This is a genomic window from Streptomyces sp. NPDC107528, assembly GCF_055639295.1.
On the sequence record NZ_JBVKAV010000004.1, the window covers coordinates 281,883 to 337,285 of the forward strand.

General features: G+C 72.0%; 55 protein-coding genes and 2 pseudogenes (2 of these 57 cut by a window edge). 27 read left to right on the plus strand and 30 right to left on the minus strand.

Annotation, left to right across the window (positions count from 1 at the left end; translation table 11 throughout):
* The 8 genes from ACZ7L5_RS14925 to ACZ7L5_RS14960 all read right to left on the minus strand — a co-directional run.
* Positions 1–1,897, minus strand: the 5' portion of a protein-coding gene (locus ACZ7L5_RS14925; protein ID WP_471516963.1) for an MMPL family transporter. It extends 314 nt beyond the left edge of the window; 1,897 of the gene's 2,211 nt are visible here — the first part of the coding sequence; the start codon lies at positions 1,895–1,897; the stop codon falls past the left edge of the window.
* Positions 1,898–2,079: 182 nt separating this feature from the next.
* On the minus strand, positions 2,080–3,396 hold the full coding sequence (locus ACZ7L5_RS14930; RefSeq protein WP_471516964.1) for a vWA domain-containing protein: 1,317 nt from the start codon (positions 3,394–3,396) through the stop codon (positions 2,080–2,082).
* Positions 3,397–3,614: 218 nt separating this feature from the next.
* A complete protein-coding gene (locus ACZ7L5_RS14935; protein WP_471516965.1) occupies positions 3,615–4,859 on the minus strand; it encodes an AAA family ATPase in 1,245 nt (414 codons plus the stop codon).
* Between the two features lie 122 nt (positions 4,860–4,981).
* Positions 4,982–6,475, minus strand: coding sequence for a hypothetical protein (locus tag ACZ7L5_RS14940; protein WP_471516966.1), 1,494 nt, complete (start codon positions 6,473–6,475; stop codon positions 4,982–4,984).
* Positions 6,476–6,592: 117 nt separating this feature from the next.
* Positions 6,593–7,111, minus strand: a complete 519-nt coding sequence (locus tag ACZ7L5_RS14945) for a hypothetical protein (protein ID WP_471516967.1) — start codon at positions 7,109–7,111, stop codon at positions 6,593–6,595.
* Positions 7,095–7,586 carry an RNA polymerase sigma factor gene (locus ACZ7L5_RS14950; protein WP_471516968.1) on the minus strand — a complete coding sequence of 164 codons (492 nt, stop codon included), beginning with the start codon at positions 7,584–7,586 and terminating at the stop codon, positions 7,095–7,097. Before ACZ7L5_RS14950 ends, ACZ7L5_RS14945 begins: the two co-directional genes overlap by 17 nt.
* Positions 7,587–7,701: 115 nt before the next feature.
* Entirely contained in the window at positions 7,702–8,346 is a 645-nt protein-coding gene (locus tag ACZ7L5_RS14955) for a class F sortase (protein ID WP_471516969.1), read from the minus strand.
* A complete protein-coding gene (locus ACZ7L5_RS14960) occupies positions 8,343–8,753 on the minus strand; it encodes a sortase-dependent protein (RefSeq protein ID WP_471516970.1) in 411 nt (136 codons plus the stop codon). The genes ACZ7L5_RS14955 and ACZ7L5_RS14960 overlap by 4 nt, the downstream gene beginning before the upstream one ends.
* A 136-nt stretch (positions 8,754–8,889) precedes the next feature.
* Here ACZ7L5_RS14960 and ACZ7L5_RS14965 point away from each other — a divergent pair, with 136 nt between their 5' ends.
* Positions 8,890–9,309 (plus strand): DUF6153 family protein, encoded by a 420-nt coding sequence (locus ACZ7L5_RS14965; protein ID WP_471516971.1) that lies wholly within the window; start codon positions 8,890–8,892, stop codon positions 9,307–9,309.
* Between the two features lie 117 nt (positions 9,310–9,426).
* Positions 9,427–10,074: a DUF305 domain-containing protein gene (locus tag ACZ7L5_RS14970; RefSeq protein WP_471516972.1), complete on the plus strand. Its 648-nt coding sequence runs from the start codon at positions 9,427–9,429 to the stop codon at positions 10,072–10,074.
* A gap of 60 nt (positions 10,075–10,134) precedes the next feature.
* Here ACZ7L5_RS14970 and ACZ7L5_RS14975 read toward each other — a convergent pair whose 3' ends face one another.
* Positions 10,135–12,120, minus strand: a complete 1,986-nt coding sequence (locus ACZ7L5_RS14975) for a right-handed parallel beta-helix repeat-containing protein (protein WP_471516973.1) — start codon at positions 12,118–12,120, stop codon at positions 10,135–10,137.
* A 164-nt stretch (positions 12,121–12,284) separates the two neighbouring features.
* On the opposite strand from ACZ7L5_RS14975, the gene ACZ7L5_RS14980 reads away from it, so the two are divergent.
* Complete coding sequence (locus ACZ7L5_RS14980) at positions 12,285–13,100, plus strand: class I SAM-dependent methyltransferase (protein WP_471516974.1); 816 nt, start codon at positions 12,285–12,287, stop codon at positions 13,098–13,100.
* Between the two features lie 13 nt (positions 13,101–13,113).
* On the opposite strand, the pseudogene ACZ7L5_RS14985 reads toward ACZ7L5_RS14980, so the two are convergent.
* Positions 13,114–13,243 (minus strand): annotated as a pseudogene (locus ACZ7L5_RS14985) (winged helix-turn-helix domain-containing protein); the annotation flags it as partial.
* A gap of 103 nt (positions 13,244–13,346) precedes the next feature.
* Here ACZ7L5_RS14985 and ACZ7L5_RS14990 point away from each other — a divergent pair.
* The 3 genes from ACZ7L5_RS14990 to ACZ7L5_RS15000 all read left to right on the plus strand — a co-directional run bounded on the left by ACZ7L5_RS14990 (position 13,347) and on the right by ACZ7L5_RS15000 (position 14,545).
* Positions 13,347–13,790, plus strand: coding sequence for a VOC family protein (locus ACZ7L5_RS14990; RefSeq protein ID WP_471516975.1), 444 nt, complete (start codon positions 13,347–13,349; stop codon positions 13,788–13,790).
* Positions 13,791–13,867: 77 nt separating this feature from the next.
* On the plus strand, positions 13,868–14,236 hold the full coding sequence (locus tag ACZ7L5_RS14995) for a DUF6479 family protein (RefSeq protein WP_328880413.1): 369 nt from the start codon (positions 13,868–13,870) through the stop codon (positions 14,234–14,236).
* A 120-nt stretch (positions 14,237–14,356) separates the two neighbouring features.
* Complete coding sequence (locus ACZ7L5_RS15000; protein WP_328880414.1) at positions 14,357–14,545, plus strand: hypothetical protein; 189 nt, start codon at positions 14,357–14,359, stop codon at positions 14,543–14,545.
* Here ACZ7L5_RS15000 and ACZ7L5_RS15005 read toward each other — a convergent pair.
* A complete protein-coding gene (locus ACZ7L5_RS15005; RefSeq protein WP_471516976.1) occupies positions 14,505–15,074 on the minus strand; it encodes a DUF7144 family membrane protein in 570 nt (189 codons plus the stop codon). The genes ACZ7L5_RS15000 and ACZ7L5_RS15005 overlap by 41 nt on opposite strands.
* 189 nt (positions 15,075–15,263) lie before the next feature.
* Here ACZ7L5_RS15005 and ACZ7L5_RS15010 point away from each other — a divergent pair, with 189 nt between their 5' ends.
* Positions 15,264–15,725, plus strand: a complete 462-nt coding sequence (locus ACZ7L5_RS15010) for an FxLYD domain-containing protein (RefSeq protein WP_471516977.1) — start codon at positions 15,264–15,266, stop codon at positions 15,723–15,725.
* A 9-nt stretch (positions 15,726–15,734) separates the two neighbouring features.
* On the opposite strand, the gene ACZ7L5_RS15015 is transcribed toward ACZ7L5_RS15010, so the two are convergent.
* Together ACZ7L5_RS15015 and ACZ7L5_RS15020 are read right to left on the minus strand one after the other, a co-directional pair.
* Positions 15,735–16,595, minus strand: a complete 861-nt coding sequence (locus ACZ7L5_RS15015; protein WP_471516978.1) for a carboxypeptidase regulatory-like domain-containing protein — start codon at positions 16,593–16,595, stop codon at positions 15,735–15,737.
* 144 nt (positions 16,596–16,739) lie between these two features.
* Positions 16,740–17,024, minus strand: coding sequence for a hypothetical protein (locus ACZ7L5_RS15020; protein WP_471516979.1), 285 nt, complete (start codon positions 17,022–17,024; stop codon positions 16,740–16,742).
* Positions 17,025–17,081: 57 nt separating this feature from the next.
* Between ACZ7L5_RS15020 and ACZ7L5_RS15025 the strand changes: the two genes are divergently transcribed.
* Together ACZ7L5_RS15025 and ACZ7L5_RS15030 are read left to right on the plus strand one after the other, a co-directional pair.
* Positions 17,082–17,438, plus strand: coding sequence for an LAETG motif-containing sortase-dependent surface protein (locus ACZ7L5_RS15025; RefSeq protein ID WP_471516980.1), 357 nt, complete (start codon positions 17,082–17,084; stop codon positions 17,436–17,438).
* 120 nt (positions 17,439–17,558) lie between these two features.
* On the plus strand, positions 17,559–17,897 hold the full coding sequence (locus tag ACZ7L5_RS15030) for a nuclear transport factor 2 family protein (RefSeq protein WP_471516981.1): 339 nt from the start codon (positions 17,559–17,561) through the stop codon (positions 17,895–17,897).
* A gap of 48 nt (positions 17,898–17,945) precedes the next feature.
* Here the strand turns inward: ACZ7L5_RS15030 and ACZ7L5_RS15035 are convergent, their stop codons facing one another.
* From ACZ7L5_RS15035 to thrS, 3 genes are all read right to left on the minus strand, one after another.
* Positions 17,946–18,506: a serine hydrolase gene (locus tag ACZ7L5_RS15035; RefSeq protein ID WP_471516982.1), complete on the minus strand. Its 561-nt coding sequence runs from the start codon at positions 18,504–18,506 to the stop codon at positions 17,946–17,948.
* 65 nt (positions 18,507–18,571) lie between these two features.
* Complete coding sequence (locus ACZ7L5_RS15040) at positions 18,572–19,546, minus strand: nucleoside hydrolase (RefSeq protein WP_471516983.1); 975 nt, start codon at positions 19,544–19,546, stop codon at positions 18,572–18,574.
* A 155-nt stretch (positions 19,547–19,701) separates the two neighbouring features.
* Positions 19,702–20,967, minus strand: coding sequence for a threonine--tRNA ligase (gene thrS, locus ACZ7L5_RS15045; protein WP_471516984.1), 1,266 nt, complete (start codon positions 20,965–20,967; stop codon positions 19,702–19,704).
* Positions 20,968–21,227: 260 nt separating this feature from the next.
* Here thrS and ACZ7L5_RS15050 point away from each other — a divergent pair, with 260 nt between their 5' ends.
* The 3 genes from ACZ7L5_RS15050 to ACZ7L5_RS15060 all read left to right on the plus strand — a co-directional run bounded on the left by ACZ7L5_RS15050 (position 21,228) and on the right by ACZ7L5_RS15060 (position 23,169).
* A complete protein-coding gene (locus ACZ7L5_RS15050) occupies positions 21,228–22,055 on the plus strand; it encodes a helix-turn-helix domain-containing protein (RefSeq protein ID WP_471516985.1) in 828 nt (275 codons plus the stop codon).
* Positions 22,036–22,284: a DUF397 domain-containing protein gene (locus tag ACZ7L5_RS15055; protein ID WP_471516986.1), complete on the plus strand. Its 249-nt coding sequence runs from the start codon at positions 22,036–22,038 to the stop codon at positions 22,282–22,284. The genes ACZ7L5_RS15050 and ACZ7L5_RS15055 overlap by 20 nt, the downstream gene beginning before the upstream one ends.
* 108 nt (positions 22,285–22,392) lie before the next feature.
* Complete coding sequence (locus tag ACZ7L5_RS15060) at positions 22,393–23,169, plus strand: hypothetical protein (protein ID WP_471516987.1); 777 nt, start codon at positions 22,393–22,395, stop codon at positions 23,167–23,169.
* Between the two features lie 24 nt (positions 23,170–23,193).
* On the opposite strand, the gene ACZ7L5_RS15065 is transcribed toward ACZ7L5_RS15060, so the two are convergent.
* The 6 genes from ACZ7L5_RS15065 to ACZ7L5_RS15090 form a co-directional block, all read right to left on the minus strand.
* A complete protein-coding gene (locus tag ACZ7L5_RS15065; RefSeq protein ID WP_471516988.1) occupies positions 23,194–23,703 on the minus strand; it encodes a MepB family protein in 510 nt (169 codons plus the stop codon).
* Positions 23,700–23,981 carry a ribosomal protein L7/L12 gene (locus ACZ7L5_RS15070; RefSeq protein ID WP_471516989.1) on the minus strand — a complete coding sequence of 94 codons (282 nt, stop codon included), beginning with the start codon at positions 23,979–23,981 and terminating at the stop codon, positions 23,700–23,702. Before ACZ7L5_RS15070 ends, ACZ7L5_RS15065 begins: the two co-directional genes overlap by 4 nt.
* Positions 23,982–23,990: 9 nt before the next feature.
* Entirely contained in the window at positions 23,991–24,746 is a 756-nt protein-coding gene (locus ACZ7L5_RS15075) for a GAF and ANTAR domain-containing protein (RefSeq protein WP_471516990.1), read from the minus strand.
* Between the two features lie 278 nt (positions 24,747–25,024).
* On the minus strand, positions 25,025–25,831 hold the full coding sequence (locus tag ACZ7L5_RS15080; protein ID WP_471517352.1) for a TIGR03943 family putative permease subunit: 807 nt from the start codon (positions 25,829–25,831) through the stop codon (positions 25,025–25,027).
* The gene (locus ACZ7L5_RS15085; protein WP_471517354.1) at positions 25,828–26,865 is read right to left on the minus strand and encodes a permease; all 1,038 of its coding nucleotides are present in this window, start codon (positions 26,863–26,865) and stop codon (positions 25,828–25,830) included. The genes ACZ7L5_RS15080 and ACZ7L5_RS15085 overlap by 4 nt, the downstream gene beginning before the upstream one ends.
* Positions 26,866–26,911: 46 nt before the next feature.
* The gene (locus ACZ7L5_RS15090) at positions 26,912–28,261 is read right to left on the minus strand and encodes a helix-turn-helix domain-containing protein (protein WP_362386151.1); all 1,350 of its coding nucleotides are present in this window, start codon (positions 28,259–28,261) and stop codon (positions 26,912–26,914) included.
* 107 nt (positions 28,262–28,368) lie between these two features.
* Here ACZ7L5_RS15090 and ACZ7L5_RS15095 point away from each other — a divergent pair, with 107 nt between their 5' ends.
* Both ACZ7L5_RS15095 and ACZ7L5_RS15100 read left to right on the plus strand, forming a co-directional pair.
* Positions 28,369–28,539, plus strand: a complete 171-nt coding sequence (locus tag ACZ7L5_RS15095; protein ID WP_471516991.1) for a hypothetical protein — start codon at positions 28,369–28,371, stop codon at positions 28,537–28,539.
* A 50-nt stretch (positions 28,540–28,589) separates the two neighbouring features.
* On the plus strand, positions 28,590–29,195 hold the full coding sequence (locus ACZ7L5_RS15100) for a chloramphenicol phosphotransferase CPT family protein (protein WP_471516992.1): 606 nt from the start codon (positions 28,590–28,592) through the stop codon (positions 29,193–29,195).
* Positions 29,196–29,237: 42 nt separating this feature from the next.
* Here the strand turns inward: ACZ7L5_RS15100 and ACZ7L5_RS15105 are convergent, their stop codons facing one another.
* On the minus strand, positions 29,238–30,302 hold the full coding sequence (locus ACZ7L5_RS15105; RefSeq protein ID WP_328880433.1) for a hypothetical protein: 1,065 nt from the start codon (positions 30,300–30,302) through the stop codon (positions 29,238–29,240).
* A 70-nt stretch (positions 30,303–30,372) separates the two neighbouring features.
* Entirely contained in the window at positions 30,373–31,563 is a 1,191-nt protein-coding gene (locus tag ACZ7L5_RS15110) for a PP2C family protein-serine/threonine phosphatase (RefSeq protein ID WP_471516993.1), read from the minus strand.
* 167 nt (positions 31,564–31,730) lie between these two features.
* Between ACZ7L5_RS15110 and ACZ7L5_RS15115 the strand changes: the two genes are divergently transcribed.
* Complete coding sequence (locus ACZ7L5_RS15115) at positions 31,731–32,183, plus strand: hypothetical protein (protein ID WP_471516994.1); 453 nt, start codon at positions 31,731–31,733, stop codon at positions 32,181–32,183.
* Positions 32,184–32,286: 103 nt separating this feature from the next.
* Positions 32,287–33,213, plus strand: a complete 927-nt coding sequence (locus ACZ7L5_RS15120; RefSeq protein WP_471516995.1) for a hypothetical protein — start codon at positions 32,287–32,289, stop codon at positions 33,211–33,213.
* Here the strand turns inward: ACZ7L5_RS15120 and ACZ7L5_RS15125 are convergent.
* Entirely contained in the window at positions 33,128–34,447 is a 1,320-nt protein-coding gene (locus ACZ7L5_RS15125) for an aminotransferase-like domain-containing protein (RefSeq protein ID WP_471516996.1), read from the minus strand. The two genes, ACZ7L5_RS15120 and ACZ7L5_RS15125, sit on opposite strands and share 86 nt — an antisense overlap.
* Positions 34,448–34,534: 87 nt before the next feature.
* Between ACZ7L5_RS15125 and ACZ7L5_RS15130 the strand changes: the two genes are divergently transcribed.
* The 3 genes from ACZ7L5_RS15130 to ACZ7L5_RS15140 all read left to right on the plus strand — a co-directional run bounded on the left by ACZ7L5_RS15130 (position 34,535) and on the right by ACZ7L5_RS15140 (position 38,451).
* Positions 34,535–35,314, plus strand: a complete 780-nt coding sequence (locus tag ACZ7L5_RS15130) for an alpha/beta fold hydrolase (protein ID WP_471516997.1) — start codon at positions 34,535–34,537, stop codon at positions 35,312–35,314.
* Between the two features lie 93 nt (positions 35,315–35,407).
* Positions 35,408–36,421: an endonuclease/exonuclease/phosphatase family protein gene (locus ACZ7L5_RS15135; RefSeq protein WP_471516998.1), complete on the plus strand. Its 1,014-nt coding sequence runs from the start codon at positions 35,408–35,410 to the stop codon at positions 36,419–36,421.
* Positions 36,422–36,462: 41 nt separating this feature from the next.
* Positions 36,463–38,451: an FUSC family protein gene (locus ACZ7L5_RS15140; RefSeq protein WP_471516999.1), complete on the plus strand. Its 1,989-nt coding sequence runs from the start codon at positions 36,463–36,465 to the stop codon at positions 38,449–38,451.
* Positions 38,452–38,623: 172 nt separating this feature from the next.
* Here the strand turns inward: ACZ7L5_RS15140 and snpA are convergent, their stop codons facing one another.
* Positions 38,624–39,292 (minus strand): snapalysin, encoded by a 669-nt coding sequence (gene snpA / locus ACZ7L5_RS15145; protein WP_471517000.1) that lies wholly within the window; start codon positions 39,290–39,292, stop codon positions 38,624–38,626.
* A gap of 172 nt (positions 39,293–39,464) precedes the next feature.
* Between snpA and ACZ7L5_RS15150 the strand changes: the two genes are divergently transcribed.
* Positions 39,465–40,409, plus strand: a complete 945-nt coding sequence (locus ACZ7L5_RS15150; protein WP_471517001.1) for a LysR family transcriptional regulator — start codon at positions 39,465–39,467, stop codon at positions 40,407–40,409.
* A gap of 14 nt (positions 40,410–40,423) precedes the next feature.
* On the opposite strand, the gene ACZ7L5_RS15155 is transcribed toward ACZ7L5_RS15150, so the two are convergent.
* A complete protein-coding gene (locus tag ACZ7L5_RS15155; RefSeq protein WP_471517002.1) occupies positions 40,424–42,499 on the minus strand; it encodes a PhoX family protein in 2,076 nt (691 codons plus the stop codon).
* A 287-nt stretch (positions 42,500–42,786) separates the two neighbouring features.
* Here ACZ7L5_RS15155 and ACZ7L5_RS15160 point away from each other — a divergent pair, with 287 nt between their 5' ends.
* The 3 genes from ACZ7L5_RS15160 (at position 42,787) to metG (ACZ7L5_RS15170) (ending at position 47,971) form a co-directional block, all read left to right on the plus strand.
* The gene (locus ACZ7L5_RS15160) at positions 42,787–44,493 is read left to right on the plus strand and encodes a VWA domain-containing protein (RefSeq protein ID WP_471517003.1); all 1,707 of its coding nucleotides are present in this window, start codon (positions 42,787–42,789) and stop codon (positions 44,491–44,493) included.
* A gap of 143 nt (positions 44,494–44,636) precedes the next feature.
* A complete protein-coding gene (metG, locus tag ACZ7L5_RS15165; RefSeq protein WP_363035047.1) occupies positions 44,637–46,352 on the plus strand; it encodes a methionine--tRNA ligase in 1,716 nt (571 codons plus the stop codon).
* A gap of 41 nt (positions 46,353–46,393) precedes the next feature.
* Positions 46,394–47,971, plus strand: coding sequence for a methionine--tRNA ligase (metG, locus tag ACZ7L5_RS15170; RefSeq protein ID WP_471517004.1), 1,578 nt, complete (start codon positions 46,394–46,396; stop codon positions 47,969–47,971).
* Here metG (ACZ7L5_RS15170) and ACZ7L5_RS15175 read toward each other — a convergent pair.
* Positions 47,964–48,539, minus strand: a pseudogene (locus ACZ7L5_RS15175) (pectate lyase family protein); the annotation flags it as partial. The gene metG (ACZ7L5_RS15170) and the pseudogene ACZ7L5_RS15175 overlap by 8 nt on opposite strands.
* 221 nt (positions 48,540–48,760) lie before the next feature.
* Here ACZ7L5_RS15175 and ACZ7L5_RS15180 point away from each other — a divergent pair.
* The 3 genes from ACZ7L5_RS15180 (at position 48,761) to ACZ7L5_RS15190 (ending at position 50,456) form a co-directional block, all read left to right on the plus strand.
* A complete protein-coding gene (locus ACZ7L5_RS15180; RefSeq protein WP_471517005.1) occupies positions 48,761–49,237 on the plus strand; it encodes a hypothetical protein in 477 nt (158 codons plus the stop codon).
* An 85-nt stretch (positions 49,238–49,322) separates the two neighbouring features.
* Positions 49,323–49,688: a PH domain-containing protein gene (locus ACZ7L5_RS15185; protein ID WP_093907565.1), complete on the plus strand. Its 366-nt coding sequence runs from the start codon at positions 49,323–49,325 to the stop codon at positions 49,686–49,688.
* A gap of 60 nt (positions 49,689–49,748) precedes the next feature.
* Positions 49,749–50,456, plus strand: coding sequence for a nucleotidyl transferase AbiEii/AbiGii toxin family protein (locus ACZ7L5_RS15190; protein WP_471517006.1), 708 nt, complete (start codon positions 49,749–49,751; stop codon positions 50,454–50,456).
* A 13-nt stretch (positions 50,457–50,469) separates the two neighbouring features.
* Here the strand turns inward: ACZ7L5_RS15190 and ACZ7L5_RS15195 are convergent, their stop codons facing one another.
* Positions 50,470–51,420 (minus strand): intradiol ring-cleavage dioxygenase, encoded by a 951-nt coding sequence (locus ACZ7L5_RS15195; RefSeq protein ID WP_471517007.1) that lies wholly within the window; start codon positions 51,418–51,420, stop codon positions 50,470–50,472.
* Between the two features lie 113 nt (positions 51,421–51,533).
* Positions 51,534–53,297, minus strand: a complete 1,764-nt coding sequence (aspS, locus tag ACZ7L5_RS15200) for an aspartate--tRNA ligase (RefSeq protein ID WP_471517008.1) — start codon at positions 53,295–53,297, stop codon at positions 51,534–51,536.
* A gap of 190 nt (positions 53,298–53,487) precedes the next feature.
* Between aspS and ACZ7L5_RS15205 the strand changes: the two genes are divergently transcribed.
* Positions 53,488–55,403 carry the 5' portion of an ATP-binding SpoIIE family protein phosphatase gene (locus tag ACZ7L5_RS15205; protein WP_471517009.1) on the plus strand. Its footprint extends 289 nt past the window's final position, so only the first 1,916 of its 2,205 coding nucleotides appear in the window; it begins with the start codon at positions 53,488–53,490; the stop codon falls past the right edge of the window.

Consider the following 55,403-nt stretch of genomic DNA (forward strand, 5'->3'; position numbering starts at 1 on the left):
GCCGGAAGCCGGACGTGACCGCCTGGCCGGGCGATTCGCCGTGGACGTACGCCTCCCGCATCCGCGAGACGAGGAAGACCTCGTAGTCCATGGCGAGCCCGAAGACGATGCCCACCAGGAAGATCGGCATCAGGCTCATGATCGGCCCGGTCTGCTCCACGCCCAGCAGTTCGGCGCCGTGGCCCTGCTGGAAGACCACGACGACCGCGCCGAGGGACGCCAGCACCGACAGCAGGAAGCCGAGGGCCGCCTTCAGCGGGACCAGCAGCGACCGGAAGACCACCAGCAGCAGCACGATCGCCAGCCCGACCACGACGATCAGATACGGGACGAGGGCTGCCTGCACCTTGTCGGCGATGTCGATGTTCATCGCGGTGGTGCCGGTGACCTCGAAGGTGGCCCCCGTCTCGGCCTCGACGCCGTCCCGTTCGCCCCGGATGGTCGTCACCAGGTCCTTGGTCTTCTCGTCGGTCGGCGCGGTGGACGGCACGACCGAGAAGACGGCGGTGTCACCGGCGTCGTTGAAGCGGGCGGGGGAGACGGACACGATCCCCTTCGTGCCGCCGATCTGTTCGGAGATCGTGCTGACGGCGCCCTTCGGGTCCGCGTCGCCCTTGGCGTCGACGACGACGGTCAGAGGCCCGTTGAAGCCCGGCCCGAAGCCCTCGGCGAGCGCGTCGTAGGCCCGCCGCTCGGTGGTGGACGCCGACTTGGCCTCGTCACCGGGCATGCCCAGCTGCAGATCCATCGCCGGCACGGCGAGCGCCCCGAGTCCGACGACGCCGAGGAGCAGCACGGGCAGGGGCCGGCGCAGCACGAACCGCGCCCAGCGGGTGCCGCCGTTGCCGACTTCGCTCTCCTCGATACGGCCGCGTTTGCGGGCCCGCCGCGACAGCACCGCGTTCGGCCAGAAGCCGAGGAACGCCGGGACCAGCGTCAGCGCGATCAGTACGCCGACGACGACCGCGCCCGCCGCGGCAAGCCCCATCTTGGTGAGCATCGGTATGCCGACCACCGCGAGTCCGGCAAGCGCGATCACGACGGTGAGCCCGGCGAAGACGACCGCGGAGCCGGCCGTGCCGACGGCCATCCCGACCGCCTCCTGCGGCGTGCGGCCCTTGGCGCGCTCCTCCCGGTAGCGCGAGACGACGAACAGGGCGTAGTCGATGCCGACGGCCAGGCCCAGCATCATGGCGAGGGTGCCGGTCGTGGTGGACAGGCCGAGCGCGCTGGACAGGGCGAGGATCGTGGCCATGCTGACGCCGACGCCTATGACGGCCGTCAGCAGCGGCAGCCCGGCCGCGGCGAGGGACCCGAACGTGATGAGCAGCACGACGGCGGCGATGGCGACGCCGATGACCTCGGCCGCCCCGCCCGGACCGCCGCCGTCGTCCATGGCGGTCCCGCCGGCCTCGACGGTCAGCCCCGACTCCTGGGCCTGCGTGAGCGTCCGCTCCAGATGCGCCTTGCTCGCGTCGGTGAGGTCGCTCGCCCCGACCTTGTAGGTGACGGTCGAGTACGCCGTCGTGCCGTCCTTGCTGACGGCCTGCGCCCGGAACGGGTCGACGGCACTGGCGACCTGCGACCCGTCGCCGAGCTCGGCCACGGCCTCCTCGACGGCCTTCTTGTTCTCGGCGGCGGTCACCTTCTGGCCGCCGGGTGCGACGAAGACGACCCGCGCGGTGGCGCCGTCCGCCGTCGCGCCGGGGAAGCGCTCCTCCATCAGGTCGAACGCCTTCTGCGACTCGATGCCCGGCATCGAGAACTCCTCGTCGACGGCGCCCGGGGCCTTCAGGGCACCCAGTCCCACGGCGGCCAGGACGGCCGCCCAGACCAGGGCGACGTACCAGCGCCGCCTGAAGGCCAGACGGCCCACTCGATACAGGAAAGTAGCCACGGCAGGGGTCTCCACATCTGGGACTCGAACGTGTGCCCAGGCTGTCCGGAGCGGGGGTGCCGTGTCGTCGTGCGGCTGCCGACAATCGGGGGTACTGAGAACGCAGTACGCGGCGGCGGCGGCTCAACCGTGGGTACGACGGCCCACGGTTCAGGTCTCATACCCGTGTGCCGCGCCGGGTCTCACCGGTGCGCTCCCACCGCGCCGATCTCGACCACGCGCGCCCACGCCGGCGGTTCGTCCGGTACGTAGTCGGGATCGTCCTCGTCATAGGAGGGGGCCGCCCGTGGCCGGGGGAACAGCCCCACCACGGTCCGGCACGGCGGCCGGGTGCTCGGCCAGGGTGTCTGGCCGTCCGTCAGGGCCACGACGACATCGGGGCGCGGCTGCGCGCGCAGGGCCCTGGCGAAGCCCGCGCGCAGATCCGTGCCCCCGCCCCCGACCAGCGGAATTCCCTCGGCCCGGCAGACCCGGTGCACGCCTTGGTCCGCCGCGTCGCACGGCACCACGCTGACCAGGTCCCGCCGCCCGCCCACGGCCCTGGAGATCGCGGCGACCTCCAGCAGGGCGCTGCCCAGTTCGGCGTCGCTGACCGAGCCGGAGGTGTCGATGACGACACAGACGTGGGGCGGCCTGCGCCGCAGACTCGGCAGGACGGCGCCGGGCACCGAGGCGGCGCGGCGCGACGGGCGGCCGTAGGTGTAGTCCTCGCCGGCCCCGGGGCCACCGGCGGCCGACCGCACCGCCGCACCCAGCAACTCCCGCCAGGGCTGCGACGGATGGAACGCCTCCTCGGCCCACCGCTGCCACCCCTGCGAGGCGCTGCCCGGCCGCCCGGTGATGCCTTGCGCGACCCGGAACCGGACGGCGTCCCGTTCCTGCGCGCTCAGCCCGTGCGCGCCGTCCGCCCCCAGATCCCACTCCCGATCGAGCCCGTCGGCCCCGCTGCCGCAGTCCAGCCAGGCGAAATCCTGCGTACGCGGTCCCAGCCGGAACTGCCGCAGGTAGTCCTCCATGAGCTCGCCCTCGGGCAGGCGCAGCGTCGCCGGTTCGACGGCGCCGTCGGGCCTGGCGAGCCCGTCGCCGTACACGTCGTCGTTGATCTCGCAGTCCGCGGCGATGTTCATCCGCAGCCGCTCCCCGGGACCGGTCAGCCCGCGCTCACGCGCCACCCGGTCGCCGCGCCCGTGATGATCCCGCAGCAGATGCGACACCTCGTGCACCCACACCCCGGCCAACTCCTCCACCGGCGTCCGCGCCACGAACCCCGGCGACACATAACACCGCCAGTGCCGGTCCACAGCCATCGTCGGCACCCGCCACGACTCGACGACGTGCAGGGCGAACAGGGCAGTGGCCAGGTAGGGCCGGACCCGAGCGGCATGAAGCCGGGCGGCGAAGAGCTTCTCCCGGTCGAGGGGGCGGGGTGGGGGGTCGAGTGAAGGGTGGGGGGTGCCTGAGAGGTCGCCACTCACGGAGCCCGCCGCACTCCCGCTCATCGCCGCCCCGCCTTGCGCAGACCGCAAGGCGTCCCGACCGGCCCCGACCGGATCCGGCGCCCTCAAGGGCACGGCCCCACCGGACCGGACCGGCTCCGCGAGCGCCCCCGGGGAGCTCGCGCCAGGCCCAGCCCGGCGCACTCCCGACGGGCCTGCGCCCGCCGACCGCACCTCCACCGACCCGGGCGCATCCCGGCGCGCTCCCGCCTCACTCCCGCTCATCGCCGCCCCGCCTCCGCCGTCACCGCGGCTGTCCGTGCCGCCGTGTGGTCCGCTCGGCGGGACAGGGACACCACTCCGGCGAGCCGGTCGAGGGAGGTCGGTACGTCCCAGTCCTGCCGGCGGAGGGAGGCGAGGGTGGTGGCCGGGACGACGACGAGGTCGGGGGCGCCGGTCTCCACGGCTCGGACCAGGAGCGCCCAGGCCGCGTCCCAGCGGGACTTGTCCGGCCGGGCTCGGACCGCCTCCACCACCCCGTCCAGCGCGGCCTGCCGCAGATCCCCCCGCTCGGGCAGCTCGGCGTTCGCCGGGTCGGCGAGCAGCAGTTCGGGGTCGGGCAGGTCCATCCGGTCGACACTCGCCAGCAGCTCCAGCCCCGGCCCGTCCCCCACGGTGCCCCGCACCAGCAGGGAGAGCACCTCCCGCGAGGCTCCGGCCGCGGTGGCGAAGGCGACCAGGCACTGTGTCATCTCCCAGCTCCGGGGCGAGGGCCACGGCCCACCCCGCCGCGCCTCACCGCTGGGCAACCGGTGCACCAGCCCCGGCCGCCCGGAGAGCAAGCCGCACACAGCGCGCCGGGCGAAGTCCACGGCCCCCGCCAGCTTCTCCGGGTCGAGCCGCGGCAGGGTCGCCCGTGGCCAGGTGCCGCCCAGGCCGCGTACGACGACCTCGTGGTCGTGGGTCCACTGCAGATGCACGAACCGGTTGGCCAGCGGCGCGCTCAGCTCCCACCCGTCCGCCGCGGACGAGCGCGGATTGGCGGCGGCCACGATCCGTACCCCCGGCGGCAGCCGCAACGCCCCGATCCGCCGCTCCAGCACGAGCCGCAGCAGCGCCGCCTGCACTGCGGGCGGCGCGGTCGACAACTCGTCCAGGAACAGCAGCCCCCTCCCGGCCTTCACCAGCCGCACGGCCCAGTCCGGCGGAGCCATCGGGACCCCCTGTTCCGCGGGGTCGTCCCCGATCACGGGCAACCCCGAGAAGTCGGACGGTTCGTGGACGCTGGCGATCACCGTGGTCAGCGGAAGATCGAGGGTGGCGGCGAGTTGGGTGAGCGCCGCCGTCTTGCCGATCCCCGGCTCGCCCCACAGGAGGACGGGCAGGTCGGCGGCCACGGCCAGGGTGAGGGCCTCCAGTTGCACGTCGGGCCGGGGTTCGGTGGTGGTGGCACGGAGGAGGCCCAACAGGTCGGCAGCGACGTCGAGTTGGGTCAGGGCGGGCTGGTTCTGGGTGCATGTGGGCATGTGAGGTCACCTGTGGGTCTCGTGAGGGTGGGTGGGGTGGGGCGGGGCGGGGCGAGGTGAGGTGAGGTGAGGGAAGAGAGCGGGGGCGCCTTACGGAGCCAGGCAGATGCCGCCTGGCGCGGTCAGCGAAGTGCCGCGTGCCGTGGGTGCCCGCGCCGCTCACGGGGCCGGCCGCGCTCGTCGTACCGGATCCGGCCGGGACCGGGGCCGATCAACCCGGCCCGGAAGAGGCCGTAGGTGAGACGCCGGCGCGCGGCGGCCTGCAACTCGTCCCGCAACGCGCCGTCACGCAGCACCGCGTCCGGCCCCAACAGCCCCTCGACGACCGCCAGCGCACCGGCGGTGTCGCCGTGACAGAGCCGTTCGCGGACGTCGGGCAGACACTCCGGATGCCGGTGCGCCTCATCGATGGCCTGGAGACAGGGCAGCGGCGTTCCGGTGAGGGCGGCCAGCAGCTCTTCCCGCTGGATCTCGACGGGGTCGTGGTCCAGCGCGGCCAGCACCCCGTCGACCAGACCGATCCGATGCCGGGCACCGCGGCACTCGACGAGACGTGGCTGCCCTGCCCGGTCCGGATCCGGGGACGGTCGTGACGGTCGTGACGGCGGCGGACGACCCGGTACGAGGGCCGCGGCGACCAGCGGATGCAGCCGATCGGCGTCGACGGAACCGGTGCGCAGCAACTCCAGGTCGGGCAGCACCCAAGTCGCCGCGTCGGGCAGCACCGGCAGCGCACCGGCACTCCGCTTCGTGGACGCCGTGATCCGCATCGCGGCCGGCCCGGCGCCACCGACCCCGCACTGGCCCTCGCCCTCGTCCCGGTCGCCCTCCAGTTCCAGGACCAGCCGATGCCGTCCCCCCAGCCGCACGAGCACGGCCTGGGCGGACCGCCCCTCGGCGCGCAGCAGCAACCGCGCCTCGTGCGCCCACCGGTCAACGGCACAGCCACGCACGTACGGCAGGGTCCCGAGCAGGTCCGGACCGAGCCCGGGCAGGTCACCGTCGGGCAGTCCCCCACCGGCCCGAATCCGCAGCTCACCGGAGATCCGCGCATCCCACAGATGCCGGTGCAGATCGAACCGGAACCGTCGGCTGGGACGCGGATGCGGGTGGGTGTGGGTGCGGGTGTGGGCGTTCGACGCCCCCTCCCACAGCCCGAGGCTGATCCGCTGCCCGGCATCGGCCCAGGCGGGCGGAGTCCGTACGACGAGATGCAGGGGACCTTTGCAACCCCGCCCCCCACCGCCGTACTTGGCCAGCGAGAGAGTCAGCCCCGGCCGCAACAGCCCGTCGGGCGCGATCCTCGGCATGTGCCAGCGCAGCAGGTCGGGGGCGAGGTGCCGGAGGTCGCTGCGAAGGCGGGCGGCGGTCTCCCGGCCGTAGTCCCGCAGCACGGAACGCAGTTCGAGATCGACGTCGACGCCGGCGGCGGCACAGGCCCCGGCCCAGTCCCCCGCCAGCCGGCGGGCGGTAGCGGTCTCGATCATGGCGGCCGGCACGGCGAACTCCCGCACGCGCGGCCAGAAGGAAGGCAAGAAGGAGGACGGGGGAGAAGACAGGGAAGGAGAGGAAGGCTCGGAGAGCCGGGTGTTCCCGTTCGCGATCCGAGTGCTCATCAGCACTCACCTTGCGCGGACGGGGCCCCCAATCTGTGAACAGAGTGAGTCGTCATCGCGGGCGAGCGTAATGCGGCCCGCGCAGCGCCGCGAGTCAATTTTCGTTCACGCACACGACTAACGCCGCGGTGTCCCCGTCACGTCCGTCGTCACGCCACCCGTGGTCGGATCCACCGACGCCCCCGGTCCCTCCGGCGTCGAGGGAGCGGCCGTGGGCAGGCTCGAACTGTTCGGCGTACGGAGGTCGGTGGCCCGGGCCGTCGGGGTGGGTTCGGAGGTCGTGGCCTCGGGTGGCACCGTCGGGGTCGCCGAGATCCCTCGCGGCGGCGACAGGGACGGAGTGGGCGGCGTCGTGCGGTCGGTCGCGGGCGGGGGTGCGAGCGGGGGCGCCGGGGAGGGCGGGGCGTCGGAGGTTCCCGAGGTGAGGGGGAGGGCGACCAGGACGGCCGCGGCGCAGGCCAGGGCCGCCCCGATCGACGCACGGACGAATCGGCGGCGCGTTGCCCGGCGACGGATGGACTCGTAGCTGCCCTGCGGCGGGGCGAGGTAGTCCGTGGCGGGGCGCAGGATCACCGCGAGCGGGTCGTCGGGGGACAACTCCGGACCGTCCGCGTCTTCGTCAAAGCGTGTGGTCAAGGCTTCTCCTCAGGTGGACGCGGAGCAGTTCGCGGGCCGCGTGGAGGTCGGCCTTGACGGTTCCTTCCTTTCGTCCGGTCAGCACGGACACCTCCCGGATCGGCATGTCAGCGTAGTAGTGGAGCAGGATCGGCACGCGGAGGCGTTCGGGGAGGGACTGGACCAGCAGGCGGACGGACGGGTCCTCCTGCTCGGAGTGGGAGTTGACCGCGGCTTCGGACGTGGCCCGGCGCATCGCCCGCCGTTCGCGCTCCAGCTTGCGCCAGTGGTCCCGGACCAGGTTCGCCGCGGTGACGTAGAGGAACCCGCGCGGCTCCTCCACCCGGCTCCAGCGCGCCCAGAGCCGGGTGAAGGCCTCCGAGGCGATCTCGTGGGCCGTCTCGTCGTCGTCGACGAGACGGCGGCACCAGCCGGCCAGGCGGGGGTAGAGGGCGGCGAACAGCTCGGACGCTGCCTTGTCGCGGGACCGTTTCAACGCTCTCCATGGTCGTGAGGAAGCTTGCGCGGCACTGAGAGGGATGCCGGGCCGACGGCGTACGTTCCGTCGGCCCGGCACCCGTTCGGTACCGGTACCGCGGGAGCAGGGGCGGTCAGGGGGCCGTGGAGCTCGGCTCGGCGAAGACGATCACGTTGTCGCGGTACTCGTCGCCGGAGCGCGGGCCGCCGCACGTGATCAGCCGCAGCTCCGGGCGGTCCACGTCACCGTAGACGTCGTCCGCCGGGAAGTCCGCCTTGGCGACCGTCCGTACGGAGCTCACGGCGAACTCCGCCGATGTGCCGTCCTTCCTGCGCGCCACGATCCGGTCGCCCCGGCGCAGCCGCGCCAGGTCCCGGAACACTCCGTCCCCGTAGGAGCCGACCGTGACATGGCCGAGGATGACGGACGGGCCGACCTGGCCCGGCGTCGGTGAGTGCCGGTACCAGCCCGCCCGGTCGTCGGCGGTGATCGGCGGCACCTCCACGGTGCCGTCCTGCGCCAGGCCCAGTCGGATGACCGGGGTGTCGACGTCGATCGCCGGGATCCGCAGCCGGACCGGAGGCGAACTGCCCAGCGTGCGCGCGGAGTTCGAGGACGCCGATGAGGAGCCGTCCTCCTGCCCCTCCTTCGAGGCTTTTGTGTCCCGCTTCCTCCGGGAGCCCGCGGTAGCACTCTGCTCTGTGCCCTGGCCGCCGCAGCCCACCAGCAACGACGCCATCGCCGCCGTGGCGAACGCCCGCCTGGACAGCGGCATCATGCCCCCGGGGCCCGGCGACGCCGAACGACGAAGGCCGTCGCGCCCCCGGCGACGAGCACCGCGGCGGCGCCCCCGCCGATCAGCCCGCCCTGTCCGCTGCCGGAGTCCGAAGAGGTCGGCGTCACGCCGGTGTCGGGCGCCCCGGACGGCCTGACGGAGACCTGGCCGTCGTCACGGGTCGGCGCGGCCGACGGCTCGGGGGTGGCGTCGGCCGGGGGACGCGTCGGCTCGGCGGAGGACGGGGGACGGGTCGGCTCGGCGCTGGGGCTCGGGGCGTCCGTGGCGGGGGAGGTGGCCGTCGTGCTCGGGGCCGGGGTCGGGGTCGAGCTGTCGGCGAGCGCGGGGGCAGCGGTCGCGAACAGGGCCGCGCAGCTGAGTGCCATGGCGCTGAGGACGGTTCGGCGCATTGAGTCGCTCTCTTTCGTCGGCCCGGCCGGTACTGCCGTACCCGGCGGGCTGGGTGACGGGTCGAGCGAAGAGACGACGGGGCGGTGAGGCGGGTTGTAAAGAGATGGCAAAGCCGTCCGCCGCTACGATGACGGCGTGACAGCCCGTGCGCGGCAAGACCGTGCGCCGCGGATCCCGTTGCCGGGGCCGTGGCGCATGCTTCTGCTGCTCGGGCTCCTCGCGGGGCTGTTCGGGATGCACGCGCTCGGCCCCGCCGACGCCGTCGCGGCCTCTGCGCATCACGGGCACGGCGCTCCCGTCATGAGCGCCCACCTGACCCCCGTGACCGACGAGTCCGCCTGCCACAGCACCGACTCGGGCGGCGGGCACGCCCAGCACGCCGACCCGACGTGCGCGTCGAGCGCCGTCGGTGCGGGCCCCGCGCTGCCGGCCCCGGAGCCCGATCCGGCCGGCAGTGCCGTAGCGGCCGGCCTCGACGGCCGTTCCGTGGCCGCCGCGCCCGAAGGCGGGCGTGCGCCTCCCTCACTGGCCGAACTGCAGATCCTGCGGACCTAGGACAAGGCCGAGCCGTCCCCCTCATCCGCTGAGGGCGCACGGCACTCAGCCATGTCCGTGCCGCGCCCCGAGGGCGCCGCAACTCACGTACATCCGTACATCGCAGGAGTTCTCAGCATGATCAGCACACGTACCGTGATCCGTCGCGCCGCCCTGGCCCCGACGGCCGTCACCGCCGCACTCGTCCTCGCCGCCTGCGGGGGCGGCGACCACTCGGACACCGTTTCCGGCGCGCACCCGTCGTCCTCGTCGAGCGCCACCGCCGGTGCGCACAACGCCCAGGACGTCTCCTTCGCGCAGGGCATGATCCCGCACCACCGGCAGGCGTTGGAGATGGCCGAACTGGCCGCCGACCGTGCCTCCTCGGCCCGGGTCAAAAACCTCGCCACACGCATCGAGAAGGCCCAGGCACCGGAGATCCGGACCATGTCGGGGTGGCTGAAGGCCTGGGGCGAGGACGTGCCGTCGGCCGCGCCCGGCATGGACGGCATGGACCACTCCGGCGGGCACGGCGGTGGCTCCGGCATGGCCGGGATGATGGACCAGAAGGACATGGGCAAGCTGGCGAAGTCCTCCGGCAAGGCCTTCGACTCCATGTTCCTGACCATGATGGTCGAGCATCACGAGGGCGCGGTGGAGATGGCCGGGGCCGAGAAAACGAAGGGCAAGTACGCTCCCGCGACCGCCCTGGCCGACGACGTCATCACCGCCCAGACGGCCGAGATCGACGAGATGAACAAGCTGCTCGGCAAGAACGCGGGCTGACACCCCGACGGGCGGTGGGGCCGGGCCGCTTCCCCCGGCCGGGCCCACCGCCCCACACCCTCACTTCAAGCCCAGTCTCCGCAGGTACGGCTCCCCCGGCCCGGCCCGGTCCACGATCGCGGCGCAGGCGGGACGGGCCGCGCAGTCCGAGGCGGGGTCGGCCGGTGACAGCCGGGTGTTGTGCCTGAACTCGAGGTTCTTGGGGTCACCGCAGTCCGGTGCGGGCGGCCAGCCTCCGGGGTAGGACCGGCGGGGCAGCCAGTCGGGGACGGTGTCGTCCCAGAAGTTGTGGTGGAAGCGGACGTTCTGCACGGGCCGGTTGCCCCAGTCCTCGCTGCACCCGCCGATCGAGGCACGGTAGCTGTGGACGGCGTTGTCCCGCACGGTGATCCATTTGCTGGTGTCGTCGGTGTAGATGCCGACGTTCCACGTGCCGTACGCGCTGTCCGAGACCGCGTTGCCGCTGACGACCGCGCCGTCCGCGTACGACGTGCCCTGTTGGCCCCGCAGATAGATGCCGCCGCCGTCGGCCAGGAGCCGGTTGGTCGCGAAGACGCGGTTGCCGACGATGCGGTTGCCGCCCATCAGGCCGCGCACGTCCTCGGCGGGACCGGAGAGGATGCCGGTGTAGGGCACGTGGTCGACCTGGTTGTGCGCGATGGTCGTCTCCCGGCTGCCTGCGTCCCAGATGCCGGAGGACGCGTGGTGGTCGGCCCCGGTGCGGTGGACCCGGTTGTTGGTGACCCGGTTGCCGCGGTCCGTGCCCTTCGTGTCCGGTGGCAGGGCTCCCAGCACGACGCCGCCGTCCGAGATGTCGGTGAAGACGTTGCCGTCCACGGTGTTGTGCGAGCTGTTCCCGGAGAACTCCAGTCCCTGGGCCCCGAGATGGACGAACCGGTTGCCCTGAAAGGTGATGCGTTCGGCGGTGCGGAAGGCGACGTTCCCGGGCACGGTGAGCAGCTTGATGTCGTCGCCCTTCCCCGGCCGCAGATACATGCTCCACGCGGCGGCGAACCCGGCCGGCTCGCTCGGCGCCATCCAGCCGGCGTGGGCGAACGTCAGCCCCTTGAAGGCGATGTCGTGCACGGGCCGACCCGGACTGCCGGTGCCGCTGACCAGCGTCTCCAGCACGGGAGCCGTCACCTGCGCCCGCCGCATGTCCTCCCCCGCCCGCGGCCGGTACAGCAGCTCGTGGTGTCCGGGGCGGGAGCGGTCGAGGTACCAACTCCCCTTCTTGTCCAGGAAGTCGGGCGAGTTCTCGACGTCGTCCGGCAGGGCGAGCAGCTCCGGCCCGTACAGGTCGTGGGCCAGCCGCCAGCACGGCTGGTCCATGGTGATCGTCGACCCGTCGCCCGGACCCGGCGTGATGCCCGCGATGCCGCAGCGGCCCTCCAGATAGTCGAACCGGAACCGCAGCTCCATGTCCCGCGGCGCCCGCCAGCCGCGTGGGACGGCGCTCGTGGTCGTGAGGCCGGTCCCCGTCACCTTCAGCCTGCCGGGGATGCCGTCACCCTGACTCGCCCGGGCGGCCCGCTTCCCCCCGACGTACAGCTGACGGGTTTCGAGCGTGCCGGCGTCCGCCCGCCATACGCCCCGCCGCTGCGGGTCGGGCCGCCATCCGCCGATCTCCCGGCCGCCGCTGAGCGTCACGGGCTCCTGCCACCGGGTGCCGTAGCCGTACGCCTGGTAGACGACGCGGTGGCCGCCCCGGCCGGAGTCACCGGCGGCCTGCGACATCTTCAGCGGAGCCGTCAGCCGGTAGGTGCCGCCGCGCAGGTTCACCACGATGTCCGAGGTCATCCCGGCCGTCCTGGCCCGCACCGCCTGCTGGGCCCGGGCCGGCGTCGCGAACGGCCGCTCGAACGTACCCGGCCACCCGTCGCTCCCCCAGGGCGCCACGTACAGCTGCCGCGCGGTGTCGTGCCGCCCGCTCTCCGACGCCGAAGCCGAAGCCGACTCGGCCGCCGGGGGAGCAGCCGCCCAGGCCCCACCGGCCACCGCCGTCATCAGCGCCGACACGACCGCTCCGAACCGCAGGTCCGCCATGTTCCCGCTCCTCCCGTTCGCCGGACGTGTCCATGGTCGGACGGGGACGGCCCGGCCCGCGTCGGCCGATCGTCGCTCGGGGTCCCTCTTTGGTAGCTGATCCGCAGGCCGATGTGCGTGCCGGTGCAGGTGCGGGCGGCGCCGAAAGGTGGATCGTTGACGGCATGGCGGAGCAGCGCTCCGACGCGTGGACGTCGGGAGCCGACTACGAGCGGTACATGGGCCGGTGGAGCCGCATGATCGCGCGGGAGTTCGTGACCTGGCTCGACCGCGCAGACGGTCTGCGGTGGCTGGACGTGGGGTGCGGCACGGGCGCGCTGTCAGCGGTGGTGGCAGAGCAGTGCGGACCCCGGCAGGTGGTGGGGTGCGACCGCTCGGAGGCCTTCGTCGGCACGGCCGCGCGAAAGGGAAGAACGCCGTCCGCCGCCACACGCTTCGTCGTGGCGGACGCCCTGGCGCTCCCCGTGCCGGACGGCGCCTTCGACGTGGCGGTCAGCGGGCTGACGCTGAACTTCCTGCCCGAACCCGCCATCGCGGTGCGGGAGTTGGCGCGAGGTGTCCGTCCGGGCGGCCTCGTCGCGGCATACGTGTGGGACTACGCCGACGGCATGGGCCTCCTGCGCCACTTCTGGACCGCGGCAACCGGGACCGACCCGGCAGCCGCCGCGCTGGACGAGACCCGCCGCTTCCGGGACTGCCGCCCGGAACCCCTCCACAGCCTGTGGACGGGCGCGGGACTCACCGCCGTGATCACGGACCCGCTCGAAGTACCCACGGTCTTCGCCGACTTCGCCGACCTCTGGCACCCGTTCCGCTCCGGCCAGGGCCCCGCCCCCGGCTACGTCGCCTCCCTCACCCCCGCCGCCCGCGACCGACTGCGCGACGCGCTGCGCGTCACACTCCCCACGGCACCGGACGGCTCCGTCCCGCTCACGGCACGGGCCTGGGCGGTGAAGGGAGTCCGGGCAGTGCTGCCGTAGCCCGGCCGTGGCCTCAGCCGGCGCCCCCGAGCCAGTACCCCGAAGCCCCGGCGCGTGGGGATCAGGGCCGGTTCGCCGGGATCGCCGTCCACCTTGCGGCGGAGCCGGGAGACGAGCTTCTCGATCGCCTCGTTGGCCCGGAAGTGCGGGGCCGGTGCCGACGTCGGCCGGGAATCATCGGCCCGAGGCGCAGGGTTCAGGTGTCACGACCGAATCGAAGAGCCGCTCGTCGAGTAGGAGCCGAACATGTCCGACGTACCCGCCGCCGGTGCCCAGGCGGAACCCCCCGTACGCGAGCTCCGGCTGGTGGTCACGGCGGATGACTACGACGAGGCGTTGCGGTTCTACCGGGATGTGCTCGGGCTTCCCGAACGCGGTGCGTTCACCTCGTCCGGTGGGCGGGTCACGATCCTTGACGCCGGCCGGGCGACGCTGGAGCTGACGGATCCGAAGCACGCGGAGTTCATCGACGAGGTCGAGGTCGGCCGCCGCGTGGCCGGTCATGTCCGGGTCGCCTTCCAGGTGGCCGACTCCACGGCGGCCACGGCAAGGCTGGCGGCTGCCGGAGCGGAGGTTCTCGCGGAGCCCACCCGTACGCCGTGGAACTCCCTCAACTCCCGCCTGGAAGCGCCCGGCGCCCTCCAGCTGACCCTTTTCACCGAGCTGGACGACACCACCGAACGCGCGTAGACCCGCGAGAACACGCGGTTCCGGGGTCCCTCGGCGCCACAAGGAGCTTATTCGTCCGTTTCGGTGATAATTGGGGCATGAGTACGACGACGTTTGTACTAGCGGCCACGTCGAGTGAAGTACTCAACGTGATCGCCGCCTTGGTGGGTGGCCTGTTCATCGCCGGCGCCCTGGTCTGGGCCGTGCAGTTCGGCATGCGGGTCCGTGATCGAGAGCTGCCCCGGCCCACGGCCGACGAGCAGCCCCATCTTCCCGACACCGGCGCGGTCCACGAGGAGCGGGAGCTGAGGGAGCCCGACGAAGTGCCGCACGCGGAGGGCAGGGAACGGCTCCTGCCCCACGAGCTGCACCACGCGGGCAGCAAACGCAGCACGGACCAGCACCGCAAGCGCTGGATTCCGGGGAAGAGCGGTTCCTTCGGCGGCGGCGGCATCGGGCACGCCTGAGTCCCGTACGCCGTCCCCGGTACCCGTACGTAAATCCAGGCGACGCGAGCGCTCCCGTCCTGCCACCCTGTCCGGACCGTATGTGCACGGCGCATACGGTCCGGACGGGGGCGAGGCGGATTGAGCAGACGACGTTATGTGGCCAGGGGTGTCCCGGGCGGTTATCGCATCTGGGACAACCACGGCCGCCGTTTCTGGGGCGACCTCTACGAGCTGTGCCCCGACGATCTGCTGACCGAGCTGAACGGCCGCAAGGACCCGGCCAGGATCAGCGCATTCCTGAAGCGTTACCGCGCGCTGAAGCGCTAGCGCGCGGGACGTCCGGAGCCGTGGCGAGGGCGAGGATCACGAAGAAGTCGATGCCCACCATGATCACCGACCAGACCGGCGTGTACGGCAGGAACAGGAAGTGGGCGACCATGCTGAGGGACGCCAGGAAGATGCCGGTGATCCGGGCCCACCAGGCACCCCTGAGGATGCCGTAGCCGACACACGCGGCCACGATGCCGATGCCGAGCAGGACCCAGCCCCACGCCGTGAGGTTGATCTTGTAGACGTAGTCGCCGACGCTGCCGTAGACGTCGTCCTCGGCGATCGCGGAGATGCCCTGGAGGATCGCCAGCAGCCCGTTGACCAGCATCAGCACACCGGCGAAGACGAGCGCGCCGGTGCCCCAGCCGGTGTCGGAGGGGGCGGGCGGCCCGGGGCGGTAGCCGCCGGCGTCGGGTGCGGCCGAGCCCCAGGTGGTCTGAGTACCACCGGGAGAACCTGGCGTCCCAGCCTGACTGTGTGCCGCGTCCGTCGCATGCGACTGCGACTGCGGCTGCTGCTGGCTCATGGCTGCCGTACCCCACTTCTCGCCTGTACCCGCGGTCGGGTTCTGCGGTCGGTTCGACGATCGACCGGCCGGGGGGCGGCCACCACGGGGGAAGGACCGATCGGGTGACGCCCGGAGTGCGGACGACGGCGTACGGACCTTCACTGAAGGGACCAAGGGACCCGGACCGAACGACCTGCTGGAGGCGCCATGCCCGGTCACCGAACGCGGTGGACGAAGACCGCGATCCTCACGACGACCGCCGCCGTGGCCGCCGCCCTCACCCTGACCTCCTGCAGCGAAGACGACACGCCCTCCTCGGTGGCCAGCCGGGCGGCGTCCGCCTTCGCCTCGGCGACCGCGGAGGCGGGGAAGCAGCTCGACGACATCAAGGGCGGCGTCGACGCCAAGGGCGCGGTCCGGCTGGGCGATCCGACGACCGGCTCGGACGGCCGTACGACCGTGGAGGTCACGGCGGAGAACACGACCGACTCGACGAAGTCCTTCGGCGTGCAGATCAACTTCCGCGACGAGGACGGCAATCTGCTGGACGCCAACGTGGTGACCGTCTCGGACGTGGCCGCGGGCAAGACGGGCAAGGGCACCGTGCGCAGCACGCGTGAGCTGGGCGGGGATGTCCGGACGGAGGTGGCCAGGGCGGTGCGCTACTGACCTGGAGCGCTACCGACCTGCGCCACCGGCGTGGCCGCGCGCGGCTTTCGGCGCCAGCCGTCCGCCCTCGCTGTCCGTGACCGTGTCCGGCTGCGCGCCGGCCGGCTCCGTCACGAGGATGTGGATCTGCTCGCTCGCCGCAGTGACCCCGTTGAACGTGGCCGTCGCCTGGACGCGGCCGGCGCCCGGCGGCAGGGCGACGCTCGGCACGCAGGACCATGCGCCGTCGGGCGCGGCGGTCGTCGCGCAGATCTCCTCCTCCAGCGCGTCGCGCACCGTGACCTGGGCGCCCGGGTAGGCCGTCCCCGACATCCGCGGCAACGCGCCCAGCGGCACGCCCGACTGGGGTCGGGACAGGGTCGGCGCGGGCAGTCCGACGGTCACGGCGCACGTGCCCTTCTCCTGCACCGTTCCCTTGGCGTCCTTCAGGACCAGGGCGCAGTCGGGCAGCCGCGTACCGGGCTCGGCGTCCGCGGGGACCGACAGGACGAAGGGGAACGTACGGTCCTTCCAGCCCGCCGATGCCGACTCCCCGGCGACCGGGCCGGGCGCCCCCACGAGGGTGTACGTCCCGCCGCTCCCGCCCAGAGTCACCGCTCCCTGGTAGCCGCCCGCGGCGAACGGTGTGCCCGTCACCCTCGCCGTCGCGGGCGCCGACAGGGTCAGTACCGATCCCGCGCCCAGCGGCGCCCCCTCGTACCCGCCGACCTGGACGATGCCTTCCCGCCCGGGTTCGATGGTCGCGGTCGCCCACAGGTCACTGCCGCCCGACCCTGACGCCCCGTCAGTGCCGTATGCCACTCCGGCCGCGGTCATCGCGCCGGCCACGGCGAGACAACCGAGGACCGTCGCCCTCCTGAATCTGCTCATCGTCGGCGGAGCTCCTCACATGCGCGTCGGCAACACCACTGCCTGCGATTGTCGGGTCCCGCCCGCTCGGACGACGCGCGCTGTTCGGCCGTACGGACCAGGGGCGCGGTCCGCACCACCCGTCCGGGCGCCGGGAAGCCGACGTCAGTCCTGCTCCGCCTGCCTCGGATGGCGGGCCGTCGTCTTCACGTCCGCCTCGACCTCGCTGCGGGCGATGCCCTGTTCCCTCGCGTGCTCGGTGACCGCGGTCTGGACGGTGCGGGCGAGGTCGCGCCAGGTGCGCCAGGCGGTCGCGTAGGTGTCGGTCCGGAGCCCGGTCCACGGGGTGTGGGCGGGCGGGCCGTACTCGTCGCGCAGGTCCTCCACCCTGGAGTGCGCCTGGTCCGCCGCCCGTTGCATCGCGACCAGTTCGTCGAAGGTGTGTGCCACGCGTCCGGATCCTGGGGCAGCCCGGCCGGGCGATCCGCTGCGCCACGCGCGCGCCCGGTGCCACTCACCCGGACGGCGTCCGCCCCGGCCTGGGCGAAAAACTGCACGACCGGGCCTCCGGCGACGGAGGAGCGGCCGACCACACCGCCGGCCGAGCCTTCGGAGCCGGCGCAGCCGTCCACCCCGGCGGAGGAGACCACCCCGCCGGCCTCCGAGCCCCCGTCGTCCGAGACTCCCGCCCCGGAGCCCTCCGGCACGACGTCCGCCCCGGCGCCTTCGCCGAACGGCGGCGACCTCGCCAAGACCGGCGGCAGCAGCGCGACCGGCCCGATCGCCGTCGGTGCGGTGGTGCTGGTGGCGGGCGGCGCCGCGTTCGTCGTGGCGTCGAAACGACGTCGTGCGGCACGTTCCTGACCGACGGCGTGTGAAGGGGCCCGGGGTGAACACCCCGGGCCCCTTCGTGGTGCACGCGCGGCGCGAGGTCCGCTGGATACGGTGGGTGGGGGGCCGCCCACCACGGCTGAGGAGTCCCGCATGAGCAGCAGTCCGACGGACATCGTCAGGGCGGCGTTCCGCCACTACCAGGCACAGGACCGGGAAGCCGCCCTCCCCCTCTACGCCGACGACTTCACCTTCACCAGCCCGCAGGACGACCACATCGGCAAGGCGGCCTTCTTCGAGCGGTGCTTCCCGACCGCCGGCCGGGTGAAGGAGCAGCGCATGCTGCACGTCACCCCGGCCGACGGCGAACTCGTCTTCGCGTACTACGAGTACGAGCTCACCGCCGGCGGCCGCTTCCGCAACGTCGAGACGATCACCGTCCGGGACGGGCTGATCAGGGAGGTGCTGGTGTTCTTCGGTGCCGCGGTGTGAGGGGCCGCCGCGCCCACGGTCCCCAGCCGCTCGGCGCCGCCCGCGGTGCTACTGCCTGCCCGGGGCGCAGAGTTCGCCGTCGATCAGGTTGTTCCGGGCGTGCTCGGTGGACATGTCGGCGGCCCCGTCGCCCGTCGTCGCGAGGACCACGACACGGCGGCCGTCGGCGGTGACGCCGTCGCGGGTGGTGCAACCGGGGAGGTCGCCACCGTGGCTGTCGTACGAGCCGCCGCAGGACAGCGGGATCCGCATCAGGCCGAGGCCGTAGCTCGCGCCGGGCCACACGTCGTCGAACTCGGGGGCCCGCACGGTCGTCTTCATCGCCTTCATCTCCGCCGGGCGCAGCAGGTGCCCGCCGGGGAGCGCCTGGTGGAAGCGGGTCAGGTCGGCCGTCGTACTGATCATGGCGCCGGCCGCGCCCCCCGCGCTCGGGTTGAACTCGGTGACGTCGATGGTCGCTCCGGAGTCGCCGAAGTTCGAGTAGCCGCCCAGCGGCGGCGGAACGCCGCCCGCGGGCCGGTTGGTCCCCTGCCGAGGTGCAGCCGGCCGTACCTCGACCCTCCTGGCGTGCGCCTTTCCGGCACGCCGGCCCCGTCTCCGACGGAACACGGATGGCGTGAGCGCGGCGCCCGCGGACACGCTCGTGGTGCGGGAGTGACGGTGCCGGAGACCGGTCAGAGACGCTCGACCGTCGTCAGGTACAGCTTCACGAAGCGGTCCACGTCCACGTCCAGGGCGACGTCCACCAACGGCCGTTCGCGCAGGCCGGTGTGGATCTCGGCCTCACCGGGCCGGGGCCGGCGGTCGACGATCGTCTGGCCGCGCGTCGGCCCGGGGGCGAGGGAGACCTCGACGGGCAGCAGACGGGTGGTGATGCCCGCCGGGTCCACGACCGCGCACACCGCGCCCGCGTCGCCGATACCGCCCGCCTCGGAGTCGACGGCGACATCGGGCGTGGCCGGGCGGTGGGACAGCAGGTCGCCCGCCAGACGGGTACCGGGCTCCGCGCTCTCCCGCAGCCGCCGTACGTCCGCGCCGGGCACCACGACCCGCTGGAAGACGTCCAGGCCGTACATGGTGATCGGCACCCCGGCGGTGAGCAGGATCGCGGCCGCCTCCGGGTCGTGCCACACGTTGAACTCCGCGACCGGCGTGGCGTTTCCGCAGGCCACCGCGCCGCCCATGAAGACGATCCGCTCGATGTTGCGGGTCACCTCCGGGTGTGTGCGCAGCAGCAGGGCGATGTTGGTGAGGGGCGCGGTCGGGACGAGGGTGACCGGGCGCGGGGACGCCAGGATCTCGCGGCGCAGCAGCGTCACCGCGTCCACGTCGGCCGGGGCGCGGGTCGGGGCGGGCAGGCCGATGTCGCCCATGCCGTCCTCCCCGTGCACGTGCCTCGCCGAGCGCGCCGACTCGATCAGCGGACGTCCGGCGCCCCGGGCGACGGGGATGTCCGGGGCGCCGGCCTGCTCCAGCACGGTGAGGGTGTTGCGTACGACGCCGTCCACATCCGTGTTCCCGGCCACGCAGGTGACCGCGCGCAGGTCGACACCCGGGTGGCGTACGGCGAACAGCAGCGCGAGGGCGTCGTCGACGCCGGTGTCACAGTCGATGATCACCGGGATCGGCGGACCGTCGGCGTTCGTCACGGCGGGGTTCCTCTCACGGTGCGGTGGCGGGTCACCGGAACCGACCTTACGGTGTTGTCCAGGTGGAGTGCGTCGTCGTATGGCGCCGCCGTGCGGGCTTCGTGCGTGCGGCGTCATACGGCGTCTAAAGCGCCCGTCTCAGGTGTGATCGGCCGTCATCGGCCGTCCCACAGCTCGGGGCCGCGGGCCGCCGCGCGGGCGGCGATCCGGGTGACGAGTTCCGCGGCCGGTACGGCCCCCGGCTTCCGCCCGTCCCGCAGCCGTACGGCCACCGGCTCCCCGTCCGCCTCGGCCGCCGCCTCCCGCTCCCCGATGACCGCCTGGTACGGCACGAGCCGCGCCGCCCGGACACGGGCGCCCAGGGTGCCGTGTTCGGGGCCCGCGAGCTCGGCGCGCAGGCCCTGGTCGAGGGCCCGGTGCAGCAGCCTCTCCGCCTGTTCGGTCTGGGCGTCCGAGACAGGGAGGACGACCAGCTGGACGGGGGCGAGCCAGACCGGGAAGGCGCCGCCGTGCTGCTCGATGAGGTGGGCGACGGCTCTTTCCACGCTGCCGATGATGCTGCGGTGAACCATGACCGGGCGGTGCTTGGCGCCCTCGGGGCCGATGTAGTGCAGGTCGAAGCGTTCGGGCTGGTGGAAGTCGATCTGGACGGTGGAGAGGGTCGACTCCCGGCCGGCCGGGTCGGCGATCTGGACGTCGATCTTGGGACCGTAGAACGCGGCCTCGCCCTGCGCGGCCTCGTACGGGATGCCGGAGCCGTCCAGTACCTCGCGGAGCAGCGCGGTGGCTCGCCGCCACAGCCCGGGATCGGCGACGTACTTGCCGCCGCCCGCGCCCTCGCCCCCGCCCTCGGACGGGAGGGAAAGGCGGTGCCGGACGGCCCGGATACCCAGGTCGGCGTAAGCGCGGGCGATGAGCCGGAGGGCGGCCCGGGCCTCGTCGACTGCCTGGTCGAGGGTGCAGAAGATGTGGGCGTCGTTGAGGTGGATGGCCCGCACGCGGGTGAGGCCGCCGAGGACGCCCGATAGCTCGGATCGGTACATGCCGCCCAACTCGGCCATGCGGAAGGGTAGTTCGCGGTAGCTGTGCGAGCGGGAGCGGCAGATCAGGGCGTGGTGCGGGCACAGGCTCGGGCGCAGGACGAGCTGTTCGGTGCCGCTGCCGCTGCCGAGGTCCATCGGCGGGAACATGTCGTCGCTGTAGTGGTCCCAGTGCCCGGAGATCTCGTAGAGCTCGCGCTTGCCGAGGACGGGGGAGTGGACGTGCCGGTAGCCGGCCTCGCGTTCGACTTCGCGGATGTACTCCTCCAGTGCGTGCCGGACGACTGCGCCGTCGGGCAACCAGTAGGGCAGGCCCGCGCCCATCAGGGGGTCGGTGTCGAAGAGGTCCAGTTCGCGGCCGAGGCGGCGGTGGTCGTGCATGGCTGTTCCTCCGGGTGAGGGGACGAGCGCCCACGACAAAACCCCGGGGCACTCGCCCCGGGGCTTGGATCTTCGCTCAGCTTTCAGCGCGGCGCCGGGACGGGGTCCGGCGTCGTCGTCAGAGACGGGTTGGCGCGCTGCATGGGGCGACCGTAACAGCCGGTGAGTGGGGGTGTCGCGGTGATTTTCACGATTCACGTCACCAATGCGAAGTCATACGATTACGCTCTGCTACATACCGACTCTGGGGGTGGTACGCCTTGGTTCACATCCGCCAACTCGATCCCACGGCCTCTCCGTTGGACTACTTCGGCTACGAGCTGAGGAGGAAACGGGAGGAGGCGGGGCTGACGCTGAAGCAGTTGGGTTCGGTGCTGTTCTGCACGGGCTCGCTGATCGGCCAGATCGAGACAACGCTGAAGGTGCCGACGCGGGACTTCGCCGAGCGGCTGGATGCGGCGCTGGTGACGGACGGGATGTTCTCGCGGTTGGTGGGGCTGGTGTTGCGGAGCCAGTTGCCGACGTGGTTTCAGCCATTCGCCGACTTGGAGGCGAAGGCGACGTACATCTCCACGTATCAGTGCCAGTTGGTGTACGGGCTGTTGCAGACGAAGGAGTACGCCCGGGCGGTCATGCAGGTGGACCACACCGACACGCTCGACGAGATGGTGGCGGCACGGATGGAACGGCAACGCATCCTGGAGCGCGAACTGCCGCCCTCGCTGTGGGTCGTTCTGGACGAGGCGGCGCTGTACCGGGAGATCGGCGGCCGGGACGTCATGCGCGAGCAGCTCGCCCACCTTTTGAGCTTGCAGGACAACCAGTCGGTGCACATCCAGGTACTGCCGTTCTCGGTCGGACAGCACTCCGGGGTGATGGGCTCCTTCACTCTCCTGCGTTTCGACGATCACCCCGACCTGTTCTACAGCGAGAGCTACGACCAGGGGCACATGACGGCCAATCCTGCAGTGATCAGGGGGCGTTCAGTCGGTTACGCTCGCCTTCAGGCCGAGGCCCTCTCGCCGAAGGAATCAGCGGCACTGATCGCACGCGTGATGGAGGAACGCTATGGAGCTGAAGTGGCGTAAGTCGTCCTACAGCGGCAGCAGCGGCGGCGAATGCGTCGAGTGCGCCCCGCTCGGCCAAGTCGCCTGGCGCAAGTCCTCGTACAGCGGAACCTCGGGCGGCGATTGCGTCGAGGTCGCCCACCCCGCCCCCTGCATAGCCGTCCGCGACTCCAAGCACCCTGAAGTCGGCACACTCACGCTCTCCCCGGAGGCGTACGCCACCTTCATCGGGTACGTCCAGACGCAGTAGGACCCACATACAGCCGTCACCCGGACGGACCGGCGCACTGGTGGCCGTACTCCTGGGGTGGTGCCTTAAGAGCACGTACTGATCTTGAGCGCACCCCAGGAGCCCGCGATGCCCCGTCCCCCGGCCCGCACCCTCGCCACCTCGGCGCTCACGGCGGCAATCCTGCTGACAGCGGCGGCGTGCTCCTTCGCCGGGCTGGACACCGCGGCCACCGGCGTCCGCGCCCCCGCATCCCCCGCCACCGTCAGCGGGTCGCAGTCCCCCGGCGCCGCCCCCACCCTGACGGAGGCCCAGGCGCGGGACGCGTTGATCAGCGAGGCCGACCTCGGTGAAAGCTGGGTGGCCACGCAGGGCTTCGCCACCTGGCGGGAGGCCATGCTCAAGGCGGAGACCGAGTCCGCCGACTGCCGACGGCTCCTCGACTCCCTGTATGCCGAGGAACTCTTCGGCCCGGACGCCCGTACGCGTGCGTCGGTGGGACTGGACGACGTCTGGGACGAGGCCCAGCTGCGCTACCAGGTCGTCGCCCATCGGCCCGCGGACCTGGACCGGACGCTGGCGTGGCTGGGACGCGTGCCGGACACGTGCGGCGAGTTCACGGCGACCGCGGCGAGCGGGGAGATGGCCGTCGAAGTGACGGAGGCCGAGATGCCTGAGGTCGGGGACGGCCGGCAGGGGCTGAGGGTCGTGCTGCATGCCGTCTCCGAGTACGACGACGCACCCACGCTCACGCTGCATGTCGCCGCCGTCCGCGTGGGCGACGACGCGATCGCCATCACCAACGGCGGCCTCGGCGAGGTACCGGCCGACGCAACCTGGACGGCCGTCGAGACGGGCGCCCAACGACTGGCGGAGGTCAGGAAGCGGGGCCGGGCGGAGATCTAGGGCGGTCGTCCCGGCGGCCCCGTCCTACGGGTGGTAGAGCTTCCGGGCGCGAGCGGAGTCGACGGGCCCGGCCTGGTCCAGGGGCAGGAAGTGGTCCAGCTGCCATGCCTGGGTGCTGGTCGCCTGGCGGTTGGTGGTGGTCACCCAGGGCGGGTACACGCGAAACGCCCGCTTCCCACCGGAACCGTCCACCGACACGACACCGCGCCGGCGGAGCACGTCCTTGGCAAAGACGAACTGGCCGAAGTGCTCACCGTCGCGGCAGCTGATGACGAACAGGTCGACCGGGTCCGTGACGTCGAAGGGCTGGATGGGCCCGCCCGGGGACCTCTTCCAGACGGTGACGAACTGGCCGACCTTGGTGGGCGTCGTCCTGGCCGCGCGGAATCGGACGCAGAGGCCGTCGAGGGTGAATGCGTGGGCGGCGTACTCGGCGCTCTCGGGTTCGGGAACCGGCTGCGAGCAGGTGAATCCGCAGGGGTCGTAGACGAGCTCCTTCGCCGCCGCGAGATCGCTGTGTGCCGGGGTGGTCACGCCCGCCCCATGCCCTCGACCGCCTCCTTGGCCTCCGCCAGGCCGACGCCCGTGATCTCCCGGTACTCCTTGATCGCCTGGATCTTCTTGTCGTCCCGCAGCAGGGCCACGACCTTCGCCATCCGGGGATCGTCGTCACGCAGGCCCAAGTGATCGAGAATCAGGTCGAGTTTGCGCTCGACCCGGGCAACGCGGCGGTCGGCACGGGAGATTCGCATCTCGGCGCCGGCGAAGCCGACGATCACGGCCAGCGCGATGAAGTAACCCACTATGTCCATGGTCGGCGATCATAGGCGGCCCCGGTCCCGGTCGAACCGCAGCTTGTGGTCCACCACATCCCGGGCCACGTCCACCGCAGTGCGCCCGTGCGCGAACGCGTGGGCCCGCAGCCGTGCCAGCGCCTCGCCCGTTTCGACGCCCAGCTGGGCCATGATCATGCCGGTGGCCTGGTAGATCTGGTCCTGGTCGACGGCGAGGCCGCTCAGCCATCGTTCGTCGCCCGGGTCGCCCGCGTCCTCCGCGCGCGGCAGCGCCATCAGCGCCACGGTCATCATTCCGGCCACCACCCGCGCCGTGCGCAGGTCCCGGTCGGTGAGGTCGCCGGGCGTATCGCGATAGAGGTCCAGCGTGCCCACGCACACCGTGTCGTTGCCGAGCGGCATCGAGTACACCGCCCGCACTCCGGCGGCCGTGGCCTGCTGGGCGAAGACCGGCCAGCGCAGGACGTCCCGGCCGGCCGTGAGGTCGCGCGCCAGCACGGCCGTACCGCTCTCCACGGCGGACTGACAGGGCCCGTCGCCCAGGGTCGCCTGGATCTCCGTCACATACGCGGCCTGCGCACTGCTCGCGCCCAGTTGCACGGGCATACCGTCGCTGTGCAGCGACACGCTCGCGCAGGTCACGGGCAGCAGCTCGACGGCGACGTCGCACAGCCGCGCCGGGATCTCGCCGGGTCCCATCCCGCGCACGCTCTCGGCGAGCGCGTCGGCGGCACCGGTCCGCTCATGCTCTGCCTCACCACGGTGATCGTCTCTTGGCCGCACGGCAGCCTCCTCGTTCCGGGCGCGGCCTGCTGGCTCCAGGGCCCCCGTCGGGCCACTTGACCGCTCGCCCTGAACGACGCCCGACTACCCCTGGCCCGTTCGACGAAACCCCGCCGACCGCCGCCCCGCGACGGGCGCGGGGAACTGCGCGCCCCGCCCCCACCGGCCCGCGGCCTGACGCACGGCTCTCCCCGGCTGAGCGCTGGATCGTGTCCGCAAGGTCCCGTCGTTCGCCCGGCGGGCGGGCCCCGCGGCAGGCGCGACTTTGCGGACACGGCCTAGCGCCTCTCGTACGGGTTCGCCGGCTGCGCCACCCGCCGCACCGACGCGGCGTCCAGGACCGGCGGCCACGCTCCGTCCGTGCCGAGCCTGCCCTTGGGGTGCCAGATGCCGGTGACGGTGACCCAGGCGTCGGCGGGCGGGGCGTCCGCGTCCCGGATCTCGACCTTGCTCGTGGTGGCGTCGGCGGCGCAGCAGGAGACGAGGAGGCGGGAGACGTACCAGGTGCCGTCGTCGTCCCGGGTGACGAACCCGGTCAGGCGGACCGTACGGCCCGTCAGCGACCGTCCGCTGTCGTAGATCGCCCGCGAGCTGAACTCGGCGAGCGTCAGCTCCACCGGGTTCCCGGCCGGCAGCGCGGGAAAGTGCCCGATGCCCTGCGCCGCGCGTTGCGCCGCCTCGCGCTCGGCGCTGTAGGAGCCGAGGGCCGGCGGCGGGAAGAGGAGGAGGGCGAGGGCGGGGAGGGTGAGGAGCCAGGCGACGCGGGGGCTATGGTGACCGCCGTGCTGAGCGTGGGCGTGGGAATCGTCGCCGGACTCGTCGTGCTCGCCGTGCTCGCGTTGCTGATCGCGGCCGGAGTGTTCGCCGTGCTCTGCGTGCTCGCCCTGCTCGGCGTGCGGTTCTTGTTCCGGTCGCCCGACAACCGCCGCGGCCACCGCCAGCAGCACCAGCAGGAACCCGGACACCACCAGGGATGGCCGTAGTCCCGCCTGCACGTACCGCAGATACAGCTCGCTGAACAGCGAGATCCGCAGGACCGCCGCGCCCGTCACGAGCAGCGGCACCGCCCGTCCGTACCGCCTCACAGCAGCCACCACCCCACCAGGGCGCTGCTCGTCACGGCCGCCATCCACGTCACGGACGAGAACCGCAGGGCGAAGGACCGGCCGAACGTCCCCGCCTGCAGGGCGATCAGCTTCAGGTCGACCATCGGGCCGACCACCATGAACGCCAGTCGCGCGGTCGGCGAGAAGCCGCTCAGCGACGCGGCGACGAACGCGTCCGCCTCGCTGCACACGCACAGCACGACCGCCAGGAGCGCCAGGAGCAGCACCGACAGCCAGGGCGAGCCGGTGAACAGGTCCAGCACCGAGGGCGGCACCGCGATGTTGAAGGTCGCCGCGGCCGCCGCGCCGAGCACGAGGAAGCCGCCCGCGTGCAGGAAGTCGTGCTGGAGGCCGGCGGTGAAGGCGCGCAGTCCGGTGGCGGCCGGGTGGGCGTGGCGCTTGAGCGGTCGCAGCCACTCGTCGCGGCCGAAGCGGGCCCACAGCCAGCCCATCACCAGGGCCGTGGCCAGCGAGGCGATCAGCCGGGCGAGGACCATCCGCGGCTGCCCGGGGAAGGCGACGGACGTGGCCACCAGGACGACCGGGTTGACGGCGGGCGCGGAGAGGAGGAACGCGAGGGCGGCCGAGGGGGCGACCCCGCGCCGCATCAGGCTCCCGGCCACCGGCACGGACGCGCACTCGCACCCCGGCAGGACGACACCGGCCGCCCCGGCGATCGGTACCGCGAGCGCCTGGTTGCGGGGCAGCAGGCGGCTGAAGACCCGCTCCGGCACGAACGCCCCGATCGCCGCCGAGACCACCGTGCCGAGCAGCAGGAAGGGCACGCCCTGCACCGCGATCGCCGTGAAGACGGTCCACCAGGCGGCGACGGGCGGGGTGTAGAGGTCGAGGGCGAGCACGGGGCCGAGGACGGAGACGACCGTGGCGATGGCGAGGAGCGCGGCGCCGACGACGACGGTGCACACGAGGGCGCGTACGACGAGCCGCAGCGCGTCGGCGAGCGTCCGCGCGGTCCGCTGGTTCTCCACGTGCCCGTCCCCACCTGTCCGGATGTCCCGCGCAGCTAAGCGGGACGACCTGTGGGCCGGCTTGGGTTGGTTACAGAGGGGGCTGTGCGGGCGCGGGTCCGAGGGTGGTGGTGCCGGGGGCCGTACGGTGGCCGAGTCCCGTCCGGTACGCGTCCAGCGCCGCCTCAACCCGTCCCGTACGGCGCAGCAGATCGCCGAGCAGCCGGCACAGGTCGGCCAGGTCACCGGCCGCGCCGGCGCGCTCCAGGAGGCTCAGGGCGCGGACGTAGTGCTCTTCGGCGGCCTCGGTGTCGCGGGCGTCCTCGGCGATGATGCCGAGGAGGCGGTGGGCGGCGGCGGAGTGCAGGGCGCCGCGCTCGGGGCTGAGGTCGCTGAGCACCTCGTGCAGGAGGGCGGCGGCCTCGTCGGACTTGCCGCGCCGGTGCAGTACGTCGGCGAGTTCGACGGCGACCTGGCTGGTGTAGAGGGCGGCGCGCTTGGCGGTGAGCATGGTCTGGGCCTCGCGCAGTTCGGCTTCGGCGCGCTCCAGGTCGCCGTTCTGGGCGTAGACGTAGCCGCGCATCCAGTGGCAGTTGGCGAGTTCGGTGCGGATCTGGAGCTGCCGGTACAGCTCGGCGGCCTTCGCGAGGGAGGCGTCCGCCTCGGCGACCCGGCCCTCGGCGAGCAGGGTGCGGGCGACGGACCGGTGCATACGGGCGACCAGGGCGGGGTCCGCGGCCTGCGGGGCGAGGGCGAGGGCGTACTCGGCGGCCTGGGCGGCGCGGGCGTGGGCGCCCATGTCCATGTAGGGGCCGATGACGCTGGCGTAGAGCAGGAGGAGGGCGTCGGGGTCGTGCAGTCCGCCGCGGTTGAGCTCGTCGAGGGTGGATTCGATGAGGTACACGGCGTAGCGCAGCTCACCGGCGAGGTAGTGCGACACGGCCCGGCCGCGCAGCGCGGGCACCCGTGCGGGCAGCGGGGCGTCGGCGTCCGCGAGGACCTGCTCGGCGCGCTCGAAGTACCGCCGGGCGGAGTCGATTTCCCCGACGTCGATGTCGCACTCGCCGAGCCCGAGCAGCGCCGCCGCCCGTTCCTCGGCGAACCCGTGCGCGTCCGCCTCCGCGAGCAGCGCGGTGTACTGCTCGGCCGCGGCCTCGGCCTCGCCGGTGGCGAGGGCGCGTTGGGCCTCGGTCAGTCTCATCCGCAGGGCCGTGACGAGGTGCGCGGGCCGTCCGGTGGCGAGCTCCTCGAAGGCGACGCCGAGCCGGTCGGCGATGTGCCGCAACGCCTCGTCGGAGGCGCGCACCCGCCCCGCCTCCAGGGTGGAGATGTACGCGGGGGTGTACGCCGGCTCCGCCAACTGTCGCTGCGTCAGCCCACGATCGGCCCGCAGCTGCTGGACCCTTCGCCCGATCGTCCCAGGATCATCACGGTCCGACACGCTCAACGCCCCCAACTCCCCCTGTGCCCCTTGCCGTTCGACTCCGACAGCCCATAGGTTAAACCGCGTATTAAACGTGGTTAACACCTGGCTGTTGCGAGGTCGCCGTGCAGGAACGCACCAACACCACCGAGCGCTACACCCGAGGCCTCGCCGCGGCCGTGATCGCCGTGGCAACCCTGATCCTGGCAGCCAACACGGGCCCCGCCCGAGCGGCAGAACCGACTCGGACCGAGCAACCGACCCAGCATGTCATCCCGGTGTCGACTACGCCGTAGATCTCACTGACCGACCACGACGGCCACCACCACTCGCACGGGGACCCGCCTTGCCGACGCACGTCCATGACCACGCCGACCCGCATGCCCGCATCCCCGCGACGGCGACCCGGGGAACGGTCGTCCTGCTCAACGGAACCTCCAGCTCCGGCAAGAGCAGCATCGCCCGCGCGCTCCTCGACGTCCTCGACGGCACCTGGTTCCACCTGCCGGTGGACGCCTTCCACGCGATGCGTGGCGGCAGCCCCCTTGCCGACGAGGACTTCCAGGCCGAGATCGACCGCACCACCAAGGGCTTCCACCGCGCGGTCGCCGGCATGGCCGCGGCCGGCAACAACCTCGTCGTCGACTACCCGCTCAGCCGCCGCTGGCGGTTGCTGGACCTCCTCGACCTGCTCGTACCCGAGGACACGGTCCTGATCGGGGTCCGCTGCCCGCTGCCGGAGCTGCAACGCCGGGAGCGCGAACGAGGCGACCGCCAACCGGGCCTCGCCGCCTTGCAGTTCGACCAGGTCCACTCCCACGGCCCGCACGACTTGGACGTCCACACCGACGTCCTGACCCCGGCCGAATGCGCCCTGCGCATCAGCGACTTCCTGCCGAACCGGCCTCGCCCGACCGCGTTCGAGGAACTCCGGCGCGCGTTGCGGGAGTAGAGCGGCACATCAGCGGTACGGACCCCGCCGACGGCCGGACCGTCAGCCGCTGACCTGCAACTGCCGCAGCTGTCGGTGGACGTTCTCCAGGGCGCCGCGTCGGCGTCCGGGCACCCGGCTCCTCAACTCCACTAGGACGGGCCCCAGTTCGCGTGCGAGGGCCGTGTCGTGGATCTGCCCCCACTGGTGGTGGGCACGGTCCACCGCGGCCTCCACCGCGGGCGCGTCCGGGGCCTGTCCGGCGGAGAGCCGGGACGAGGCGACCGTCAGCCAGGTGCGGCAGCTGCGCACCGGGTCCCCGGCCAGCATCGCCAGGTCCGCGCGGACCTCGCCCCAGTGCAGGGCCTCCTCGGAGGCGTGGCCATGGGTGTGGACGGCGGTCTGCTCGTACCGTGCGGCCAGCGCGTCGGCGTCCGCGTGCCGGCCCGCCTGGACGGCACTGGTGATGGCTGCGTGCGGATCGCTCGGCGCGGGCCCCTGTGCGGTCAGCACGATGTCGATGCCGACCCCGGCCTCGGGGGCGATCCGGGACAGCGCCTGCTGGTGCAACTGGTCCAGGGGCGGGCGGTGTCCGCTGCGCAGCAGGGTCGCGACCGCCTTCATGTACGCCGGGCCCGCCAGCGTCCGCCGGTTCGGCGGCGCCGCGATCCGGCCGTAGACGGCGTGGTTGCGGCCCGAGTCGAGCGGGTTGGCGAGCAGCCACTGCCAGGTCTCGTGGTCGGCGTGCAGATCGAGGACCAGCGAGGTGGAACCCGGGGCGCGCAGGCGCAGTTCCTCGCGGATCCAGTGCCAGGGGAAGCCGTTGTAGCGCACGGTCGACGGGGTGGACCGGGCCAGCGCCAGGTGGGGGAGGTGCTGGCGGCGGTCCAGTTGCAGCTGGCCGGCGACGAAGACGGTGAGCGGGCCGGGGGCGACGGCCGCGGCACGCAGGCGGGTGAGGACGGCCTGCGGCTCCAGGGGGTCGGCGAGTTCGACGACGTTGGCGGTGTCCGTGCCGGACAGCACCGCGGGCGGGACCGCCGCGAGGATCGGGAGCACGGAGGCGGCGTCCACCAGACAGCCCCTGCCCGCCGGTGAGGCGGCGAGCAACAGCACTGTTCCGGGCATCGGTCCCTCCCCATCCCCCGTCGATCACGTACGGCAGCACCGTAACCGCTGCGGGTGCAAAGAGGGGATCTCAGGGCTGCAAACGTCCGTTTCCGTCCCCATTCCCCACACCGGCCGTCCGCCGTACCGCGAACACCGTGGTGTCGTCGGACAGATGCCCTCCGCAGTGCCGCAGCGTGCTCTCCCGCACGAAGTCGACCAGGCACCGGGGCTGTGCGATGTCCGGGTCGGCGGCGACGGCCTTGGCGACCTCGGTGTCGAGCGGGAAGAAGACGCCGTCGCCGTCCCGGGCCTCCGTCACACCGTCCGTGGTCAGCAGTAGGGTCTCGCCGGGCCGCAGGGGCACCCGGTGCACGGGCGGCGGACCGTCGGCGGGTGCCAGACCGCCGTAGCCGAGGGGCAGGGCGTGGCCGGGCGGCAGGGGCTCCACGCCGTCGGGGCCGACGACGAGCGGACAGTCGTGGCCGAGGACGACGGCGTCGATCGTGTCCGGCTGCTGCTCGGGAAAGCCGATCAGGACGGCGGTGGCGAACCGGTCTCCCTCCTCCTTGCCCAGAGCCGCGCGCAGGCGGATGTGCCGCCGCAGCCGCTCCTCCAGCAGTACGGCGACCTTCGCCAGGTCCGGCTCGTGGTAGGCGCTCTCGCGGAAGGTGCCGAGCAGTGCGGCCGCCGCCTCCACAGCGCCCAGCCCCTTGCCCTGGACGTCGCCCAGGATGACGCGGGTGCCGTGCAGGCCGATCTGGATGTCGTAGAAGTCCCCGCCGACCCTGGCCTCGCTGTCGGCGGCGAGATAGACGGCCGCGTGCTCCAGGCCGCCCCAGCCCGGCGGCAGCGGGCGCAGCACGGTACGGCGGACGGTGGCGACGACGTCCTGTATGTGCAGCATGCGCCGCTCACCGCGCACGCGGACCACGCAGGCCAGCGTGGCGAGGACACCGCCGATGCCGGCGAGGACGAGGTCGGGCAGGCCCGCCTGGTACTCGTGCGGCAGGGCGGCGTCGGCGGCGAGGTAGGTGGCGGGTGCGAGCACCGCGAAGATCGCCGTTCCCCACACCCCGCAGATCGCCGCGGCGATACCGGGCACCAGTACCATCCAGGACAGGATCCGGAAGTCGCTGCTGGTCCTGAAGTCGACGGCCACGATGCCGACGAGCAACACCAGCGGCGGCACCCAGGCAACGCTGTGACCGCGCACGCTCAGCAGCCCCGACCGGCGCGCGTCGCCCTGCGGGCCGGCTTCACCGTCGCTTACGGCCCTCATGGGCTTCAGCGAAACACGGCGTTCGACGCGCCGCATCCGGGTACCCGGGCCCCCGTCCTCGAACGCCGGACGGGCCGGATCTGCACTGATCTGCACCGCCGACTTGCCACCCGACCGCGCCAGGTGTGCTCTGGATGGCGGGGGCGCGCAGAGAGAGGAGTGCTCTCATGGCTCATGCGGCACCTGTGCCCGGGCGGGCCCGGCGGGCGGTTACGACTGGGTTGAGCGGTCTGCCCGATGTGTTCAGCGCGCGGACGCACCGCGTCGCGAGTGTGGCCGTGCCGATCGTCCTCGGGCTGGTCTACGGCTACTGGGCCGCGGCGAACCGGCGCGCCGGCGGGGAGATCACCGGCTGGAACCTGCTCTTCGGCTTCGTCACCGCTGCCGCGTTCATGGTGCTGTACGTCGCCGTGCGCTGGGTCGCCTCGCAGGTGATCCGGGAGCTGCACGCGGTCCTGTGGGCGGTCTTCGCGGGCGGCACGTTCGGTTTCCTGTACAGCCAGGGCGGCAACTCGGTCCTGAGGTCCTCGATCATGGGACTGGCGATCGGCGCGGCCTTCTTCGTCGTGCTGTTCTACCGCTACTACACGCACGAGGACGCCCAGGGCCACCGCCTCTGAGGAGCCACCCGTTCGGGTGAACGGTGCACGGGAGAGCGGAACAGTGCCGCCGTATGCAGGCACATCGCTGGCGCCCCGCCCCCGGTGACCTTTGCCTGAGAGGGTGCCCACCCGTCTGCGGAACGCCCTGTCGGCAGTGCTGATCGCCCTGTCGTGCCTCCTCGTGCCGTTCGGCGCGCTGGCGGCGTGGGTGACGTACGCGCTGGTCGACACCGGCCGGTATGTGACCGCGATGGCGCCACTGGCCCACGATCCGGCGGTGCAGGGCGCCGTCGCGGACACCGTCGGCGCCGGGATCATGGACGCGGTCGGCGACAGACTGGACGCTTCCCCCGTCTCCCCGGTCTCGCCCGAGAGCGGCGCCGTGCGCCCCTTCGTGCACGACGCGGTGCGCTCCTTCACCCGGACCGAGGCCTTCCGGACCGCGTGGGAGGCGGGCAACAGGGCCGTCCACGACGCGGTGCTGAGCGCCCTCCAGGACGGACAGCGTCGCACGGTCACCGTCGACCTCGCCCCGGTCACCGCCCAGGTCAAACGCCGGCTCACCGAGGACCGCATCCCGTTCGCGCACCACATCCCGGTCGAGCACACCGACGTGCCCGTGCTCCCGGCCCACGAGCTGGACCGGCTCAGGAAGGGGTACGACGTGCTCGAAGTCGCCGGGTTCTGGCTGCCCGTCTCCGCCGTCGCGCTCGCCGCGACCGGCATCGCCGTCGCCGCCTGCCGCCGCCGCGCGGTCACGGCGACCGCGCTGGGCACGGCCCTCGGCGGTGCGCTCCTGCTCCTGACGCTGGTGATCGGCCGCCGGCTCACCCTGGCCGGGCTGGCCGAGGCGGCCCACCGCCCGGCCGCGGGCGCGGTCTACGACGCCCTGACCCAGACCCTGCGCACGGTGTCCTGGCTGCTCATCGCCCTCGGCCTGGCCGTTGCTCTGGTCTGCCGGCTCACGGACCTGCTCGCACGACGCCGCCGAGCGTCCGTAGCGCCCGCCGCAGATCCGGCTCAGGAGCCGACGCGAGCCCGAGCCTGACGGCGTCCGGCGTACGGCTCGGATCCACCGCGAAGGCGGGACCGGGCGTCACCGCGATGCCGTGCGCGGCGGCAGCGGCCGTGAACGTGTCGGCGCGCCACGGCGCGGGCAGCTCCCACCAGGCGAAATAGGCGCGGGGATCGGACCGTACGGCGAACCCGCGCAGTTCCTCGTCGACGATCCGCCGCCGACGCCCGGCGTCCGCCCGCTTGGCCGCGACCAGCCGCTCCACGGTCCCCTCCCCGATCCACCGCACGGCCGCCTCCAGCGCGAACCGCCCCGCACTCCACCCACCGGACCGGACAGCCGACGCCACGGTCTCGACCCGCTCCTCGGGTACGACGAGGAAGCCGGCGGTGAGCCCGGGCGCGACGCGCTTGGAGAGGCCGTCGACGACATGGGTGAGGCCGGGCGCGTGGGCGGCGAGGGGGTCGTCGTCCGTGAGGAACGACCAGATGCGGTCCTCCACGACGGGGAGGTTCAAGTCGACGGCCGTATCGGCGAGTCGGCGTCGGCGCTCGGGGCTCGTCGTCACCGAGGTCGGGTTGTGCAGGGTCGGCTGCAGATAGAGGGCGGCCAGCGGAGCCGCGCGGTGGGCGGCGGCGATGGACTCCGGGCGCGGGCCCTCCTCGTCCGTGGCCAGCGGCACCAGGGTGATGCCGAGCCGGGCGGCGATCTCCTTGACCACGGGATACGTCAGCGCCTCGACGCCGACCCGCCCGCCCGGCCGGACCAGGGAGGCGAGGGCGGCGGCGACGGCCTGGCGGGCGTTGCCGGTGAAGAGGATCCGGTCGGGGGCGGGGTGCCAGTGCGGGGTGGCGAGGAGGCGGGCCGCCGCTTGGCGGGCTTCAGGTGTGCCGGTGACTGCGGCCGGACGCAGAGCGTCGGCCAGGACGTCGGGGCGCAGGAGCGGCGCGAGGGCGGGGGCGAGGAGCTCCGACTGGCCGGGCGCTGAGGGGTAGTTGAGCTCCAGGTTGACCGGCGCGGCGGTCGCGGCCTCGACAAGGGCCCGCCCGTTCCCCGCCGGAGCGGCCCGCACGAAGGTCCCGCGTCCCACCTCGCCGACGACCAGCCCGCGCCGTACGAGTTCGGCGTACACCCGCCCCGCCGTCGACCCGGCGATCCCGCGCCGCCGCGCGAACAGCCGCTGCGGGGGCAGCCGTTGGCCCGGCCTGAGCCGTCCGGCGGCGATGTCGTCGGCCATGCGGTCGGCGAGACGCCGATAGTCGTCCACGAGACTCCCCCATCCACGGGCCCCAGATTGCACCGAGGGCAAAGATCTTATTGCACCGAGGAGTTGGGGCGATCTAGGGTCGTCCACATGAGCCCCTTCCTCGCATACGAGGACAAAGGAGTCGATAGTTCGTCGACCCCGCTCGTCCTCGTCCACGGCCACCCCTTCGACCGCACGATGTGGGCCCCGCAGGTCGAGACGTTCACCGCCGCCCGCCGGGTCGTCGCCCCCGACCTGCGCGGCTACGGCGCCTCCCCGGTCGTCCCCGGCGTCACCCCGCTCTCCGCCTTCGCCGGCGACATCGAGGCCCTGCTGGACGACCTCAAGGTGGAGACCTTCGTGCTGGCGGGCCTGTCGATGGGCGGCCAGATCGTCATGGAGTGCTACGCCCGCTTCCCCCACCGCATCCGGGGTCTGGTCCTCGCCGACACGTTCCCGGCGGCGGAGACCACGGAAGGCAAGAAGGCGCGCAACGCCATGGCGGACCGGCTGCTGCGCGAGGGCATGCGCGGATATGCCGACGAGGTGCTGGAGAAGATGGTCGCGCCGTACGCCGACGCCGAGGTCAAGGCCCACGTCCACCGCATGATGACGGCGACCCCGCCCGAGGGTGCCGCGGCGGCCCTGCGCGGACGCGCCGAACGCCCCGACTACCGCGACCTGCTCACCCGGGTCGCGGTCCCCGCCCTGGTCGTCGTCGGCGCGGACGACGCCTACACCCCCGTCTCCGACGCGCAGGCCATGCACGCGGCCCTCCCGGACTCGACCCTGCGGGTGATCGAGGGCGCGGCCCACATGCCGAACCTGGAGCGGCCGGGGGAGTTCGACGAGGCGCTGGGGGAGTTCCTGGCGCGGGTGGACGGGTGATCCGTACTCGTGGCCGCCACGCAACCTTCGCCCCATGACCCCCGTCTTTGAGGGAGGATTCGGGCATCCCACCCGCGAGCGGAAGGCCGGGACTTGGACACTGCGGCTGCCGAGTGGACGGCGTCCCGGGACGGCGAGCCAGGAGACCGGACCGGGCACAGGCTCGGCAGATGGACGGCCGCCCTGCTGTTCCTGGGCGTCAGCGCGGTCATCGGCTGCCGGATCGCCGACGTCGACGGCATCACCCCCGTCCCCCAGCTCCTCGCCTTCCTGCCGTGGCTGCTCGTGCCCACCGGCCTCGGACTGCTGACCGCGCTCTTCTCACGCTGGTGGTTCGGCGTCGTATGGGCCGTCGCCCTCCTCGGACTGCTGGCCTGGTACATCGAGCCGTACGGGAAGACCGGCCGGCCGGGCGGGGCCCCGCTCGTCTCCTTCCGTGTGCTGACCTCGAACGTCGAGTTCGGGCAGGCGACCGACGCCCTGGTCGCCGCCGTCCGCCGTGAGCGGCCGGACATCGTGTTCGTCCAGGAGTGCGAGTACACCTGCGACGCCGGACTCAAGGAAGCGCTCGGCACCGACTATCCGCACCGGGCGGCACAGATCGAGGCCGGGTCGGCGGGGTCGGTCGTCCTCAGCCGCTTCCCGCTCGACCCGGCCGACCCGGTCGACGGCACCATGGCCATGCCCGGCGCCGTCGCCGACGTGCGCGGACATGCCGTACGGCTCCAGCTCGCGCACCCCATGCCGCCGCTGCCCGGGCACGTCGACCTGTGGCGCCGGGAGCTCGGCGACCTGCGGGACTTCGCCGCCGAGAGCACCGGCGGCGACGGCAGGACCCCCGTCATCCTGGCCGGGGACTTCAACGCCTCCCAGGACCACGCCGCCTTCCGCCGCATCCTCGACGCCGGTCTGCGCGACGCCACCCGGCTCACCGGCGAGGACCGCACACCCAGCTGGCCGGCCCGTACCGCGCCGGCCTTCGGGGTGCAGATCGACCACGTGCTCCTCTCGGCCGGCTTCTCCGCCCGCACCGCCCGCTTCCTCGACCTGCCGGACACCGACCACCGTGCCCTGCTCGTCGACGTCACCCTTCACCAGCGGCGATGAGGTCGACGACGAGCTGAACAGGCGTGCCCATAATGGGCCCCATGTCCCGCGAGCTACCCATCGGCCTCACCCCGCCCGACTGGCTCGTGCGCAACCTCCGGGCCCAGCCGGCTCCCGTCAACTGGCCCGCCGTGATCCGCGCGGCCATCGCGCTGTCCCTGCCCCTGGCCATCGGGCTCGCCGTCGACCGCCCCGGATACGGCGCCCTCGCCTCGATGGGCGCCCTCAACGGCGTCATCAGCGACACCGCCTCCGCCTATCGCCTGCGCATCCCCACCATCGCGATCCCGCAGCTCTTCGGCGCCGTCGGCATCACCCTCGGGGCCCTGGTGCACGGCCACGGCTGGGTCGCCGTCGCCGCCGTCACCGGCGTCGCGCTGGTGTCCGGGATGATCTCGACGATCGGTGCGGTGGCCTCCGTGTCGGGGCTGTTGCTGCTGCTGACGTCCGTGATCGGCGCGGGGCTGCCGCTGCCGGGCGAGTGGTGGATGGCCCCGCTGCTGATGGCAGGCGGCGGGCTGCTCGTCCTGGTCCTCGCGCTGCTCGCCTGGCCGCTGCGGTCGGGGGTGCCGGAACGGGCCGCGGTGGCGGACAGCTACCGGGCGGTCGCCGAGCTGCTGGAGGTCGGCGGCAGCGACAGCGGCACCAGCCAGGCGTACGACGCCGGCCGGCACGCCGTCACCCAGTCCCTGAACCAGTCCTACGACATCATCCTCGCCCACCGCGCCCGCCATCACGGCCGCAGCCCCGAACTCACCCGCCTGCTGGCCCAGTTGAACGCCATCACCCCGGTCGTGGAGGCCGCCCCCGCCGCCCGCCTCAGCGGCAGCCCCCTCCCGCCCGAGATCCCGGCGGCGGTACGGCATCTCGCCTCCGCCGTGGAGAGCGGCCATACGGGACCGACAGGGCTGAAACTGCCCGCCCCGACGACCGAGACCGGCCGCGCCGTCGACCACGCACTGCGGCACGCCGCCGACGTCGTCGCCAACCCGGACGTCGTCCCTCCCCCCCTCTCGGCTTCGCTCGAGCGGGGGGACCCCCATGGCATCGTCGACCGCCTGGGCCGCCCGGCCGCCCTGAGCATCCGCGCCGCCCGCGCCCTGCGGGGCGTCACGCTCTCCGCCGCCTCCTGGCGCTACGGCCTGCGCCTCGCCCTGTGCATCGGGATCGCCCAGGCGCTGGTGTCCCTCATCCCGGTCCCCCGCTCCTACTGGGTCGCCCTGACCATCACCTTCGTCCTCAAGCCCGACTTCGGCTCCGTCTTCTCCCGGGCGCTGCTGCGTGCCCTCGGCACGGTCGCCGGGCTGGTCATCGCGGCGGCGGTGCTCGCGGAGGTGCCGCGCGGCTGGTGGGACGTACCGGTGCTGTTCCTGCTGGCACCGCTGATCCCGGCGCTCACCCCGCGCGGTTACGGCTACCAGACGGCCGCCATCACGCCGGTGATCCTGCTCCTGTCGGACGTCCTGAGCCATCAGGGCACCGCCCTGCTGCTGCCCCGCCTGGGCGACTCCCTCATGGGGTGCGCGATCGCCCTGATCGCCGGTTACCTGCTGTGGCCGGAGAGCTGGCACACCCGGGTCGGCGCCCGGCTCGCGGACGCGGTGCAGGACACGGCACGCTACGTGGAGGCCGCCTTCGGCCCGGACCCCGTGGACCCACCGGCCCGCGCCCGGATGCGCCGCGGCCTCTACCGCACCCTCTCCGCCATCCGCACCGAATTCCAGCGCGCCCTGACCGAGCCCCCGCCCACCGGCCGCCGGGCAGCCGCCTGGTGGCCCCTGGTCGTAGCGGTGGAACGCATCGTCGACGCGACCACGGCGGCGAGGGTACGAGTGGCCCACGGCGCACCTCCACCGTCCACCACGGAGGCGACCCAGGCGGCCCGCCAACTGAGAGAACTGGCGGAGGGCCTACGCGAGTCGGAAACCCTGTACGAGGTCAGAACGGATCTGACGGGCCCAACCGACAGCGTCCTGGAGCCACTGCGCCAGGAGGTGGCGGCGGCCAGAGCCATCGCGTCCCCGCACTGAAGCTTTCCCAGGGGCGCGGGGAACTGCGCGACCAGCCACAAACAACCCGCAGCCGCGAACCGAGACGGACCACCCGAGCCATTGGGCGCCACCGTCCCAAAAAGAAGCGCGGCGCGGCCGCCCCGTGCAGGAGGGCGACCGCGCCGTGTGTGGGGGGTGGTTCCTGGCCCGACTAGCGGGCAGCGACCTTGTGCAGCGCCTTGTCCATCGCCGCGGCGAACCCGTTGGCCCACAGCTGCTCCACGCGAGAGCGCTCGTTGGCGTCCGGGTTCGGGTTCGTGCAGGACGGACCGGGACCGCCGCCCGACATCAGCTCACTGCACGGGCCCTCGTAGTGGTCCGGCAGACCCAGCACGTGCCCGGTCTCGTGCGCGGTGACGCGAGTCGAGTCGTACTCCTGGTTCTGCGCGTAGTCGAGGAAGATGTACCCGTTGCCGTGACCGTCGGTCGAGGCGTACGAGCCGCGCGGGTCGTTGCCCTCGCGGTAGGTGAAGTCGGCGTTCGAGCCCTGCTGGAGCTGGACGTTGGACACCGAGCTGTTCCAAATCTGGGTGCTGCGGGATATCTGCGCGCTGAACGTGGGCGCCCCGGAGGCGTCGTAGACGACGGTGACGGCCGCGGCGCGAGGGTTCGCGGCGCGCTTCTCGGCGACGGACTTCACGACCGCCTCGAAGAAGGCCCGACTGGCGTCGGACTCCGCGGACTTGGCGACGTAGCCGGCGGTGGCGGGGGTGTAAGCCGGGGCCGCGGTGGCCGGGGCTGCCGTGCCCAGGCCGAGTGCCGCGACGCTGAGACCGACTGCCGCCGCCGTACGGGCGGACATGGACGTGGACATACGCATCGATGACTCCTAGGTGGGGGGTGAGTCGTCAAGGCGAGTGTCGGCGCCTGTGAGGCCGCTGTGATGATGGCAATCGGTGATAGTCCTGCCCTATCGGAGCCCCAATTGGCGGGCATCCGGGGGGATTTGTGCGGCTGGTGAAACCTGCTGTTCCGCTTTAGTCTCCGAGGGCATGGAGCTCGAGGTGAGACACCTCCGCGCGCTGTGCGCCATAGCCGACACCGGCAGTCTGCACCGGGCCGCCCGCCAGTTGGGCGTCGCCCAGCCATCGTTGAGCACGCAACTGCGACGGATCGAGCAGGAGCTGGGCGGCGCGCTGTTCCTGCGCGCGAGAACCGGCTGCCGGCCCACACCGCTGGGCCGGCAGGTCCTCAGCCGCGCCCGCCCGCTGGTGGCCGATATGCGCGCCTTGGTGGCCGAGGCGAGGGCGGCCGCGGTGGGCGGCCCGGAACTGCGGGTCGGCTCGACCGCGAGCAAGGCCCTGGCGGGCTGGCTGCGCCGGCTGCGCGGCCACGGCCAGGACCCCACCCTCCACATGAACGTCTCCCCCAACGCCCTGCTGCGCATGGTCGCCGACGGCCAGCTGGACGTCGCTTTCGTGCACGAGGTGGAGGGCTGCCCGCTGCGGATCCCGGCGGAGCTGCGGCTACGCGTGTTGATGGAGCGCGAACCGCAGTTCGTGTCGTTGCCGACCGACCACCCGGCCGTGGCGAAGTCCGAGGTCGCCCTGCGTGACCTGGCCGACGACCGCTGGATGGTCGACCCGACGGTCGACGGCGAGTGGGACGCCGTGCAGCGGATGTTCCGCGCGGCCGGCGTCAATCCCCACGTCCTGCACGGGGACTACTACACGGCCGACGCCCTGGTCGCCACCGGCGAGGTCGTCGCCGTCTGCCAGCCGACCCACGCCGACAGCCCCACGATGGCGGTACGACGCCTGCACGGCGACCCCCTCGGCGTACGGCTCCTCCTCGCGGCCCGTACGCAGACGGACCTCGACGGCGTCTATCCCGCGCTGGAGGAGGCGTACTGGGAGGCGGCGCGGCAGGCGCCGGCGTATCGGGAGTGGCTGGAACACGACGGTGAGCGGCAGCCGCCGGTCCCAGCCCTTCCCTAGTCGGCGTCCCTGGATCAGACGCCGATGTCGCAGCCGTCCTTGCGCCACACCGCCACGACCGCCGGGCGGTTGATCTTGCCGGCACCGTCGGGCCAGGCGCTCAGCGGCTTCTCGGCCGTGGCGCCGTCGATCTCGCCCGGGTGCTGCACGGCGACGAGCACGCGGCGGTCCTGGACGAGCGGACCGCAGGTCTCCGCGCCCTTCGGCACCGTCAGGAACTGCTTGAGCTCACCGCGCCGGTCACCGCGGGTGGCGACACCGAAGAGGCCGTCGTGCGAGCCGAGCTGCGCGCCGTCGGTGGAGATCCACAGGTTGCCGTACGAGTCGAAGGCGACGTTGTCCGGGCAGGAGATCGGGGAGACGCGGTCCTTCGGGTACCCGGCGAAGTAGGTGGCCGGGTCCTCCGGGTCACCGGCGACGAGGAACAGCGACCAGGCGAACTTCTTGCTGTCGGCGCAGTTCCAGCGCTCGGTCAGCTCCAGGATGTGCCCGTGCTTGTTGGCGTTGCGCGGGTTGGCCTCGTCCGCCTTGGCGTTCGTGCCGATGCCGCGGTTGGTGTTGTTGGTGAGGGCGACGTACACCTTGCCGGTGTGCGGGTTGGGCTCGATGTCCTCGGGCCGGTCCATCTTCGTCGCGCCGACCTTGTCACCGGCGAGACGTGTGAAGACGAAGACCTCCTCGGCGGTCATGCCCTCGACGTGCGACTCGGCACCCTTCGCGGTCGCCGTGGCCAGCGGGATCCACTCGCCGCTGCCGTCGAACTCGCCGTCGGCGGGAAGCTTCCCGGTGCCGTCGATCTCGATGGCCGGGGAGTCGCCGGTGAGCTTGGCGACATAGAGCGTGCCCTCGTCGAGCAGCGCGAGGTTGTGCTCCCGCACCGCGCGCGAGCTGCCCTTCTTCATCCGCTTGCTGCCGACGAACTTGTAGAAGTAGTCGAAGCGCTCGTCGTCACCGGAGTAGACGACCGGGCGGCCGTCGTCGGTCAGGCGCACGGTCGCGCCCTCGTGCTTGAAGCGGCCGAGCGCGGTGTGCTTGCGCGGCTTGGAGTCGGGGTCGTACGGGTCGAGCTCGACGACGTACCCGAAGCGGTGCACCTCGTTGGGCTCCTGCGCGACGTCGAAGCGCTTGTCGAAACGCTCCCACTTGCGCTCGGTGGCGCCGGTGCCGATGCCGTAGCGCTTGTCCGTGGCGCGGGTGGCGTTGCCGAAGTACTGGTTGAAGTTCTCCTCGCCGTGCAGCGTGGTTCCCCAGGGGGTGACGCCGCCGGCGCAGTTGTTCAGGGTGCCGAGAGCCTTGCGGCCGGTCGGGTCGGCGGAGGTCTTCAGCAGGTCGGAGCCGGCGGCGGGGCCGGTGATGCGGAACTCGGTGGTCGCGGTGACGCGGCGGTTGAGCGGGTGGCGCGAGACCGGGGTGAGCTTGCCGGTACGACGCTCGCTCTCGACCACGACGGCGGACAGACCGTGGGCGGCCCAGGCGATCTCGACCTGCTCCTTGGTCGGGTTGGCGGCGTCGTAGCCACGGAACATGAGCACCTCATCGGTGTACTCATGGTTGGCGACGAGGATCTGGCGGCCGCGCTCGCCGGGCACCGGCAGCAGCGCGAGGAAGTCGCAGTTGTACCCGAACTGACCGGCCTGGGCCTTCGCGGACTGCTTCGCCGCGTCGAAGGCGGGCGCGCCGCGCAGGATGGGCTCGCCCCAGCGGATGACGATGTTCTGCGCGTATCCGTCCGGGATGGTCACGGTGTCGGCGGTGTTCGGCGCGACGGGGTTGAACCGCAGACCACGCGCACCGCGGCCGAAGGTACCGGTCCGCTCGGTCGCCGCGGCGGCCTCGGCGGCCTCGGCCTTCGGCGCGGCAACGGTGGTGGAGGCGCCCACGGCGGCGGCAGCGGTGACGACGGCGGCGGCGCGCAGCGTCGTACGGCGGCTGACGGCCTCGGCGATCACGTCACCCACATACGGGTTCGTGGTGGTGTTGGGCACCTCGTGGAAACAGGCGTCACCACACCGGAACCGGCAGGTCAAGGCGGCCCGACCGCCGGGATGCGAGTCACTGTTCGTTCTGATGATCGGCAGCTGAATGCGCATGATTTTTTGTACTCCCCTTGCTTCCCCTTGAATGCAGCGTGGGGGACGGTAGGGGGACGTTTGTGCGGGAGCGGGGCGGCTGCATGAACTGGAGGTGAATCAGAGGTATCCGTACGGGAGTTGGGTTGGCGCCGCGGAATCGACGCGATGCAGCCCTTGACGTACCTCGACGGACGGAATCCTTCTGTGTCCGCCCCTCCCCAAGATCGCCATCTGGGGCCGCTAACCTTACGTGTCCGTCCTGGCCAGGGATCGACGGGCATCAACTCACGCGAAGGGTTGCGGACATGGGCATTCTCACTCTCCTGCGGAACGCATTCGGCCGATCACGCAAGGTTCGTACGGCCGAAGCAGAGGGTGCGACTGCTGCGCCGGAACCGCAGCCGACGCTCCCTTCCCCCTCCCCGGAACCCACCCCGCCGACCACGGCCCAGGTCCCGGAACCGCGCACGTCGGAGCCCCCGGCCCGCCCGGAAAAGCCCGAGACGCCGGATACGACCGCCGAGTCGGACGACGAGCACGACTTGGTCTCGGCCGCCTTCGACAACGTAACGGTGCCGAGGCCGGCGGGCCCGGCGGAGGAGCGGTCGACGACCGGCGAGACCCCTGCGACGGACCCGACGCCGACTGAGGAGCCGGCCGAGACGGAGCCGACGGTCGCTGAGGAGCAGGTCGAGGCGGAGCCGACGGTTACTGAGGAGCCGGTTGCGGAGACGCCGACCGCTGAGGCTGCGCCGGCCGAGGAGCCGGTTGCGGAGACGCCGGTGATCGAGGAGCCCGCGGCGGAGGAGCCCGCCACCGAGCCGGTCGCGGCCGAGGAGCCGGTCGGGGAGACCCCGGTGGCCGAGGAGCCCGCGGTGGAGGAGCCCGCCACCAAGCCGGTCGCCACCGAGGAGCCTGTCGGGGAAACCCCGGTGGCCGAGGAGCCCGCGGTGGAGGAGCCCGCCACCGAGCCGGTCGCCACCGAGGAGCCGGTCGCGGAGACGCCTGTCACCGAGGAACCCGCCACCGAGGAGCCCGCTGCCGAGCCGGCCGAGCCGGCAGACGCTGAGGAGCCGGTTGCGGCTGAGGAGCCTGCGCCCGTGGAGGCGGCCGAGGAGCCGGTGGCGAAGGCCACGGAGACCGCTTCGGAGACCGAGCCCGAGCCCGTGGCTGTCGAGGCCGAGCCGGAGCCGGTCGTGGCCGCGGCCGCCGACGGCGGGGAAGCCCCACAGGGGCCACTCGCGGCCGACGACGAAAGCGTCACGGGTGGTGCGGGCGGGAACAACGAGGCCGAAGGCGAAGCCGAGGCCGCACCCACCGCCCCGGCAACCGCCGCCGACGAGCCCGAAGCCGAAGCCGAAGCCGAGACCCCCGTACCCACAACCCTCCGCACCGCCCACACCGCCGCGGCAGCCACCCTCACCAAAACCAACCTCACCGGCACCACAGCGAAGCTCTACCTCGTGCTGGACCGCTCCGCGAGCATGCGCCCGTACTACAAGGACGGCTCCGCCCAGGCCCTCGCCGAGCAGACCCTCGCCCTGGCCGCCCACCTCGACCCCGAGGCCACCGGCCCCAAGGTCCACGTCGTCTTCTTCTCCACCGAACTCGACGGCACCGGCGAGCTCACCCTCACCGACCACGAGAACAAGATCGACGAGCTGCACGCCGGCCTCGGCCGCATGGGCCGTACCAGCTACCACGTCGCGGTCGAGGAAGTCGTCGCCCACCACACCAAGACCGCCCCCGGCACCCCCGCCCTGGTCGTCTTCCAGACCGACGGCGCCCCCGACGCCAAGACCCCGGCCACCCACGCCCTCACCGAGGCCGCGAAGAACCACCCCGCCGTGTTCTTCTCCTTCGTCGCGTTCGGCGACCCGGAGAACAAGGCCTTCGACTACCTCCGCAAGCTGAAGCTGGACAACGTGTCCTACTTCCTCGCCGGCGAGGACCCGAAGGAGCTCACGGACGCGGAGATCTACGAGGGCATCCTCGCCGGCTGGCGCCCGTAACCCCCGGAGATCACCCCGAACCACCCGGGCCGCCCCCTTCCCACCCCTCGAAATGGGAAGCGGGCGGCCCACCCGTGTCGGCTACGATTTCAAGGTTCGCAAAGAACCAAGAACCCCGAAATCCGACCTGGGAGCAGCCCCCGATGGCTCGACACCTCATCACCAGCGCCCTTCCGTACATCAACGGAATCAAGCACCTGGGCAACATGGTGGGGTCCATGCTCCCGGCGGACGTGTACTCCAGGTACCTCCGCCAGCGCGGCCACGACGTCCTCTACATCTGCGCGACGGACGAGCACGGCACCCCGGCGGAGCTGGCGGCCAAGGAGCAGGGCCTGCCCGTGGCGGACTTCTGCGCGCAGGCGCACGACGCCCAGAAGGCGGTCTACGACGGCTTCGCACTGGCCTTCGACTACTTCGGCCGGAGTTCCTCCCCGCAGAACGTCGAGATCACCCAGCACTTCGCCCGCAAGCTGAACGAGAACGGCTTCATCGAGGAGCGGGCGATCCGCCAGGTGTACAGCCCCACCGACGGCCGCTTCCTCCCGGACCGCTACGTCGAGGGCACCTGCCCCCACTGCGGCTACGACAAGGCCCGCGGCGACCAGTGCGAGAACTGCACCCGCGTACTCGACCCCACCGACCTGATCGACCCGCGCTCGGCGATCTCCGGCTCCACGGACCTGGAGGTCCGCGAGACCAAGCACCTGTTCCTGCTCCAGTCCAAGCTGCAGAGCGAGGTCATGGAGTGGGTCGCCCGCCACGACGGCGTCTGGCCGCACCTGGCGTCCTCCATCGCCCACAAGTGGCTGACCGAGGGCCTGCACGACCGCGCGATCACCCGTGACCTGGACTGGGGCGTCCCGGTCCCGGCCGACACCTGGCCGGAGCTGGCGGCCGAGGGCAAGGTCTTCTACGTCTGGTTCGACGCCCCGATCGAGTACATCGGCGCGACGAAGGAGTGGTCGGACCTCGACCCGTCGACGCGTGACTGGAAGTCCTGGTGGTACGACGTCGACACCGACGTCCGCTACACGGAGTTCATGGCGAAGGACAACGTCCCGTTCCACACGGTGATGTTCCCGGCCACCGAGCTCGGCATCCGCGAGCCCTGGAAGAAGGTCGACTTCGTCAAGGCCTTCAACTGGCTGACGTACTACGGCGGAAAGTTCTCCACGTCCCAGAAGCGCGGTGTCTTCACCGACCAGGCCCTGGAGATCCTCCCCGCCGACTACTGGCGCTACTTCCTGATCGCCAACGCCCCCGAGTCGGACGACTCGTCATTCACCTGGGAGCACTTCACGGCCACGGTCAACAAGGACCTGGCCGACACCCTCGGCAACTTCGTCAACCGTGTGCTGTCCTTCTCCAAGAAGCGCTTCGGCGAGGAGGTCCCGGCGGGCGCCGAGGCCGGCGAGGCGGAGGCGAAGCTGGGCGAGCAGATCGCCGAGCTCCTCGCAGAGTACGAGCAGCACATGGAGACCCTCCAGTTCCGCAAGGCGGCCGCCGCCCTGCGCGCGCTGTGGTCCGCGGGCAACTCCTACCTGGAGGAGAAGGCCCCCTGGCTGGAGATCAAGACCGACAAGGACGGCGCCGCCCTCACCCTCCGTACCGCGATGAACCTGATCCACCTGTACGCGGTGGTCTCGGAGCCGTTCATCCCGACGTCGGCGGCCGCCATGCGCCAGGCCTTCGCCCTGAAGAACGACACGGCGACCTGGGTGAGCCCCGAGGAGGCCAGGTCCCTCACGGCCGTCCCCGCCGGCACCCCCTTCACCGTCCCGCCGGTCCTCTTCGCCAAGCTCACGGACGAGGACCTGGAGGCGTACAAGGAGCGCTTCGGCGGCGAAGGCGCCTAATTGATGTGAGGGGCGTCGCGCGACTGTGATGGAGTGAGGTCATGACGTACTACGTCACGACCCCGATCTACTACGTCAACGACGCCCCGCACCTGGGCCACGCCTACACCACGGTGGCGGCCGACGTCCTCGCCCGCTGGCACCGCCGGCGCGGCGAGGACGTGTGGTTCCTCACGGGGACCGACGAGCACGGCCAGAAGATCCTGCGGACGGCCGAGGCGAACGGCGTGCCGCCGCAGGTCTGGGCCGACCGGCTGGCCGAGGAGTCCTGGAAGCCGCTCTGGCAGCACCTGGAGATCTCCCACGACGACTTCATCCGTACGACCGAGAAGCGGCACACGGACCGGGTGCAGGAGTTCTTCCAGGACCTGTACGACAACGGCCGGATCCGCAAGGGGAGTTACGAGGGTCCGTACTGCGTGGCCTGCGAGGAGTACAAGCTCCCCGGCGAGCTGATCGAGGCGCCGGACGGCACTCTGCTCTGCGCGATCCACAAGCGCCCGGTGGATCTCCTCAAGGAGGAGAACTACTTCTTCAAGCTCAGCGAGTACGGTGAGCGCCTCCTCGCCCACTACGAGGCCAACCCCGGCTTCATCCAGCCGGAGTCGGCCCGCAACGAGGTGGTGAACTTCGTCCGGGGCGGCCTTCAGGACCTCTCCGTCTCCCGCTCGACGTTCGACTGGGGCGTCAAGGTCCCCTGGGACGACGACCACGTCATCTACGTCTGGGCGGACGCCCTGCTCAACTACGCCACGGCCGTGGGCTACAACGAGAACCCCGAGAAGTTCGAGTCGACGTTCCCGGCCGACGTCCACCTCGTCGGCAAGGACATCCTCCGCTTCCACGCGGTCATCTGGCCGGCCATGCTGATGGCGAACGGTCTGCCGCTGCCGGGCCGGATCGCGGCCAACGGCTGGCTGCTGGTCGGCGGCGAGAAGATGAGCAAGTCCAACCTGACCGGCATCAAGCCACAGGACCTGACCTCGCACTTCGGCGTGGACGCGTACCGCTGGTACTTCCTGCGCGCGATCGCCTTCGGCCAGGACGGCTCGTTCTCCTGGGAGGACTTCTCCGCCCGCTACACCAGCGAGCTGGCGAACGACTACGGCAACCTCGCCTCCCGGGTGGCGGCCATGGTCGGCCGGTACTTCGGCGGCGAACTGCCGGCGTCGACGGCCCACGGAAAGGCCGAGCAGGCCGTCCAGGAGGGTCTCGCCAAGGCCGTCGCGGAGGCCGACCGCAGGATCGGCGACGAGCTGGACTTCCAGGGCGGCATCCTGGCGGTCTTCGACTTCGTCCGGCAGGTCAACGGCTACCTCACGGAGCAGGAGCCCTGGAAGGTCGCGAAGGACGAATCCGAGGGGGCCCGGGCCCGTCTCGCCACCATCCTCTACACGGCCGCGGAGTGCCTCCGGGCCATCGCCGTCCTGCTGGAACCGGTGATGCCGGAGACCTCCGCGAAGCTCTGGGACTCCCTGGGCGCGGAGGCCTCCCTGGGCCGTCTCCAGGACCAGAGGATCCAGGAGGCGGCCGACTGGGGGAGGCTCCCCGCCGGTACGGCGGTCACCAAGAGCGCGGTGCTGTTCCCGCGGCTGGAAGACCCGCCGACGCCTACTTGAGGACCCCGGCGCCAGTCGTCGTCGCCAGCTCGTTCGCGAGGTTCTTCGCCGACGTCCGCAGACCCGCCGTGAGCGCCGGCTTCCAGTTCACCGTCGTCTTGATCTTCTTCGAGCTCGCGGCGTTGTAGGCGGCCACGATGTCGGTGGCGGTGCCGTTGACGAGGTTGCCGGTGCCCGCGATGGAGCCGGTGCCGTCGCCGCTCAGCAGCTTGGCCGTCTTGGCGCCGGACGGGAGCTTGAAGGCGTTGTGCTCGGCGACGACCTGGGCCTTGGCGCGGGAGTCGATGCTGTACTTCGGCTCGTAGCCGTTGAGCGCGGTCGTGTCGTAGAGGTTGTTGTAGAGGTGGATCTTGCCGATGCGGGCCAGGGGCGCCCGCTGCACGATCCCCTTCCACACGTTGTGGTGGAGGGTGACCCGCAGCTTGCCGGTGCTGTCCGTGTCGCTGCTGCCGATCAGCATCGTCTTGTCGTGGCTGCTGAAGACGTTGCGCTCGACGGTCACCAGGTCGGAGCCGCCTGTGATGTCGAGGGCGCCGTCGTGGATCTGGTACTTGCGGCCGAAGTACGTCTTCCTTCGGATGCTTTCGGTGAGGCTCGCGCTCCGGCGAGCGATCCCGCGTGGGCGGGCTTCCGACCCGTCTGTGGTCGCGGAGATCCGAAAGGTTGCCGTGGAGGTCTTGACTGATCCGTGTGCAACTCGGGGACATCACGCGGATGTTGTCCATCCGGTTGGCATGGATCGCCCCCCACCGCCACCATGCCCCCCGTCACGACCGTATGGTTTCCGCCATGGCAGTCCCAGAGGTCATCCCGATCGCCTACGAGCCGCACGGCCGTACCGAGGCGATCGGTTGTTACGCGGACGGACAGTTCTTCGGCTCGGTCACGTACGCCTTCCCCAAGGATTTCGACCTCGGCACCGGCTGGGAAGAGCAAAAACGCCTCTATTCGGTACTGCACACCTTCGACCCCGAAGGCCGGTACCGCGACTCGGAGATCTGGTGCGCCGGCACCTGGGCCGAGCAGATGCGCGCCCCGGACGGAGCCGACTCGGTGCTGGCCCGCGCCCGCGCCCACCTCGCGACCCGGCTGCGCAGTCTCCCCCGCCGCACGTACACGGACATCGCCGTCCGCCCCTTCCAACTCACCGTCGACGGCGTGCTGTTCGGCCTGGTGACGGACGAGGACGAGGGTGAGGCGTGGGCCGAGCTGTACCCGGACCACCTGGGTTTCGGGGCGCCCTGGGACGGTTCGTACGACACCTGATCGTTTGCGCCTCTATGCCTGGACGCCCCTGAGACGCTATACATTGCGAAGATCATGTAAGGCCATCAAGTGGGGGGATCCATTCATGGCGCTCTTCGGAAACGCGCACACCATCGACCAGGGGCAGGCGCAGCAGGACTACGCGCGTCTGCTGGGCCACGGTGAGCAGGTGCACGCGGCGTACCTGCTGATACGGGACACCATCCTGTTCACCGACCGCCGTCTGATCCTGGTCGACAAGCAGGGCATCACGGGCAAGAAGGTGGAGTACCACTCGATCCCGTACCGCAGCATCACGCACTTCGCGGTGGAGACGGCCGGCACCTTCGACCTGGACGCCGAGCTGAAGATCTGGCTTTCGGGGTCGGCGACGCCGGTCCAGAAGACGTTCACCAAGGGCGTCGACATCTACGAGGTGCAGGCGATCCTGACGCAGTTCGTGGCGAAGTAGCTGTACCACCGGCCCCGCCGAGGTCGCCCGACCCGGCGGGGCAGCCATAATCGGCGCACGATGATCCCGCAGCCCCGCCACCTCCTGACCGACGTCCTCGCTCTGGGCGCCCGCTATCCCCTCGTCCTGGCCGGCGAGTACGCGATCCGGGCGCACGGTCTGACGTCGCGGGAGTCGGTGCGGGGGCCGCTGGAGGTGGCGACGGAGTCGCCCGAGCCCATGGACCGGATCGCCGCCGACATGCTGCGCGGCCTGACCGAACTCGGCTGGCGGGTACGCCCCCTGGAGACCGACCCGCTCTCCGCCCGGCTGCTCGTCACCGCCCCGGACGCCGATGACCAGCTCACGGGGGGCCGTGCCGAGGAGCACACGCTCGACCTCCTGAAGGAGACTCTCTGGCACCCGCCGGTCACCACCGACCTCGGCCCGGCCCTCTCCCTCGAAGACCTCATCGGCACCAAGGTCCGCGCCCTGACCGACCGCGGCACCGCACGCGACCTGATCGACGTCTACGCCGCCGCGGCCCACTGGAGCTTCCCCGACCTGGAGGAGCAGGGCCGCCGCCACGCCTGGGACGAGTTCGACCCGGCCGACCTCCAGTCCCGCCTGGAGGCGACGGAACTGCTGGACGACCGGGTGTTCACCGCCCGGGGCCTGACCGCGGAGTCGGTGGCAACACTGCGCCGGTGGGTCAGGGCCTGGGCAGACGACATCGCCGAGCGCCTGCTGGAGGAGGAGGCGCTCAGACCGCCGCCGGAGGAGGAGTGACGTCGCCGCCGGGTCAGGTGCCGGTGTGCGTCGCCTCCGGGTCGACGCCCACGGTGATCGTCGCCCGGACACCCTTGGCGATGTCGTTCTTCTTGTACTTCAGCCTCAGCAGGCCGCCGGTGGTCCCGCTCTGGTCATAGATCGTGTCCTCGTCGAGCGTGGTGCGCTCCGTCGTGGACGTCGAGTACGGCTCCTCCTCGGCGGAGAGCAGGACCGTCTCCTCGTCGAAGAAGAACTGGCCGGTGTGGCAGGTGGTGCCGCCCTCGTAACCGGCGTCCGTCCACTCGCCGCTGACATGCACCTTGGTGTGGATGTGCACGCAGCGGCCCTGGTACCAGCCCGGGAAGATCGTCTTGAAGGTGACGAAGCCCTTGCGGTCCGTCCTCCAGGTGCCGCGCAGATAGCGGGTGTCGCTGGTCGGCTCCTCGTGCCCGCCGCCACCGCCGCCGGCCGGCGGCTCACCGGTCGGGGTGCCGGACGGCACTGCGGTGGGCGTGCCCGAGGGGGCGTCCGTCGGCGGGGTGCCCCCGCCGCCGCCGTTCGAGAAGGATTCGTAGCCCGAATACAGGCCCAGCGCGTCGCAGTGCCAGATGTCCACCGCCGCGTTGCCGACCGGCTTGCAGCTCTCGGCGTCGATCACCTTGATGCGGAGGGTGAGCGGGATGCCCTCCTTGTCCTCGGTGATGTCCTGGCGGAGCTTGTCCGCGTCGATGTAGTAGGGGCCCTCGGTGGTCTCCGAGGTGAGCTTGTAGCAGGTCTCCCCGGCGGTGGAACTGCTGCTCGCCGACGCCTTCGCAGCCGCCGTCCTCGCACCCTTCGCCGCCGGCTCTCCCGCAAAGGCGCCCGCCGCCAGCGTGCCGCCCACGCCCACCGCTGCGGCGGCTCCCGCTCCGGCGACGACGACCTTGCGACGCGTCAGATCCCGTTTGTGCTTCGGCTCTTGGGCCGTGTGGTTTCCCGTCATTCCCAGGACGCTAGGTAAGAGCGCTGTAAGGGGCATGGGTGTGAGCTGTGGTTCCCTGTGGAACCTGAAAGGGCCCGGAACCGATCACGGTTCCGGGCCCTTGGCTCAGCCGACTACTTGGGCTGCGGCTTGCGCACCGTCAGGTGCAGCTCCTTCAGCCGTGCCTCCTCCAGCTCCGTCGGCGCGCCCATCATCAGGTCCTGGGCGTTGCCGTTGAGCGGGAAGGCGATCGTCTCGCGGATGTTCGGCTCGTCGGCGAGCAGCATGACGATGCGGTCGACGCCGGGCGCGATGCCACCGTGCGGCGGGGCGCCGAAGCGCAGCGCGCGCAGCATGCCGGCGAACTTCTCCTCGACGGTCTCGCGGTCGTAGCCGGCGATCTCGAAGGCCTTGAGCATGATCTCGGGCTCGTGGTTCCGGATCGCGCCGGAGGACAGCTCCACGCCGTTGCAGACGATGTCGTACTGCCAGCCCAGGATGTCCAGCGGGTCCTGGTTCTCCAGGGCCTCCAGGCCGCCCTGCGGCATGGAGAACGGGTTGTGCGAGAAGTCGATCGCGCCGGTCTCCTCGTCCTTCTCGTACATCGGGAAGTCGACGATCCAGCAGAACCGGAAGACGCCCTCCTCGAAGTGCCCGGCCCGCTTGGCGGCCTCGACCCGCACCGCGCCCATGATCTTCGAAACCTCGTCGAACTCGCCCGCGCCGAAGAACACGGCGTGACCGGCCTCCAGGCCGAGGCGCTCGGTGAGGACCTTGACGTTCTCCTCGGTGAGGAACTTGGCGATCGGGCCGGTCAGCGAGCCGTCCTCGGCGACACGGACCCAGGCCAGGCCCTTGGCGCCCTGCGAGACCGCGAAGTCACCGAGCTGGTCGAAGAACTTGCGGGGCTGCGCGGAGACGTCCGGCACCGGCAGCGCGCGCACGTGCTTGCCGGCGAACGCCTTGAACTCCGAGCCCTCGAACACGTCCGTGATGTCGACGAGCTCCAGCTGGGCGCGCAGGTCCGGCTTGTCCGAGCCGTACTTCAGCATCGCCTCGCGGAACGGGATCCGCCGGAACGGGGACGTGACATGGCGGCCGTTGCCGAACTCCTCGAACAGCTCGGTCATGAGCTGCTCGATCGGCTGGAAGACGTCCTCCTGCTCGACGAAGCTCATCTCGACGTCGAGCTGGTAGAACTCGCCCGGCGAGCGGTCCGCACGCGCGTCCTCGTCGCGGAAGCAGGGCGCGATCTGGAAGTAGCGGTCGAAGCCGGAGATCATCAGCAGCTGCTTGAACTGCTGGGGGGCCTGCGGCAGGGCGTAGAACCTGCCCGGGTTCAGCCGGGAGGGGACGACGAAGTCACGGGCGCCCTCGGGGGAGGTCGCGGACAGGATCGGCGTCGCCATCTCGTTGAAGCCCAGCGCCGTCATCTTGTGGCGGATCGCCGAGATGACCGACGTACGCAGCAGGATGTTGCGGTGCATGCGCTCGCGGCGCAGGTCCAGGAAGCGGTACTCCAGGCGCCGCTCCTCGTTGACCCCGTCCTCGGTGTTGATCGTGAAGGGCAGCGGGGCGGCCGCGCCGAGCAGCTCGACCTCGCCGACCTCGACCTCGATCTCACCGGTGGGCAGCTCGGAGTTGATGTTCTCGGCGCCGCGGGAGACGACCTTGCCGTCGACGCGGACGGTGGACTCCTTGGAGAGCTTGTCGAGAGCCTCGTAGGAGGGCGTGCCGGGACGGGCGACGAGCTGCGTGATGCCGTAGTGGTCGCGCAGATCGATGAAGAGGATGCCGCCCAGGTCGCGCCGATTGTGCAGCCAGCCACTCAGTCGGACGTCGGTGCCGACGTCAGAGGAGCGGAGCTCGCCGCAGGTGTGGGACCTGTACCGATGCATCGTCGTTCATCCAGTCTTCGCGGATCGGGGGGCCTGTTTCACGTGAAACTTTCCGTGAAACTCCCCCCAGCCTACCGGGGACCCCAAGATCGGCTCCCCACCATTTGGCGGCGCCCGCGGCCCCTTCCCGACCAGGTGTCCCATACAGCTTCGGTGGCAGTGTGCGATCACCTCTTCTTAGAGTGGGGCAATGCGCACTGGTGAGCCCCTGCCCGCCGTGGGGGAGGTTCTCGCCGCCCTCGCGACCGGACTGTGGCACTGGAACACCGCCACGGGACTGGTCACGGTCGACGCGGAGGCGGCACGGCTGCTCGGGCTGCCCGCCGAACAGGCCACCCTCAGCCAGGCCCAGGTGCGCGCCCGCCTGCACCCGGTCGACTGGAACGAGATCAGCGGGGTGATCCAGCTCTCCGTGGCCGAGGGCACGCTCGGTGAGGCACGGGTGCGGATCATGGACGAGCGGGGCCGGGTGATCCGGCTCGGCCGCAGCCGCTTCCATGCGTCCTTCGACCGTGAGAAGAAGTCGTACGAGGTGACGGGCTCCCTCCAGGAGGTCACCGAACCGGTGCCGGGCACCTCGGCCGGCCGTACGGCGGTCACCGGCGACTGGCGGCGCTCCCGGGAGGCGTTCCTGCTGGACGCGGGCCGGGCGCTGGCCGAGGCACGGTCGACGGCGGAGGTGCTGCGGGTCGCGGCGGGGCTGTCGATGCCGGGGTTCTCACCGGACGGACTCGCGGTGTTCGGCGTCACGGGCGATCGCCTGACGATCATCGGCCATCACGGCCACCAGCCCGGCGACGAAAGCCCCTTTACACACATGGCCCTGGGGACGGACTACCCGGCCGCCGAGGTCGTCCGCACCGGCCGTGCGGTCTATCTCTCCTCACCCGAGCGGTACAAGGACCGCTACCCGGTCACCTGGCCGCTGGCCGCGCACTTCAACCGGCAGTCCTGGGCGTTCCTGCCGCTGACCGTGGCGGGCCGCACGATGGGCGCCTGGATGGCTGCGTTCACCTATCCGGTCGCGTTCACGCCCGACGAGCGGTCCGTGCTGACGACGGTGGCCCGCATGCTCGCCCAGGCCCTCTCCCGCGCCGAGGCCGCCGAGTCCGCACGGGAGCTGACGGACGGCCTCCAGCGCTCGATGCTCCCTCAGCTGGGCCCCGAGATACCGGGCATGACCGTGGCTGCACGCTATGTCCCGACCGGCGGCGGGCTTCAGGTCGGCGGCGACTGGTACGACATGATCCCGCTGCCTGGGGGCACCTCCCGGACGAAGTCCGGGGAAGGCCGCTTCGCCCTCGTCATCGGTGACGTCCAAGGCCATGACGTACGGGCCGCGGGTTTGATGGGCCAGCTGCGGATCGCGCTGCGCGCCTACGCCTCCGAGGGCCATCGCCCCGACGCCGTCCTCTCCCGCGCCTCGCGCTTCCTGCACGGGATGACGTTCGGCTCCCTCGACGAGGACCCGACCGACCTGCGCTTCGCGACCTGCCTGTACGTCGAGGTCGACCCCACGACCGGGCTGCTGGACATCGCCCGCGCCGGCCACCCGGACCCGGCGATCCGCATGATCGACGGCACGGTGCTCGCCCGCCCGACGGCCGGCGGCCTCCCGCTCGGCATCGACCCGGACGCCGACTACCCGACGACCCGGATCACGCTGGAACCCGGCGAGACCATGCTGATCTGCACGGACGGCCTGATCGAGACCGGCGGCCACGACCTGGAGACCGGCTGGAAGCGCATCCGCGCGATCCTCGAGGAGCACGACGGCGACCTGGAGGCACTCGCCGACGCCCTCGTCCAGGCCGTTCACGGCCCGTCCTCCCACCACACCACCGGCCCGCTCGCCGACCGGCGCGAGGACGACATAGCGGTACTGCTGTTGCGGCGGCAGGGGGAGGGGGGCGGCTGCGGTGACCCGGTGGGCGTACAGCCGACGGTCCGGCGCACCATGCTGTCGGTGGCGCAGGCCGAGCCGGAGCGGGTCGCGGTGGCCCGCCAGCAGCTGCGGGAGCTGCTGCACGACTGGGCCTGCGACGACCAGGTCGACTCGGCTGTCCTGCTGCTCTCCGAGACGCTGACGAACGTCCTCGTCCACAC

Excerpts from the sequence above, each read along its gene's own strand:
- ACZ7L5_RS14930 (WP_471516964.1), bottom strand. The coding sequence starts at position 3,396 with ATGAGCGGGAGTGCGGCGGGCTCCGTGAGTGGCGACCTCTCAGGCACC.
- ACZ7L5_RS14935 (WP_471516965.1), bottom strand. The coding sequence starts at position 4,859 with ATGCCCACATGCACCCAGAACCAGCCCGCCCTGACCCAACTCGACGTC.
- ACZ7L5_RS14940 (WP_471516966.1), bottom strand. The coding sequence starts at position 6,475 with ATGAGCACTCGGATCGCGAACGGGAACACCCGGCTCTCCGAGCCTTCC.
- ACZ7L5_RS14955 (WP_471516969.1), bottom strand. The coding sequence starts at position 8,346 with ATGATGCCGCTGTCCAGGCGGGCGTTCGCCACGGCGGCGATGGCGTCG.
- ACZ7L5_RS14960 (WP_471516970.1), bottom strand. The coding sequence starts at position 8,753 with ATGCGCCGAACCGTCCTCAGCGCCATGGCACTCAGCTGCGCGGCCCTG.
- ACZ7L5_RS14970 (WP_471516972.1), top strand. The coding sequence starts at position 9,427 with ATGATCAGCACACGTACCGTGATCCGTCGCGCCGCCCTGGCCCCGACG.
- ACZ7L5_RS14975 (WP_471516973.1), bottom strand. The coding sequence starts at position 12,120 with ATGGCGGACCTGCGGTTCGGAGCGGTCGTGTCGGCGCTGATGACGGCG.
- ACZ7L5_RS14980 (WP_471516974.1), top strand. The coding sequence starts at position 12,285 with ATGGCGGAGCAGCGCTCCGACGCGTGGACGTCGGGAGCCGACTACGAG.
- ACZ7L5_RS14990 (WP_471516975.1), top strand. The coding sequence starts at position 13,347 with ATGTCCGACGTACCCGCCGCCGGTGCCCAGGCGGAACCCCCCGTACGC.
- ACZ7L5_RS14995 (WP_328880413.1), top strand. The coding sequence starts at position 13,868 with ATGAGTACGACGACGTTTGTACTAGCGGCCACGTCGAGTGAAGTACTC.
- ACZ7L5_RS15005 (WP_471516976.1), bottom strand. The coding sequence starts at position 15,074 with ATGAGCCAGCAGCAGCCGCAGTCGCAGTCGCATGCGACGGACGCGGCA.
- ACZ7L5_RS15010 (WP_471516977.1), top strand. The coding sequence starts at position 15,264 with ATGCCCGGTCACCGAACGCGGTGGACGAAGACCGCGATCCTCACGACG.
- ACZ7L5_RS15015 (WP_471516978.1), bottom strand. The coding sequence starts at position 16,595 with ATGAGCAGATTCAGGAGGGCGACGGTCCTCGGTTGTCTCGCCGTGGCC.
- ACZ7L5_RS15030 (WP_471516981.1), top strand. The coding sequence starts at position 17,559 with ATGAGCAGCAGTCCGACGGACATCGTCAGGGCGGCGTTCCGCCACTAC.
- thrS (WP_471516984.1), bottom strand. The coding sequence starts at position 20,967 with ATGCACGACCACCGCCGCCTCGGCCGCGAACTGGACCTCTTCGACACC.
- ACZ7L5_RS15055 (WP_471516986.1), top strand. The coding sequence starts at position 22,036 with ATGGAGCTGAAGTGGCGTAAGTCGTCCTACAGCGGCAGCAGCGGCGGC.
- ACZ7L5_RS15060 (WP_471516987.1), top strand. The coding sequence starts at position 22,393 with ATGCCCCGTCCCCCGGCCCGCACCCTCGCCACCTCGGCGCTCACGGCG.
- ACZ7L5_RS15070 (WP_471516989.1), bottom strand. The coding sequence starts at position 23,981 with ATGGACATAGTGGGTTACTTCATCGCGCTGGCCGTGATCGTCGGCTTC.
- ACZ7L5_RS15105 (WP_328880433.1), bottom strand. The coding sequence starts at position 30,302 with ATGCCCGGAACAGTGCTGTTGCTCGCCGCCTCACCGGCGGGCAGGGGC.
- ACZ7L5_RS15110 (WP_471516993.1), bottom strand. The coding sequence starts at position 31,563 with ATGAGGGCCGTAAGCGACGGTGAAGCCGGCCCGCAGGGCGACGCGCGC.
- ACZ7L5_RS15115 (WP_471516994.1), top strand. The coding sequence starts at position 31,731 with ATGGCTCATGCGGCACCTGTGCCCGGGCGGGCCCGGCGGGCGGTTACG.
- ACZ7L5_RS15130 (WP_471516997.1), top strand. The coding sequence starts at position 34,535 with ATGAGCCCCTTCCTCGCATACGAGGACAAAGGAGTCGATAGTTCGTCG.
- ACZ7L5_RS15140 (WP_471516999.1), top strand. The coding sequence starts at position 36,463 with ATGTCCCGCGAGCTACCCATCGGCCTCACCCCGCCCGACTGGCTCGTG.
- snpA (WP_471517000.1), bottom strand. The coding sequence starts at position 39,292 with ATGCGTATGTCCACGTCCATGTCCGCCCGTACGGCGGCGGCAGTCGGT.
- ACZ7L5_RS15150 (WP_471517001.1), top strand. The coding sequence starts at position 39,465 with ATGGAGCTCGAGGTGAGACACCTCCGCGCGCTGTGCGCCATAGCCGAC.
- ACZ7L5_RS15155 (WP_471517002.1), bottom strand. The coding sequence starts at position 42,499 with ATGCGCATTCAGCTGCCGATCATCAGAACGAACAGTGACTCGCATCCC.
- ACZ7L5_RS15160 (WP_471517003.1), top strand. The coding sequence starts at position 42,787 with ATGGGCATTCTCACTCTCCTGCGGAACGCATTCGGCCGATCACGCAAG.
- metG (WP_363035047.1), top strand. The coding sequence starts at position 44,637 with ATGGCTCGACACCTCATCACCAGCGCCCTTCCGTACATCAACGGAATC.
- metG (WP_471517004.1), top strand. The coding sequence starts at position 46,394 with ATGACGTACTACGTCACGACCCCGATCTACTACGTCAACGACGCCCCG.
- ACZ7L5_RS15180 (WP_471517005.1), top strand. The coding sequence starts at position 48,761 with ATGGCAGTCCCAGAGGTCATCCCGATCGCCTACGAGCCGCACGGCCGT.
- ACZ7L5_RS15185 (WP_093907565.1), top strand. The coding sequence starts at position 49,323 with ATGGCGCTCTTCGGAAACGCGCACACCATCGACCAGGGGCAGGCGCAG.
- ACZ7L5_RS15190 (WP_471517006.1), top strand. The coding sequence starts at position 49,749 with ATGATCCCGCAGCCCCGCCACCTCCTGACCGACGTCCTCGCTCTGGGC.
- ACZ7L5_RS15195 (WP_471517007.1), bottom strand. The coding sequence starts at position 51,420 with ATGACGGGAAACCACACGGCCCAAGAGCCGAAGCACAAACGGGATCTG.
- aspS (WP_471517008.1), bottom strand. The coding sequence starts at position 53,297 with ATGCATCGGTACAGGTCCCACACCTGCGGCGAGCTCCGCTCCTCTGAC.